General features: G+C 43.0%; 50 protein-coding genes, 1 tRNA gene and 1 riboswitch (1 of these 52 running past the window's edge). Of the genes, 17 read left to right on the forward strand and 34 right to left on the reverse strand.

Annotated features, from left to right (window positions below; genetic code table 11):
- Positions 1 to 396: 396 nt before the first annotated feature.
- The 6 genes from G460_RS0111185 to G460_RS0111210 all read right to left on the reverse strand — a co-directional run bounded on the left by G460_RS0111185 (position 397) and on the right by G460_RS0111210 (position 8,355).
- Positions 397 to 1,419, reverse strand: coding sequence for a PorP/SprF family type IX secretion system membrane protein (locus tag G460_RS0111185; protein ID WP_026955428.1), 1,023 nt, complete (start codon positions 1,417 to 1,419; stop codon positions 397 to 399).
- Positions 1,416 to 3,767, reverse strand: a complete 2,352-nt coding sequence (locus tag G460_RS0111190) for a PKD domain-containing protein (RefSeq protein WP_026955429.1) — start codon at positions 3,765 to 3,767, stop codon at positions 1,416 to 1,418. Before G460_RS0111190 ends, G460_RS0111185 begins: the two co-directional genes overlap by 4 nt.
- Before the next feature lie 74 nt (positions 3,768 to 3,841).
- Positions 3,842 to 5,113, reverse strand: a complete 1,272-nt coding sequence (locus tag G460_RS0111195) for an adenylosuccinate synthase (protein WP_026955430.1) — start codon at positions 5,111 to 5,113, stop codon at positions 3,842 to 3,844.
- Positions 5,114 to 5,281: 168 nt separating this feature from the next.
- Entirely contained in the window at positions 5,282 to 5,620 is a 339-nt protein-coding gene (locus G460_RS0111200; protein ID WP_026955431.1) for an STAS domain-containing protein, read from the reverse strand.
- Positions 5,617 to 6,081: a Fur family transcriptional regulator gene (locus tag G460_RS0111205; RefSeq protein WP_026955432.1), complete on the reverse strand. Its 465-nt coding sequence runs from the start codon at positions 6,079 to 6,081 to the stop codon at positions 5,617 to 5,619. The genes G460_RS0111200 and G460_RS0111205 overlap by 4 nt, the downstream gene beginning before the upstream one ends.
- Before the next feature lie 54 nt (positions 6,082 to 6,135).
- Positions 6,136 to 8,355 (reverse strand): RelA/SpoT family protein, encoded by a 2,220-nt coding sequence (locus G460_RS0111210; RefSeq protein ID WP_026955433.1) that lies wholly within the window; start codon positions 8,353 to 8,355, stop codon positions 6,136 to 6,138.
- 157 nt (positions 8,356 to 8,512) lie between these two features.
- On the opposite strand from G460_RS0111210, the gene G460_RS0111215 reads away from it, so the two are divergent.
- From G460_RS0111215 to clpX, 4 genes are all read left to right on the forward strand, one after another.
- A tRNA-Leu gene (locus tag G460_RS0111215) sits at positions 8,513 to 8,594 on the forward strand.
- Positions 8,595 to 8,688: 94 nt separating this feature from the next.
- Positions 8,689 to 10,017: a trigger factor gene (tig, locus tag G460_RS0111220; RefSeq protein ID WP_026955434.1), complete on the forward strand. Its 1,329-nt coding sequence runs from the start codon at positions 8,689 to 8,691 to the stop codon at positions 10,015 to 10,017.
- A gap of 76 nt (positions 10,018 to 10,093) precedes the next feature.
- The gene (locus tag G460_RS0111225) at positions 10,094 to 10,762 is read left to right on the forward strand and encodes an ATP-dependent Clp protease proteolytic subunit (RefSeq protein WP_026955435.1); all 669 of its coding nucleotides are present in this window, start codon (positions 10,094 to 10,096) and stop codon (positions 10,760 to 10,762) included.
- Between the two features lie 3 nt (positions 10,763 to 10,765).
- Complete coding sequence (gene clpX, locus G460_RS0111230; protein ID WP_026955436.1) at positions 10,766 to 11,992, forward strand: ATP-dependent Clp protease ATP-binding subunit ClpX; 1,227 nt, start codon at positions 10,766 to 10,768, stop codon at positions 11,990 to 11,992.
- Positions 11,993 to 12,069: 77 nt separating this feature from the next.
- Here clpX and G460_RS0111235 read toward each other — a convergent pair whose 3' ends face one another.
- Both G460_RS0111235 and G460_RS0111240 read right to left on the reverse strand, forming a co-directional pair.
- The gene (locus G460_RS0111235; RefSeq protein WP_026955437.1) at positions 12,070 to 13,569 is read right to left on the reverse strand and encodes a S1C family serine protease; all 1,500 of its coding nucleotides are present in this window, start codon (positions 13,567 to 13,569) and stop codon (positions 12,070 to 12,072) included.
- 155 nt (positions 13,570 to 13,724) lie between these two features.
- Complete coding sequence (locus tag G460_RS0111240) at positions 13,725 to 14,153, reverse strand: Hsp20/alpha crystallin family protein (RefSeq protein WP_026955438.1); 429 nt, start codon at positions 14,151 to 14,153, stop codon at positions 13,725 to 13,727.
- A gap of 175 nt (positions 14,154 to 14,328) precedes the next feature.
- On the opposite strand from G460_RS0111240, the gene G460_RS0111245 reads away from it, so the two are divergent.
- On the forward strand, positions 14,329 to 16,878 hold the full coding sequence (locus tag G460_RS0111245) for a mechanosensitive ion channel family protein (RefSeq protein WP_026955439.1): 2,550 nt from the start codon (positions 14,329 to 14,331) through the stop codon (positions 16,876 to 16,878).
- A gap of 54 nt (positions 16,879 to 16,932) precedes the next feature.
- Here G460_RS0111245 and G460_RS0111250 read toward each other — a convergent pair whose 3' ends face one another.
- Complete coding sequence (locus G460_RS0111250) at positions 16,933 to 17,124, reverse strand: cold-shock protein (RefSeq protein ID WP_026955440.1); 192 nt, start codon at positions 17,122 to 17,124, stop codon at positions 16,933 to 16,935.
- 89 nt (positions 17,125 to 17,213) lie between these two features.
- Between G460_RS0111250 and G460_RS0111255 the strand changes: the two genes are divergently transcribed.
- Positions 17,214 to 17,705: a SixA phosphatase family protein gene (locus tag G460_RS0111255; RefSeq protein WP_026955441.1), complete on the forward strand. Its 492-nt coding sequence runs from the start codon at positions 17,214 to 17,216 to the stop codon at positions 17,703 to 17,705.
- Here G460_RS0111255 and G460_RS0111260 read toward each other — a convergent pair.
- The 5 genes from G460_RS0111260 to G460_RS0111280 all read right to left on the reverse strand — a co-directional run bounded on the left by G460_RS0111260 (position 17,702) and on the right by G460_RS0111280 (position 25,157).
- Complete coding sequence (locus G460_RS0111260) at positions 17,702 to 18,436, reverse strand: SDR family NAD(P)-dependent oxidoreductase (protein ID WP_026955442.1); 735 nt, start codon at positions 18,434 to 18,436, stop codon at positions 17,702 to 17,704. The two genes, G460_RS0111255 and G460_RS0111260, sit on opposite strands and share 4 nt — an antisense overlap.
- Before the next feature lie 107 nt (positions 18,437 to 18,543).
- Positions 18,544 to 19,938, reverse strand: coding sequence for an ATP-dependent protease ATPase subunit HslU (hslU, locus tag G460_RS0111265; RefSeq protein WP_026955443.1), 1,395 nt, complete (start codon positions 19,936 to 19,938; stop codon positions 18,544 to 18,546).
- A gap of 82 nt (positions 19,939 to 20,020) precedes the next feature.
- Positions 20,021 to 22,492, reverse strand: a complete 2,472-nt coding sequence (gene lon / locus G460_RS0111270) for an endopeptidase La (RefSeq protein ID WP_026955444.1) — start codon at positions 22,490 to 22,492, stop codon at positions 20,021 to 20,023.
- Positions 22,493 to 22,671: 179 nt separating this feature from the next.
- Positions 22,672 to 23,991 carry an RIP metalloprotease RseP gene (rseP, locus tag G460_RS0111275; RefSeq protein ID WP_026955445.1) on the reverse strand — a complete coding sequence of 440 codons (1,320 nt, stop codon included), beginning with the start codon at positions 23,989 to 23,991 and terminating at the stop codon, positions 22,672 to 22,674.
- Positions 23,991 to 25,157: a 1-deoxy-D-xylulose-5-phosphate reductoisomerase gene (locus G460_RS0111280; protein ID WP_026955446.1), complete on the reverse strand. Its 1,167-nt coding sequence runs from the start codon at positions 25,155 to 25,157 to the stop codon at positions 23,991 to 23,993. Before G460_RS0111280 ends, rseP begins: the two co-directional genes overlap by 1 nt.
- 210 nt (positions 25,158 to 25,367) lie before the next feature.
- On the opposite strand from G460_RS0111280, the gene G460_RS0111290 reads away from it, so the two are divergent.
- A complete protein-coding gene (locus G460_RS0111290; protein ID WP_026955448.1) occupies positions 25,368 to 26,807 on the forward strand; it encodes a S1C family serine protease in 1,440 nt (479 codons plus the stop codon).
- A gap of 147 nt (positions 26,808 to 26,954) precedes the next feature.
- Here G460_RS0111290 and G460_RS0111295 read toward each other — a convergent pair whose 3' ends face one another.
- Together G460_RS0111295 and G460_RS0111300 are read right to left on the reverse strand one after the other, a co-directional pair.
- Positions 26,955 to 28,382 (reverse strand): SusD/RagB family nutrient-binding outer membrane lipoprotein, encoded by a 1,428-nt coding sequence (locus tag G460_RS0111295; RefSeq protein ID WP_026955449.1) that lies wholly within the window; start codon positions 28,380 to 28,382, stop codon positions 26,955 to 26,957.
- 12 nt (positions 28,383 to 28,394) lie between these two features.
- Complete coding sequence (locus tag G460_RS0111300) at positions 28,395 to 31,583, reverse strand: SusC/RagA family TonB-linked outer membrane protein (protein ID WP_026955450.1); 3,189 nt, start codon at positions 31,581 to 31,583, stop codon at positions 28,395 to 28,397.
- 417 nt (positions 31,584 to 32,000) lie between these two features.
- On the opposite strand from G460_RS0111300, the gene G460_RS0111305 reads away from it, so the two are divergent.
- Positions 32,001 to 32,414 (forward strand): nucleotidyltransferase substrate binding protein, encoded by a 414-nt coding sequence (locus G460_RS0111305; RefSeq protein ID WP_026955451.1) that lies wholly within the window; start codon positions 32,001 to 32,003, stop codon positions 32,412 to 32,414.
- Here the strand turns inward: G460_RS0111305 and dnaA are convergent, their stop codons facing one another.
- Positions 32,415 to 33,839, reverse strand: coding sequence for a chromosomal replication initiator protein DnaA (dnaA, locus tag G460_RS0111310; protein ID WP_026955452.1), 1,425 nt, complete (start codon positions 33,837 to 33,839; stop codon positions 32,415 to 32,417).
- Between the two features lie 340 nt (positions 33,840 to 34,179).
- Here dnaA and G460_RS0111315 point away from each other — a divergent pair, with 340 nt between their 5' ends.
- The 3 genes from G460_RS0111315 to G460_RS0111325 are packed head-to-tail and all read left to right on the forward strand — an operon-like array spanning position 34,180 to position 39,602.
- Positions 34,180 to 35,568, forward strand: a complete 1,389-nt coding sequence (locus G460_RS0111315; protein WP_026955453.1) for a methylmalonyl-CoA mutase family protein — start codon at positions 34,180 to 34,182, stop codon at positions 35,566 to 35,568.
- Positions 35,565 to 37,685 carry a methylmalonyl-CoA mutase gene (scpA, locus tag G460_RS0111320; RefSeq protein WP_026955454.1) on the forward strand — a complete coding sequence of 707 codons (2,121 nt, stop codon included), beginning with the start codon at positions 35,565 to 35,567 and terminating at the stop codon, positions 37,683 to 37,685. Before G460_RS0111315 ends, scpA begins: the two co-directional genes overlap by 4 nt.
- Positions 37,686 to 37,715: 30 nt before the next feature.
- Positions 37,716 to 39,602, forward strand: coding sequence for a DUF389 domain-containing protein (locus tag G460_RS0111325; protein WP_026955455.1), 1,887 nt, complete (start codon positions 37,716 to 37,718; stop codon positions 39,600 to 39,602).
- Between the two features lie 42 nt (positions 39,603 to 39,644).
- Here the strand turns inward: G460_RS0111325 and G460_RS21805 are convergent, their stop codons facing one another.
- From G460_RS21805 to G460_RS0111370, 9 genes are all read right to left on the reverse strand, one after another.
- Complete coding sequence (locus tag G460_RS21805; RefSeq protein WP_051316022.1) at positions 39,645 to 40,025, reverse strand: hypothetical protein; 381 nt, start codon at positions 40,023 to 40,025, stop codon at positions 39,645 to 39,647.
- A gap of 68 nt (positions 40,026 to 40,093) precedes the next feature.
- Positions 40,094 to 40,537, reverse strand: coding sequence for a YybH family protein (locus G460_RS0111335; protein WP_035464369.1), 444 nt, complete (start codon positions 40,535 to 40,537; stop codon positions 40,094 to 40,096).
- An 11-nt stretch (positions 40,538 to 40,548) separates the two neighbouring features.
- Positions 40,549 to 41,301: a hypothetical protein gene (locus G460_RS0111340; protein WP_026955457.1), complete on the reverse strand. Its 753-nt coding sequence runs from the start codon at positions 41,299 to 41,301 to the stop codon at positions 40,549 to 40,551.
- A gap of 63 nt (positions 41,302 to 41,364) precedes the next feature.
- On the reverse strand, positions 41,365 to 41,688 hold the full coding sequence (locus tag G460_RS0111345) for a 2Fe-2S iron-sulfur cluster-binding protein (RefSeq protein WP_026955458.1): 324 nt from the start codon (positions 41,686 to 41,688) through the stop codon (positions 41,365 to 41,367).
- Between the two features lie 16 nt (positions 41,689 to 41,704).
- On the reverse strand, positions 41,705 to 42,709 hold the full coding sequence (locus G460_RS0111350) for an NAD(P)/FAD-dependent oxidoreductase (protein ID WP_026955459.1): 1,005 nt from the start codon (positions 42,707 to 42,709) through the stop codon (positions 41,705 to 41,707).
- A 53-nt stretch (positions 42,710 to 42,762) separates the two neighbouring features.
- Positions 42,763 to 43,212, reverse strand: a complete 450-nt coding sequence (locus G460_RS0111355; protein WP_026955460.1) for a MarR family winged helix-turn-helix transcriptional regulator — start codon at positions 43,210 to 43,212, stop codon at positions 42,763 to 42,765.
- A gap of 107 nt (positions 43,213 to 43,319) precedes the next feature.
- Entirely contained in the window at positions 43,320 to 44,285 is a 966-nt protein-coding gene (locus G460_RS0111360; protein ID WP_026955461.1) for an ABC transporter ATP-binding protein, read from the reverse strand.
- Position 44,286: 1 nt separating this feature from the next.
- Complete coding sequence (locus G460_RS0111365; RefSeq protein ID WP_026955462.1) at positions 44,287 to 45,312, reverse strand: iron ABC transporter permease; 1,026 nt, start codon at positions 45,310 to 45,312, stop codon at positions 44,287 to 44,289.
- Complete coding sequence (locus G460_RS0111370) at positions 45,305 to 46,450, reverse strand: ABC transporter substrate-binding protein (RefSeq protein ID WP_245578727.1); 1,146 nt, start codon at positions 46,448 to 46,450, stop codon at positions 45,305 to 45,307. The genes G460_RS0111365 and G460_RS0111370 overlap by 8 nt, the downstream gene beginning before the upstream one ends.
- A gap of 96 nt (positions 46,451 to 46,546) precedes the next feature.
- Positions 46,547 to 46,783: riboswitch (cobalamin riboswitch) on the forward strand.
- A 103-nt stretch (positions 46,784 to 46,886) separates the two neighbouring features.
- On the opposite strand from G460_RS0111370, the gene G460_RS0111380 reads away from it, so the two are divergent.
- Together G460_RS0111380 and G460_RS0111385 are read left to right on the forward strand one after the other, a co-directional pair.
- Positions 46,887 to 48,737 (forward strand): TonB-dependent receptor, encoded by a 1,851-nt coding sequence (locus tag G460_RS0111380; protein ID WP_026955465.1) that lies wholly within the window; start codon positions 46,887 to 46,889, stop codon positions 48,735 to 48,737.
- Positions 48,734 to 49,783, forward strand: coding sequence for a YncE family protein (locus tag G460_RS0111385; protein ID WP_026955466.1), 1,050 nt, complete (start codon positions 48,734 to 48,736; stop codon positions 49,781 to 49,783). The genes G460_RS0111380 and G460_RS0111385 overlap by 4 nt, the downstream gene beginning before the upstream one ends.
- A gap of 48 nt (positions 49,784 to 49,831) precedes the next feature.
- Here G460_RS0111385 and G460_RS0111390 read toward each other — a convergent pair whose 3' ends face one another.
- Genes G460_RS0111390 through G460_RS0111400 form a run of 3 tightly spaced genes read right to left on the reverse strand, consistent with a single transcriptional unit; the run spans position 49,832 to position 51,953 of the window.
- The gene (locus G460_RS0111390; RefSeq protein ID WP_026955467.1) at positions 49,832 to 50,560 is read right to left on the reverse strand and encodes a DUF3298 and DUF4163 domain-containing protein; all 729 of its coding nucleotides are present in this window, start codon (positions 50,558 to 50,560) and stop codon (positions 49,832 to 49,834) included.
- Positions 50,557 to 51,543, reverse strand: coding sequence for a methylmalonyl Co-A mutase-associated GTPase MeaB (gene meaB, locus G460_RS0111395; protein WP_035464371.1), 987 nt, complete (start codon positions 51,541 to 51,543; stop codon positions 50,557 to 50,559). The genes G460_RS0111390 and meaB overlap by 4 nt, the downstream gene beginning before the upstream one ends.
- The gene (locus G460_RS0111400) at positions 51,540 to 51,953 is read right to left on the reverse strand and encodes a hypothetical protein (RefSeq protein WP_026955469.1); all 414 of its coding nucleotides are present in this window, start codon (positions 51,951 to 51,953) and stop codon (positions 51,540 to 51,542) included. Before G460_RS0111400 ends, meaB begins: the two co-directional genes overlap by 4 nt.
- A gap of 51 nt (positions 51,954 to 52,004) precedes the next feature.
- Between G460_RS0111400 and G460_RS0111405 the strand changes: the two genes are divergently transcribed.
- The 3 genes from G460_RS0111405 to G460_RS0111415 are packed head-to-tail and all read left to right on the forward strand — an operon-like array spanning position 52,005 to position 53,623.
- Positions 52,005 to 52,541 carry a CopD family protein gene (locus tag G460_RS0111405; RefSeq protein ID WP_026955470.1) on the forward strand — a complete coding sequence of 179 codons (537 nt, stop codon included), beginning with the start codon at positions 52,005 to 52,007 and terminating at the stop codon, positions 52,539 to 52,541.
- A gap of 6 nt (positions 52,542 to 52,547) precedes the next feature.
- The gene (locus G460_RS0111410) at positions 52,548 to 53,177 is read left to right on the forward strand and encodes an SCO family protein (RefSeq protein ID WP_026955471.1); all 630 of its coding nucleotides are present in this window, start codon (positions 52,548 to 52,550) and stop codon (positions 53,175 to 53,177) included.
- On the forward strand, positions 53,177 to 53,623 hold the full coding sequence (locus G460_RS0111415; protein ID WP_026955472.1) for a c-type cytochrome: 447 nt from the start codon (positions 53,177 to 53,179) through the stop codon (positions 53,621 to 53,623). Before G460_RS0111410 ends, G460_RS0111415 begins: the two co-directional genes overlap by 1 nt.
- Here G460_RS0111415 and G460_RS0111420 read toward each other — a convergent pair.
- Positions 53,620 to 53,967, reverse strand: a complete 348-nt coding sequence (locus tag G460_RS0111420) for a hypothetical protein (protein ID WP_157366919.1) — start codon at positions 53,965 to 53,967, stop codon at positions 53,620 to 53,622. The genes G460_RS0111415 and G460_RS0111420 overlap by 4 nt on opposite strands.
- A 200-nt stretch (positions 53,968 to 54,167) precedes the next feature.
- Here G460_RS0111420 and G460_RS0111425 point away from each other — a divergent pair, with 200 nt between their 5' ends.
- The gene (locus G460_RS0111425) at positions 54,168 to 54,989 is read left to right on the forward strand and encodes an aminotransferase class IV (RefSeq protein WP_026955474.1); all 822 of its coding nucleotides are present in this window, start codon (positions 54,168 to 54,170) and stop codon (positions 54,987 to 54,989) included.
- A 44-nt stretch (positions 54,990 to 55,033) separates the two neighbouring features.
- Here G460_RS0111425 and G460_RS0111430 read toward each other — a convergent pair whose 3' ends face one another.
- The 4 genes from G460_RS0111430 to G460_RS0111445 form a co-directional block, all read right to left on the reverse strand.
- Positions 55,034 to 55,417 carry a hypothetical protein gene (locus G460_RS0111430; protein WP_425393936.1) on the reverse strand — a complete coding sequence of 128 codons (384 nt, stop codon included), beginning with the start codon at positions 55,415 to 55,417 and terminating at the stop codon, positions 55,034 to 55,036.
- Positions 55,418 to 55,493: 76 nt separating this feature from the next.
- Positions 55,494 to 56,735, reverse strand: coding sequence for an ABC transporter permease (locus tag G460_RS0111435; protein WP_026955476.1), 1,242 nt, complete (start codon positions 56,733 to 56,735; stop codon positions 55,494 to 55,496).
- A complete protein-coding gene (locus G460_RS0111440; protein WP_026955477.1) occupies positions 56,732 to 57,364 on the reverse strand; it encodes an ABC transporter ATP-binding protein in 633 nt (210 codons plus the stop codon). Before G460_RS0111440 ends, G460_RS0111435 begins: the two co-directional genes overlap by 4 nt.
- A gap of 1 nt (position 57,365) precedes the next feature.
- Positions 57,366 to 57,671: the end of a hybrid sensor histidine kinase/response regulator gene (locus G460_RS0111445; RefSeq protein WP_026955478.1), read on the reverse strand. 870 nt of this gene lie beyond the right edge of the window; the window shows 306 of its 1,176 coding nt (coding positions 871-1,176); its start codon lies off the right edge, out of view — the gene reads right to left on this strand; it ends in the stop codon at positions 57,366 to 57,368.

Raw genomic sequence — 57,671 nt, forward strand, 5'->3', positions numbered from 1 at the left:
CGTGTTTTTCTGTTTTTATTTCCCGATCTCTTTCCGATTGGGTTTGCAAAGGTAGTAGAAGTTTTTTCAATCACAAAAACTTTTTGAAATATTTTTTTCAACGTTTCTGCTCTCTCATTTCATCGGCCCCGATATCACCAGAACCATCCTCCTGCTCTACCCCGTTTTTCAAATTTTCCCAGCGCCGTTTGCGTCGATTGGGAGTGCAAATATCCGAGAATTATCCGAGTCCACAATACCTACCACCAAAAAAAATCTAACTTTTACATAACTCCCTGATCAACTGATTGAAAAATTTTATTCTTCAAATTCAAGCAAAATGCCCAGTAAAACAGAATAAAATTCCACAGAAATCAAAACACCAATAAATAACCAAACATGTAGACGAACTACCGTCTAGAATCTGAAGGTAGGAAGGGGCGGGTACTTAGATTTTATTCTATTTCCAGAAGTAAACACATACCGAAAGGACAACTCATGCGCTCCTCCGGAAACAGACTGCCCTAATTTGGAAATCGAAAAGTCAAAAGAATATCCGATCTCAATACCTGACTCCAAACTCAGGCCTAATAATGCGATCAGAGATTCATTATTGGGTAATTCATACTTGGTCGGAAGCCCACGGTACCACACACCTAAAACCAAAGGTTCAAAGAAAAACTCTGCGCCGACGTCCAGCTGGGAGTATTGCCCCTGCTTTTTGTAATTGAAAGCCAAAGCCAAAGATCTCTCTTGGTCAGTGTTATTGAAAAAATCATTGATATTTCCTGGTGCCAAATCGATTCGATACCCACCATGTAGGCCATAGCGAATAGGAAGATCACCCTCATCCATATTAAGGTAGCTGATCGGAGGCTCCAATAAATGAAATGCGGAAGCTCCAAACCAGTACTTTTCACCGTATGCCAAAATCCCCGCATGGGCATCCAAAGAATTTAATTTACTATCTCCTTCAAAAGCTTCTCCAGGTCGCCCTTCTATCTGACCTGTAGAAATATTCAATTGGCTCCCCAGGATGACTTTATCAAACTGAGATTCGCGTCCGGCATAACTTCCCTGAATTCCAAATTGCAAAAAATTCTTTTCATCGAATTTCAACCTATAACTATACACCAACCCTATCTCGTACTGCCTGCTTTGGGTAAAAGACTCCTGCGCTCCAGACAGCACCAAACCCATTCCGCTGGATATTTCTTCAAAAAATAAATCTGCATAGGCTGTAGAAGCCACAAAACTCTGATCCAATGCAGGCCATTGGTTTCGAAAATTAACTCCTAATCTGATTTCAGATGTACTGCCCGCAAATGCCGGATTGATATGAAATGGATTGGCATAAAACTGAGAATACTGAATATCCTGTGCATACACGCCTGAAATGGACCCTATTAAAAATAGTATGTAACTCAAAAATCGTTTCATCGGATCAATTTGAATTTCCCTCCTTCTTTTACCTTTTCTCCATCTGTCGCTGTCCCATTGAATCTATACACAAATACTCCAGGTTCCAATAGCACTCCGTCCAACTTTCCATCCCACCCATCTGCATTGACTCCTTCTGATCTAAATATGAGCTCACCCCAAACATCAAAAATCAACAATTCTGCTTCTACTAAGCCTTTGTATTTAGGCGCAAATAATTGATTGCTCTCCAAACTAGGAGTAAATCCTGTCGGAAACATCAGACGATAACTTTTAGTAATTGACAGCCTGTGAATAGCTTCGGCTTGACACCCCAGCTCATCTGTAATGGTCAACTTGACATCATACTCACCTTTGATGCCAAAGACATGTACTGGATTTTTCTCCTCCGAAAGAGTTCCTTCTCCGAAATCCCACTCCCATGAAATCGCCCTAGGATCCGAAAGATCAGTAAACTGAATCGGATCATCAGGAAATATCCCTCCACTGGCATCATCACGTATTTCTGTACCACTGACTACAAAATCAAAATCAGCTACCAGCTCTGTCTCTTGAATCACCACTTCCACTTCTACAGGTGGCGAATAGCAATCATAGCCTTTGGGTCTATTGGAAAGAAAATAAAAACCTGTCCGATTCAAACTCAGGATTTGTTCATTTTCCAAAACTATCCCCTCCCCTTCCAATAAATAATCATATTCAGTCGGATCATATGATTCCTGACCCTGAAAAATATCTACAGCTGCCTCGGGAATACATCCAACAATCCTTTCCTCGAATTCCAGATTTTGAAAAACAGGAAAAACCACATGAACCTTATTCGATTTGGCAGGACAGTTTTGCTCATTAAAAGCCCAAACCTCATATTCTCCCTCTTCAGAGACTAGCAAGGAAGTATTCTCCTCAGCCAGCAACTCACCATCACGATACCACACATATTTAGTATACGCACCTTCCCCTGTCGCCACCATCCGAATCTCTTCACCTTCGCAAATCTTAATTTGCTCTTGGATATCTTCTCCTCCTTCCGTTATCAACGATACAGGCTCGGGAGATTCCTTGATCACAAACTTAATTTTATTCCCGGCCGAGGCTTTTCCATAATTATCAGTGATAGTATAGTAGATCTCCACCTCCTTTCCGGCAGTTCCTGCATTGGGTAAAAAAGTATAGGCTCCTTTATCGCCAGCTTCCAATATTCCTTCTTCCAAAATAAGATACCTATTCTCCTCTAGACATCTCGCCTGAGTACAGATATCAGTAGACTGATTTTCGATTTCTTCCAGAGTTTGGTAAAACTGAAGACATCTAATTTCTGAAGATTCGTTGGGCAGAAGCACATCTTCCTCTGTGATCTCAAAGGTGTTCTCCTGCCCTTCACAGGTTACTAGTGCTTCAAAATCCACTGCTGTAGGATTTTGCAATTCCTCATCAGCAGATACTTCCACTTTGAGATTACGGATTTCATGAAAGTTATTTTCACCACCAGTAGATCCCGCAAAACCAATTTTAAGATTCTCCGGCGCTACATAGGGAAATGCATTTCCAGGAAAAATGGTCACCAATCTTGGCTTTCCCGCTTCTGTAGTCACTTCCATTTCCAACTTCACCAAAAAACCTGGACCTGTAGGATGAGGCTCTAGTTCCAAAAATACCTTTCGGTATCCGACCTGATTGGGATCTGTTACACGCTGGGTACCCACCCCTCCAGAACTTAAAGGAAAGCGATATTCAACATCCAAAGCGATGTCACCATCTCCAAAAGGAGGGTCATCTGTCATTTTTCCTATCACATATTCATACCCAGAAGTACCGCTTCCACCTTTTCTCAGTGTTATACTATTTGGGTATAGGCTATTATCTCCACCAAAAAAACCGCCTTGCTTCCCTTCAGAGATATTGCTGAAGTTCCCAAACGAATCAAACCCCAGCCCCAAATAAGCCCCGGTCATACCAGGTTGATTGTTTTTTTGGGCATACCCTAGAGAACCCCCAAATCCTCCGAGGGAAAAATTACTTGTCTCGGCATCAAACAAAAAAACCGTTAATCCATCAGCGCCGGTACCACCATACATGAAGTATTCAAATTCAGCTTTAATCCCATAGTTAGATGGAAATGGCACATCGATGTAGACATAGCCATTCTGGTCATTTTCATTGGAAGTAAGTCGAAGGACTCCCTGAACCAACTCTGCAGAGCCACCAAAAATAGTATTTGCCTGCGTATTGGGAGTCTGGAAGGATTCGCAATACGGAAAACCGACCTGAGCCAAAACCGACGACACGGTCCACAACTGGCTTATAAAAATGAACAAAAAGATGAATCGGAGTTTCAAGTGTATGGGCATTAGTTTTTCAAAATACAAAATGAAAAACTCCTAGAAAGCAAAAAAGCCCCAAATGGTAAATTTGGGGCTTTTATTTATTTCATAATTGTCTGTACTCGATCCGGGCCGACTGACACCAGCTTGATAGGCACTTCCAAAGACTTCTCAAGGTAAGAAACATAGTCTTTCAATTCGGCTGGAAAATCATCATAACTTCTTACTGATTCCAGAGAGCAATTCCAGCCTTTCATGCTTTCATATACTGGCTTCACTTCTGTGTCGGTGATTTCAAAAGAAAGTTTATCAATTTTTTCACCATTTGGCAATTCATAATGTGTACAGACCTTGATGTTTTCAAAAATATTCAAAACATCCGCCTTCATCATAAATAGCTGAGTAACCCCATTGATCATAATGGAGTATTTCAAAGCTGGCAGATCCAGCCATCCGCATCTGCGTGGCCGACCAGTGGTGCTTCCAAATTCATTCCCCTCTTTTCGCATCGCATCACCATCCGCATCAAACAACTCCGTAGGAAATGGACCACTACCTACTCTGGTGCAGTAAGCCTTAAAAATTCCAAATACCTCTCCGATTTTGGAGGGAGATACTCCGAGACCTGTACAAGCCCCAGCAGTCATCGTGCTGGAACTGGTCACAAATGGATAAGAACCAAAGTCCACATCCAACAAAGATCCCTGAGCCCCTTCAGCCAAAATTCTTTTCTTTTCCGTCAGTGCCTCATTGACTACATATTCGCTATCGATGAGGTTGAGACTTTTGAAAAACTCAATCGCCTCAAAAAACTGTGCTTCCATCTCCGGCAATTTGTCCAGCGAAAATTCATAGAACGAAAGGATCGTTTTGTGCTTTTCTACTAAAGCCTGATACTTGTCAGAAAAGTCAGGGCTCAAAATATCGCCGACTCTCAGAGCAACTCTACCGATTTTGTCCTGATAGGTCGGGCCGATACCTTTTAAGGTAGAGCCGATTTTCTTATCTCCCTTTGCCTGTTCGTAAGCTGCATCGAGTAGCTTATGAGTAGGGATGATGATGGTGGCTTTTTTCGAAACCACCAAGTTTTTCATATAGTCAATAGAGAACTTATCCAGTCCTTCGATTTCTTTTTTCAGGATAATGGGATCAAGGACCACGCCATTACCGATGATATTCAATAGCTGAGATCTGAAAATCCCTGAAGGAATCTGATGCAAAACGTGCTTGATTCCGTCAAATTCCAACGTATGCCCCGCATTGGGACCACCTTGAAAACGGGCTACGATTTCATACTCAGGAGCTAAAACATCTACAATTTTGCCTTTTCCTTCATCTCCCCACTGGAGACCCAATAATACATCCATCTTCATTTGATGTCCGGTCTTTACGGTTATTCAAGAGTTTTTGAAGGGCGAAATTTGCGATTCGCCTCATGAAAACCAAGAGAAAGCCTATAAATAATTCAGCCCAGTCCAAATGAATCGAACTGGGCTGAACTGTCATTGCTTTGTATTTCAGGTGGAATATTTCCGCCTATCTTATTGATTTCTAAAATCCTCTATGGAATCAAAAACAGTGAAAATATTGTTCAGTTTGGTGATTATTAGGAGCTTCTTCACATGATCTGAAGGAGATGTCAGGTATACCTCTCCGTCCACATTGCGCATTTTGGTCAGCATCGTGATCAGCAGGCCAATACCTGAAGAGCTGATGTATCGCACTTCACTGAGGTCAATGACAAAGGTTTTCGCTCCCTCTTGGATCGCATCTGACACGACTTCCACGAGCTTCGGGCCCACTTCATCCCCGATGAGGTCTCCTTTGATATAGAGATAATGTGCCTTATCGTCCTTTCCTGTTTGGTAAGTCAATTTCATTTGTCAGCGATTTGAGTTCCGCACTTACTACATACTCCATACATGATCAAGGAATGGTGCATTACTTTGAAGTTCAGAATTTCACCTACCGTATTCATGATATTTTGGATTCTCGGATCGCAAAACTCCAGCACCTGATTACACTCTACACAGATCAAATGATCGTGCTGCTTGTATCCATAGGATTTTTCAAACTGAGCAAGATTTTTTCCAAATTGATGCTTAGTCACCAGATCACACTCCACGAGCAGATCAAGCGTATTGTACACTGTAGCGCGGCTGACCCGGTAGTTTTTGTTTTTCATGCTGATATAGAGAGATTCTACATCAAAGTGACCCGTTCTGCTGTAGATTTCTTCCAAAATGGCATAACGTTCGGGAGTTTTTCGGAGTTTTTGTTTCTCCAGGTAAGCGGTGAATATTTTTTTTACCTCTTCAAAGTGATTCGTATCCAAAGGCATCTTGAGCTATTTTTTTCAAATATAACTTTTGTGTGATGAAAAAGATTCATTTCGTCAATCAAAGCGGGAAACCTTGATGATTCCTTCCACATTTGAAAGGTTTTCCATCAAACTATCTAAGTGTTCGGTACTGTGAACGTAGAGTTTGATTGTGCCTTCAAACACACCCGCATCTGAATCCACCGTAATAGACCTCATATTCACTTTCAGTTCATTAGAAATCACCTTGGTCACGTCATTGATCAATCCGACTCTGTCTGTGCCCACAATGTGAAGTCCCGCTAGGAAAGCGATTTCCTTTTGACTGGTCCAGCGGGCTTTGATCACTCGATTGCCGTGATTGGATAGCAGTTCGAGTGCATTGGGGCAGGAAGTCCTGTGAATCTTGATTCCTTCATTGACGGTCACAAAACCAAATACATCGTCCCCGGGGATTGGATTACAGCACTTTGCCAAAATGTAATCCACCACATCCATGTCCTCCCCTATCAGCAGCTGATCGTGGTCTGGCCCTTTTAGGCTTTTGATCTCTTTGGTAAAAGAACTTTCGTCTCTCACCTTTTCTTGGATCGCCTTGTGCTTGAGCTTCTGATTTTCTTTGAAATCTATGAAAGACTTGATCGAGGTCGGATCTATTATTCCTTTCCCTACTCGATAATAAAACTCGTTGGCAGTCTTCAGCTCAAAATAGGCTCGAAGCTTTTCGATGTTTTCTGATGAAAAATCCATTTTCATCTGCTTCAACTTTCTCTGCACTATTTCACGCCCATCCAAAATCGCCGACTTTTTCTCTTCCCGAAGTGCATCCTTGATTTTAGCTTTGGCTCTCGAAGTCACGACATTGCTGAGCCAGTCTTCTGTCGGTCTTTGCTTGCCGGAGGTCAAGATTTCTACCTGATCTCCATTTTTGAGTTTGTGATTGATCGGTACCAGCTTTTGATTCACTTTGGCACCGATACACCTAGCTCCAATTTCAGTATGTATTTCAAAAGCAAAATCCAAAGCAGAAGCTCCAAATGGCAATACTTTTAGGTCACCTTTTGGAGTAAAGACAAATACTTCATCATGAAATAGATTTCCTCTGAAATCATCCATAAACTCAATGGCATTCCCATCATTGGACTCCAGAAGACTTCTCACCTGGGTGATCCAGTCATCGAGGCCGGAAGTCGATTTGCCATTGCTGTCTTTTTCTTTGTATTTCCAATGGGCAGCATAGCCACGCTCTGCGATTTCATCCATTCTATCTGTCCGAATCTGTACTTCGACCCATTGGCCCGAATTGCTCATCACAGTGGTATGAAGGGATTCATATCCATTGGATCGAGGTGTGCTGATCCAGTCTCTCAATCTATCAGGATTGGGCTTGTAAAAATCTGTGACAATGGAATATACCTGCCAGCAATCCGCTTTTTCGTTTTCCAAATCACTTTGGAGAATAATCCGGATAGCAAAAAGGTCATAAACCTCTTCGAAAGGTATCCCCTGCTTCTTCATTTTATTATAAATGGAGTAGACAGACTTCGGGCGACCTTTGATACTAAATTCAAATCCCTGATCTTCCAGTTCCTCTTCTATGGGCTGGATGAAGGCTTTGATGAACTTATTCCGATAGGCTTTTGACTCATTGATCTTTTTGACAATATCTATATAAGTCTCCGTGTCGGTATATTTCAGGTAAAGATCCTCCAGTTCGGACTTGATCGCATAGAGTCCCAGTCGATGCGCCAGTGGAGCATAGAGGTACATGGTTTCAGATGCGATCTTCAGCTGCTTGTGGCGTGGCATGCTGGCCAGAGTTCTCATGTTATTGAGACGGTCAGCGATTTTGATCAAGATCACCCTCACATCATCTGATAGCGTAAGCAGCATTTTCCGGAAATTTTCCGCTTGCTGCGAACTCCCGTAATCAAACACCCCAGAAATTTTAGTCAGGCCATCGATGATCGTCATGACCTTGTGGCCAAATTCCCGCTCAATGTCCTCCAGCTCCCAGTCTGTATCCTCTACTACATCATGCAGCAGAGCCGCTACGATACTGGTCGTCCCCAACCCGATCTCTTCGACACAGACCAAAGCCACTTCCAAAGGGTGATAGATATACGGCTCACCGGACTTTCGCCTCATATCCTTGTGAGCTTCCAGGGAGACATTGAATGCCTGCTTGATCAGCTTGGCATCTCCAGATTTCAAAACAGGCTTAGCGTGACGCAATAATCTGCGGTAGCGTTTTAAGATCTCTTTTCTCTCTACTTCTTCATCTACTTGAATCATACAGAAGGAATTTACAACAAAATTGGTACGAGTCTGGATTTTTTTTCAAATGTTCTCTATTTTTTTTTAGCACCTATTTGCAATTTGCCTAGAAGCACATACCTTTGCATCCACAATTGAAAAGAGGAAGAAATTTCCGCTTAAAATTGCATCGAATGCGGATGTGGCGAAATTGGTAGACGCACTAGACTTAGGATCTAGCGCCGCGAGGCATGGGGGTTCGAGTCCCTCCATCCGCACAAATACCGAACCCTCAATCACTCCCCTGGCCTCAGGCTCAGGAAAGAGATTGGGGGTTTTTAGTTCATCTTCACTTATAAACGTAAAAGCGCTTTGGAAATCACATTAGACAAGCACTCAACAAATCAAGCTTCTATTAAAATTAAACTAACAGAGGCAGATTATCAACCGAAGGTAGACGCGAAACTGAAAGACTACGCCAAAAAAGCCAACATCCGTGGCTTCAGACCTGGCAAGGCGCCAGTTTCTATGGTAAAAAACATGTACGGTACCTCCGTACTCGTGGAAGAAATCAACGGAATTCTTGGCGAGTCCCTCAACAACTACCTGAAGGAACAAACATTCAGAGTATTGGGCGACCCACTTCCTGTAGAAAATGTAGAAGACAAAATCGACTGGAAAAACCAGAAAGATTTCGACTTTGAATACAAAATCGGATTTATCGATGGCTTCGAATTGCCATTGGATAAAAAAGTAAAAGCTACCAAATACCAAATCCAAGTAGATGATAAATTGGTAAGCGAAACCATCGACAACCTAAAATCTCAATACGGCAACAGCACCAATCCAGAGACTGCCGAAGCGGGAGATAATGTATATGGTGATTTGGCAGCTGCTGAAACTGGATTCAGCAAATCTGTTTCTTTGGACTTGACCAAAATCACCAAAAAACTAGCTGGCAAATTCATCGGTCAGGGTAAAGACACTGTAGTGGAGTTTGATGCCAAAGACGTGAAGAAAGGCCAGTGGGAAGAAGCTTTTGGACTTGAGACTGAAGAAGCTGAAGCGGCACAAGGTGCTTTGACTTTCACCATTAAGAATGTCAACAGAACTGAAGCTGCTGAATTGAACCAAGAATTCTTCGACAAGATTTTTGGCCCAGAGCAAGTTTCTACGGAAGAGGAATTCACTGCCAAAGTGAAGGAAACGCTTCAAACCAACTACGACAAAGAGTCCAAAGTTTTCACAGAGGAAGAGTTGAAGAAAGTTTTGGTAGAAAAAGCCAACTTGGATCTACCAGAAGACTTCTTGAAAGAATGGTTGCTAAAAGCAAACGAAGGTAAAGTGACTGCAGAAGACGTAGAAAAAGAATTTCCAATCTACGCAAGACAATTGGTTTGGTCATTGGTTTCTAATGAATTGGCCAAAGCCAATGAAATCAAGGCAGAACATGAAGATGTGATCGCCAAAACCAAAGAAATGATCCGCGAGCAATTTGCTTCTTCAGGCCTTGGCACTCAGATGGAAGACAGCATGGATATGTTTGTAGACAATTACCTCAAAGGCGAAGAAGGTCAAAACTACATGAATATGCTCACCTCTGTACAAAACGAAAAAGTCCTGGCTTTTGTCCAAGAGAAAATTGATCTCACAGAAAAAGCAATTAGCATCGACGAGTTCAAGGAACTTTTAGAAAAGTAAAATGCTTTTACCTCTATAAAAAAGTCCTTATTTAAGGGCTTTTTTTATTTTTGTTTACTTCAACATTCTAATAGACATGATCAATAAAGAGGAATTCAGAAAATACGCCATTCACAATCAAGGTGTGAGCGGCACTGCATTTGACCAGTATACCCAACATATCGAGAACATGACCCGCTCTGTGATCGAAGAAAGACCACAGAATTTCCGTGAAATCGATGTGTTTTCTAGACTGATCATGGACCGGATTATATTCCTAGGCACAGGTGTGGACGATCACATCGCCAATATTATCGTGGCCCAATTACTTTTCTTGGAATCAGTAGATGCCAAAAAAGACGTATTGCTCTACATCAATAGCCCAGGAGGCTCTGTCACTGCAGGTCTAGGGATCTATGACACTATGCAATACATCGGGCCGGATGTAGCTACTATCTGTACAGGTATCGCCGCTTCTATGGGGGCTGTATTGCTCGCAGGTGGAGCCAAGGACAAGCGATCCGCTTTGCAACATTCCAGAGTGATGATTCACCAGCCATCAGGAGGCATGCAAGGACAGTCCAAAGACATGGAAATCTCTTTGAAACTGATCCTTTCCATGAGACAGGAACTCTACCAAATTTTGGCAAACCACACCGGAAAAACCTACGAAGAAATCGAGAGAGATTCGGACAGAGACTATTGGCTCAAAGCACCAGAGGCCAAAGCATATGGTCTGATCGACGAAGTATTAGTTAAAAAATAAAAAATGGCCCAAGTTACTTGCTCCTTTTGTGGCAGAAATAAAAAAGATGTAGATCTAATGGTATCGGGCATTTCAGCCCATATCTGCAACTTCTGCATCGATCAGGCACACATGATTCTTGGTGAAGAAGAAAAGACCAAGAAAAGTGATGCTGCTAAGCCAAAATTTAAGCTACAAAAACCAAAAGAACTTACAGCCTACTTGGACCAGTACGTCATCGGACAAGAAGATGCGAAAAAGGTCCTCACCGTGGCTGTATACAATCATTACAAGCGACTACTCCAAAAAGATGAAAAGGATGAGATCAAAATCGAAAAATCCAATATCATCATGGTCGGAGATACCGGAACTGGCAAAACCTATCTGGCAAAAACGCTTGCAAAAACACTGGAAGTCCCATTCTGCATTGCCGATGCGACTGTATTAACAGAAGCTGGCTATGTAGGTGAAGATGTAGAAAGTATTCTGACCCGACTTCTGCAAGCTGCCGATTACAATGTAGAAGCTGCTGAAAGAGGCATCGTATACATTGACGAACTGGACAAAATCGCCAGAAAATCTGATAATCCATCTATCACCAGAGATGTCAGTGGAGAAGGTGTACAGCAAGCCATGCTGAAACTATTAGAAGGTACCGTAGTCAATGTGCCACCACAAGGAGGTAGAAAGCACCCAGATCAAAAAATGATCGCTGTCAATACAGAAAACATTCTGTTTATCTGCGGAGGTGCATTTGATGGGATTGCGAGACATATCGGAAAGAGATTGAACACTCAGCCGATGGGCTTCAGCAAAACAGCCGGAAACCAGGTAGCTGATCGTGAAAACCTCCTACAATATGTCACTGCGCAGGACTTGAAGGCCTTTGGTCTAATCCCTGAGTTGATTGGACGACTTCCTGTCTTGACTCATTTGGACCCATTGCATCAAGATGCTTTGAAGAGAATTCTTACTGAACCTAAAAACGCTCTGGTAAAACAATACGCCAAGCTAGTGGGAATGGAAGGAGTAAACTTAGTCTTTGAAGACAGTGGAGTTGACTTCATCGTAGAGAAAGCTGTGGAATATAACCTGGGTGCCCGTGGATTGAGATCTATCTGCGAAGCTATCATCACTGATGCCATGTATGAATTGCCTTCGGACGAAAACATCAAAGAACTCGTAATTGATCGGGAATATGCCCAGTCCAAGTTTGACAAGTCGAAATTCAAAAGACTTCAGGTAGCCTAAGGCAAATCAATCAAATAAAACGAAAAGCCCGTCAATTTTGAATTGACGGGCTTTTTTTGGTCTGAAAGAGCTGGATTTTAATCCAAATCTACTTCAAAATAATATTCAGTTCCATCATTGAACATGCCGAGAACTACAATCTCTTCACCTTTCAATTCATCGAGGATCTCCAGAATGTTTTCAGCGTCGCTTACTCGGAACCTACCGTTTTCGGCCATGATAGAAGTGATGATAAATCCAGGTCTTGCGCCAGATCTTTTCCATTTAGGAGTAGCGACTGTATTGATCAAAGCACCTCCAGAAATATCCAATCGTTCTTTTTGTTCATCGGTCACATCTTCGAAAATCACTCCTTCAAATTCAAAGGTTTTAGGAATCACCTTCTTCACAATTTCCGTATCACCTGAGAAATTCTTCAGAGTAGCTTTGGTCTCCATAGACTTACCATCTCGCAGATATTTGACTTCTACTTGATCACCAGGTCTTTTTCGCGCTACCATTTCCTGCAGCACTGCTACGCTGGTAATATCTCTTCCATCTATCCCTACAATGATATCACCTGCTTGGAGACCTGCTTCTTCTCCCCCGCTATTCGCATTGACAGAGCCAATATAAACTCCTTGTTCTACGGGGAATTCAGTATTGAGACTTTGCGCCAACTCTGGAGAAACATCCTGAATAGAAACGCCCAATAGACCTCTCTGCACCGCTCCATATTTCATCAAGTCATCCATTACTTTTTTGACCAATGTACTTGGCACAGCAAATGAATACCCAGCAAATGTCCCCGTATTGGAAGCAATCGCCGTATTGATCCCGATCAGCTCACCAGCTAGATTGACCAAAGCACCACCGGAGTTACCTGGGTTGACTACGGCGTCTGTCTGAAGAAAAGATTCGATTTGGAGGTTGTTTTCTACCCCTCTGAGGATGCCGATATTTCTTGCTTTCGCAGAGATAATCCCGGCAGTGACTGTAGAATTCAGATTGAATGGATTACCCACTGCAAGCACCCATTCACCGATTTTTGTATTGTCAGAATCACCAAATTTGACAAAAGGAAGACCCTTATCTTCGATCTTCAACAAAGCCAAATCAGTAGTAGGGTCTGTACCGATTATTTTGGCTACATACCTTTTGTTGTTTTCCAATGAAATATCCACTTGGGTAGCACCTTCGACCACATGGTTGTTTGTCACTATGTAGCCGTCAGACGAAATGATAACGCCAGAGCCAGAGCTGACCGGAGCCTGCGTCCCTCCACCGCTATCACCTCCTCTTGGAGGTATCCCAAACCACTCCTGAATCGGATCACGTTGAGACCTTGAATTGTAAGAAATAGTACTCTTGACGTGGACTACTGCCGGGGTGACGACATTAGCGGAAGCCACAAAATTGATCCCATCAGGCACTGTAAACTCATCTCCAGACAGGAGGTTGACGAAACTTGTCTTTTGCTTTTCGTCGAATGAACCGGCTTCTTGTGGCTGTACCAAAAAACTCACTCCTGCCAAGGCAACCATGCCTCCGATCAGTGAAGCCAAGAGCATTCCAAGAAAGAATTGTTTTTTGCTCATAATAATTGATTTTTAATAAGATTTATTGCTAGTACTAAGACACGAATTTCAGCAAAATAGGTGCATGCAATCACTCAAATTAACAAGTATTAACCGCAATTCACGTCTGTTTACAATTTAACCAAAATAAAAGAGCGGGGTTTCCCGCTCTTAGATTATTTTACTTCAATCGCTGCCTTGATCACTTTCTTTTCAGCCTTGGGCAGGGTGATTTTTAACACGCCGTTTTCATAAGCTGCTTCAATCTGCTCACTTAGCACCGTATCCGGCACAAAGAATGATCGGCTAAAAGATCCATATTGGGTCTCAATACTGTGATAATTTTTACCGTCTTTTTTCTCTTCGATTTTTCGTTCACCTGAGATGGTCAATCTTCCATCCGTAAAGTCAACCTTGAAATCTGACTTATTCATTCCTGGAATTGCCACTTGGATTTCAAAGTTTTTATCATCCTCTGCAATATCCACCGCTGGATTAAAATGTCTGTTGGATGTCTTGAAAGATTCATTGAACAGTTTGTCCAATACACCTGTAAATGAAGATGGGAACAAAGGATCGAGTTGGTTATACTTTTCTAGTCTCATGATTTTGTTGGTTTTAGTAATGTACATCCCTTACAGAAAAACTTATACCAACCCTATTTTCAAGCCATTTTGTCTTGATTTAAAGAAAAACCTATAAAAAACAAGCCATTTAGTCAGGCCTTAGACTTTTTACAGCCTTCTCGAATTTTCCTATATTGAGTGAAATTTTGAATCAATGCCAAAATATCTAGTAGCCTTATTTTTTTGCCTGTTTGGATTAGTTTTTTCCAATCTATCCTTAGCTCAAAACGTGCTGGAGAGAGACTCCTTGCTTCAAAACTCACAATCCGAAAGGCTAGACTCGCTATTAAACCTGAAAGACTCTATCCCTCCAACACCTGTCATTTCAGAAGAGGAGTCCAATGAAATCAGCCGAAGAAATGCACGACTTGGACAAATCCTTTCCTTGTTGATTTCACGAACCAAGAAATACTCAATCGATCTCAGCAAGATTCGAATAGACCTCAACAAGCCCCTTGACACACTGGAAATGGTGGGAAACATGCCAGACCTCAAAGCTTACCTGACAGCGATGGAGGCTATTTCAAAAGATACTACGCAAGCGGTAAATTCTAGATTCTTGACTGGAATGGTCAATCTCCTAGAAACTTTCCACGAGGAAACCACCAAGTATGAAGGAATTCTGACTGACAGAATTGAGAGTATCAATGAGGCTAATGTTATTATTGCGGAAATTAAGGCTGACTCTGTTTTGCGGCTTGATGATGACGATAAATATATTGTTCCCGAACTGGATCAAGAACTTAACAGGCTTACGTATTCAATAGTCGAATTAGAAAATACAATTTTCGAACAGGAAATTCAGCTCACTAGAATTCAGGCGACTATTTCTGATCTCAATTCTAGATTCATCACGTTAGAGCAGTTTTTCAGTCAAAAGAAACGGGAAGTTTCGCGAAAATCTTGGAATAAGGAGATCAATTTTATCTGGGAAAAAAGAAGCTACGATAGTACTAATTCTTTCTTGGATATTTTAAAAAAGTCCGTCCTCACAAATACCACTATCAGCGTAATTTTTTTAGAGCGAAGTATCACTTCTCTCCTTCTAATCATATTGGTCGCTGGGATTTTTATGTGGATGATCCGTTCAGTATTATCATCTATCAAAAAAGAGAAAGAACACAACGTAGCTATTTTGGCTCGCAGCAACTACTTTAATAAACATTTGCTTTCATCCTGTTTAGTCTCCCTTCTTCCTATTGGTTTTTTATTCTTTCACAACCCACCTCTAGCCCTATCCTCAGTCTTATCATTTATTTTCACCTTGATAGCGACTCCGCTCATCAAGGAGCATTTTCCGGAGAAATTCTACAAATTATGGGTTTGGTTTTTCGCACTCAATTTGCTCAGTCCTACACTTGGACTCAACTGGGACCCGTACTATGATGAGCGTTATATTCTGCTTTTATGCAATATTTTATCCATCCTATTTGGCTATTTGATTTACCAGCATAGTAAAAAAGAGCATTATGCTGGAGTGAAATTGGTGATATTTCTTGCCCAATTTTTAATATTGATTGAAGTCTTTTCCGCAATAATGAATATTCTAGGCAGGTACAACCTCTCCAAAATATTTACTATCGTCGGAATTTCCAGCTTTTATAGAGGTATCGGCCTTTATGTTTTCACCATGGTGGTTTTGGAAGCGGTCTATCTCTGGATGGAATCCAAAAAAAATGCAAATACTATCACTTCCTTTTTTGACTTTAAGGAATTAGAATACCGATTAAGCGGCTTTTTAAAACTTATCGGATTTTCAATCTGGGCATATGGCATACTTTTTTATTCCGGCTATTTTGACCCTATTTTTAATGTAGTATCCGGTTTTTTATCTAAACCTAGGATTTTAGGAGAAACTGATTTTACTTTTGGAACTATCGCATTATTCATTGGTATTCTCGTGGTCTCTTCTTTTTTGGCTAATAACATCGCTTATTTCTTTTCAGCACAAGATCAAAAGAATGCAACTGACAGAAAAAATAGACTAGGTAGTTCAATCCTTCTGATTCGACTTGCCATTTTCACTTTTGGCTTTATCATCGCTGCTGCAGCGGCTAAAATACCTTTGGATAAAATCACCCTGGTACTGGGCGCTTTGTCCGTTGGGATTGGCTTTGGACTTCAGACCATCATCAATAACCTAGTGTCTGGAATCATCTTGGCTTTTGAAAGGCCTATACAAATCGGAGATGAAATCGAAGTAGGACAAAATGCGGGCACCGTAAAAGATGTTGGTATTCGAGCCAGTAAAATTCAAGCCTACGACGGATCTGAGATAGTTGTACCCAATGGGGACCTGCTTTCTCAATCTCTCATCAATTGGACGCTCTCAGATAGAAAGAGACGGATAGAACTCATCATCGGGGTCGGCTATGATTCCAATATGAAAACTGTCAAAGAAATTCTGGAGAATGTCTTGACTAGAGATCAAATACTCAAAACCCCCAAGCCTAAGGTATTGATGCAAAACTTTGGGGACAGCTCAGTCGATTTCCGTCTTTTGTTTTGGGTAGAAAGCATGGACATCTGGATAGATAAGCGCGCCGATGTGATGTCTGCAATTTTTGAGGCTTTTGCAGAAAACAATATAGAAATCCCCTATCCAAAAAGAGACTTTTATCTCAAGTCAGTTCCAGAGTCATGGGAAAATAAACCTTCCTCTAAACAGGAAATAAATAATCCGGAAAACAACGAGGAGAGCTAAGAAAAATAAAAAAGTCCTCTGTGGCACAGAGGACTTTTTAAAAAATCAAAAAGACTATGCTTTTTTGACATTAATGGCGTTAGGACCTTTTTTGCCATCTTTGACATCATACGTCACTTTGTCGTTTTGGGCAACTTTGTCCACCAATCCAGTGGCATGAACGAATACATCACTTTGTGATTCATCATCCACGATAAATCCGAATCCTTTGGCCTCGTTGTAAAATTTAATTGTTCCGGTAAACATAATTTGTTGTAATAAATTGTAATTGAAAGTGCACTAAAAGTAAATATTCAACCAACAAAAACAAAATAATAATTTTTTATTTTAGCGAAATGAAAAAAAATATTTTGATACGTCATGCAAAATCAGCTTGGGACAACCCTTGGTTGGAAGATCATGATAGACCACTGGCTCAAAGAGGTCTTGATGCAGCCCCAAAAATGGGGCGAAAACTGCGAAAATTAGACGTGTATCCAGACTTGATTTTATCCTCTACTGCCCTCAGGGCAAAGCAAACTGCTGAACTAATAGCGAAAGAAATCGGATATCCTATTCAAGATATCCAGTTTGAGAAGGGACTATATCATTCTTCTGCATCTACCATAATGCATTACATTCATGAGCAAAAGAATGATTATACGACACTCTATATAGTGTGTCACAACCCCGGAATCACTGACTTAGTAAACAAGCTAGGCTATGTATTAGACAATCTACCGACTGCCGGAATAGTATGTTTTAAATCTGATTGTAAAGAATGGAATGAATTCCTTCCAGACAACATTGTCTTTGATTTTTATGACTATCCTAAAAAGGGAAATTAAGGCAATTCGATTTTTCGCACATCTTGTATGACTTCTGTAAACTCATCTGGTCGACTGATCAAATAGTCAATCTTTTGAGCTACAAGACTCGGAGAAGTCAACTCTCCATTTTCCTTGAAATCCTTGAATTTTTCGATTTCCGGAAAATCCGATTCCTGCGCTTCTCTGATCTCCTGCTGCATCTCTGTATCCACAATCCCCGGAGCTAAGCTATAAAATCGGAAATTTTCATTCTGATTCTCCTTTGCTGCTACTAGTGTAAACATCGCCAAAGCCGCCTTGGTACTGCAATACCCTCCCCAGCCGGATACTGCTCTATAGGCTGCTCCCGAACTGATATTAATCAAGGTTTTTTGAGCATCCTGAAATTTATAGGATTTGATAAAGGAGTTGGTCAGAAACATCGGAGCAAGCAAATTCAGGTTGACCTGGGTGCGTAGCTCAGCCGGATGCAGGCTACCTATTGCTTTGATTTGGCCTATCCAACCGGCATTGTTGATGAGGATAAGTTTATTGAAATTCCCGATAGGAAATAAGTTTTCAAGCTCGGATTGCACTTCTTCCAGCTCTGAGAGATCGATGGACAGCTGGGTCAACCTTGGATGTTCGAGATCAATTTTTGTACGGGAAACAGCCAAAATTTCTACATCTTCTTTGGCCAGAAAATGGTCAAGAATCGCTTTCCCGAGGCCTTTGCTATGGCCAGTGAGGATCAACAGTGTTTTAGACATGGTTAGGTAGGGTGATCGTCAAATATAAAACACAATTCTTCAAAATAGGTTTTCTCTTTTTTGAAAGTCAAAAAAAGGGAAAGAATATGCTTCTTTCCCTGAAATAGTTAGAGGATGTATTGGGACAAATCCCTGTTTTTGACAAGGGTACTGAGTCGGTCTTGGACCATTTCTTTGGTCACCATGATCTGGGAATTCGGCTCAATCGTATCTGGAACTTCAAATAGAAAATCATTAAGCAAGTGAGACATGACTGTGTGCAGTCTCCTAGCTCCGATATTTTCCACTTCCTGATTGATGAGAAAAGCCAATCTGGCGATTTCTTCGATCGCTTCATCGTTGAATTCCAAAAACACCTGCTCCGCTTCAAACAAAGCTTGATATTGCTTGGTCAGTGCATTCTTTGGCTCTCGCAAAATTCGAGAAAAATCCTCCTGAGTCAGGCTATTCAGTTCTACCCGAATCGGAAATCTCCCCTGCAATTCGGGAATCAAATCAGATGGTTTACTCACATGAAAAGCACCCGCTGCGATAAATAGGATATGGTCCGTATTGATCACACCGTATTTAGTATTGACAGAAGAACCCTCCACGATAGGTAGCAAGTCCCGCTGAACTCCTTCACGACTTACGTCTGGACCACCTCCATTTTTCCCGGATTTGGACGCTATTTTATCAATTTCATCAATGAAAATAATTCCATTGTTTTCCGCCAGTTTGATCGCCTCCTCCTTGACTTCATCAAAATCAATCAATTTGGATACCTCTTCTTCCAACAAAACCTTTCTGGCTTCTGCTATAGACAGCTTTCGCTTTTTAGTCTTTTTGGGCATCATACCAGATATCATATCCTGAAGCCCCGCCATGCTGGCATCATCTAGCATTCCGTTTCCAATCATCCCCACTCCCACAGAAGAAGATGCTTTGACATTGATCTCGACTTTTCTATCATCTAGATCGCCATTCCTGAGTTTTTCCCTGAATCTCTCTCGAGTTCTTTCATTCAATTCGGTATCGGATTCTGGCTCTTCGACCTCTCCTGCAGGTACAGTATTTTGTCTAAAACCAGCTCCTTTGACTGGGGGAATCAAAATATCTAAAATGATTTCCTCCACAGCCTCTGCAGCTTTGGCTTTTACGCCCTCATTTTTCACTTCTCGCACCAAATGAACTGCCTGCTCCACCAAATCTCTCACCATGCTCTCCACATCTCTGCCCACATACCCTACTTCCGTAAACTTGGAAGCCTCCACTTTAGTAAAAGGAGCCTGCGCTACTTTGGCCAATCTCCGAGCAATCTCGGTTTTACCCACACCGGTAGACCCGATCATCAGAATATTGTTTGGCACAATGTCTTTCTGAATATCGGATTTGACCATCATCCTACGCACTCTATTCCGTAAGGCGATCGCCACGTTCTTTTTGGCGTCTTTTTGCCCAATGATATATTTATCCAGCTCCGCTACGATTTGTTTTGGAGTCAATGAAAATGCTGATTCCATAGTATGTTTTTTGTTGTGGTTTAGTTTTGCTCTGTCTTGAGTAAAAGACAGAAAAGGAGCCTGGTGACTCCTTTATCTATTTTTATTTTCCATTTTCGGCATGGAATGTAAACTGAAGAGGCTTGTCGACCTTGTTTTTCAGAAGAGCAATATCCAAGACCTCTTCCACTCGATCTACAAAGTGAAATTCAACTCCTTTGATGTACTGCTCGTCGATCTCTTCAATATCTCTAATGTTCTTTTTGCACAATATGATTTCTTTGATACCAGCCCTTTTTGCTGCCAAAATCTTTTCTTTGATACCACCCACAGGCATGACTTTACCGATCAGGCTGATCTCTCCAGTCATCGCAATTTTTGATTTAATTTTCCTTTGGGTATAGACAGAAGCCATAGCAGTCAGCATCGTGATACCAGCCGAAGGCCCATCTTTAGGTACTGCACCCGCAGGAATATGGATATGCAAATCATACTGGTCAAAGACCCGGTGATCAATTCCTAAAATTTCGGCTTTGGACTTCAAGTAAGAAAGTGCCGTCATGGCGGATTCTTTCATCACATCTCCCAGCTGTCCTGACAGGGTCAATTTCCCTTTCCCTCGACTTAGGCTGGATTCAATAAATAAAATTTCACCACCGACACTGGTCCAAGCGAGCCCCGTGACGACTCCTGCTACAGAATTGTCCTGATAAGACTCCTTGTCAAAAATCTCCGAACCCAAAATCTTCCGTACCGCATTTGGAGTGATTTTCGAATCGTATTCCTCCTCCATCGCTATAGATTTGGCGACATTCCGGATGACCTTCCCGATAGCTCTTTCAAGATTTCTAACACCAGACTCACGAGTATAATCTTCAATGAGCTTGATCAAAGATGCCTTGTCAAACCGTACTTGGGTAGCTTTGAGACCATGCTCTTTTCGCTGCTTTGGCACTAGATGTCTTTTGGCGATTTCTACTTTTTCCTCTTGGGTATAGCCAGTGACTTCAATGATCTCCATCCTATCTCTAAGAGCTGGCTGGATTGTATCCAATGAGTTGGCTGTAGCAATAAATAGCACCTTGCTCAGATCGTAGTCCACTTCAAGATAGTTGTCCAGAAAAGCAAAGTTTTGCTCTGGATCCAACACTTCCAAAAAGGCGGAACTAGGATCACCTCTGAAATCAGAAGAAAGTTTATCAATCTCATCCAGAACAAATACCGGATTGGAGATCTTGACCTTCTTCATATTCTGAATGATCTTACCGGGCATGGCTCCTACATAGGTTTTTCGATGGCCCCTGATCTCAGCTTCATCGTGCAATCCCCCTAAGGACATCCGAATGTATTTCCTCCCCAACGCAGCCGCGATAGATTTCCCCAAGGAAGTCTTCCCTACTCCTGGAGGGCCATAGAGACATAGAATTGGTCCTTTCAGATCATTTTTAAGCTTGAGCACTGCCAAGTATTCGATGATTCTTTCTTTGACTTTTTCCAGCCCAAAGTGATCCGAATCCAATATTTTCTTGGCATTCTTGAGATCAAAATTATCCTGGGTCAGTTCATTCCACGGCAACTCGACCATCGTCTCAGCATAGTTGAGCGCAATAGGATACTCAGCCGCCGAAGGATTGATTCTCAATATTTTATCTAATTCCTTATCGAAATGTTTGGCTACTTCAGCAGGCCAATTTTTCTTGGCTCCACGTGCTCTAAGATCTTCTACTTCTTTCTCTGGACCTTCCTCTCCCAGCTCAGTCTGTAGGACTTTCATCTGCTGACGGAGGAAATAATCCCGCTGCTGCTGGTCGATATCAGTATGCACCTTCTTCTGAATCTCAGACTTCAATTCCAGCATCTGGATATCCTTCATCATCAATTCCAAGAGCAAGGTAGCACGCTCCACACCATCGTTAATTTCCAATAGTTTTTGCTTCGCCTCTACGGATGCATTGATATTCGAAGAAAGAAAATGGGTAAGGAAAGGAGTGTTATCAATATTATCCAGAGCAACCTGAGCCTCTCGAGGAATCTCAGGATTCAAATGCATGATTCGGGTAGCCGCTTCCTTGAGAGATTCTTCCAAAGCAGTAATCTTCTTGGAGCTTTTCGGGAAGTTCTCTTCCAAATAATCCACCTTGGCAATGAAATATGGATCGTCAGTCACCTGCTCGCGCACGGCAAACCTCTTTTTCCCTTGAATGATTATCGTCGTATTACCATCTGGCAAGACGATCATTTTAATGATTTTGGCCAAGGTCCCGACTTGATAGATGTCCTCCCATCCTGGATCATCGGTATTGGGATTGATCTGGGCGCAGACGCCGATCATCTTATCACCCTTCTGGGCTTTTTTCACCAATTTGATGGAGCGCTGCCGACCTACCGTGATTGGGATTACTACCCCTGGAAACAACACCGTGTTTCTGACGGATAAAATCGGAATTTCTTCACCAAAAGCTTCTTTCCCCTGCTGCTCGTCCTCCTCATCTGTGATCAACTGGATCAGATCTCCTTCTCCAGCATACTCACCAACCATCAGATTTTCAAACAGGGAATTTTCGAATAGACTCATATAGACATTTTGACAGACAAGCTGTCGTGTTTTAGCTAAAATATAAAAGGAACCCTCAATTTACGAAGGTTCCTCGGTAAAGTTCAATGCCTGTGCCAATGCATGGAATGGGTCAGAATGGCAGATATAAAAAAAGCCAGGCTCTCAACCTGGCTTCAGTACTTTGACAAAATAAGTTGTCACTCTCCCATAAATATCTTTAGGATATCATTCCCGATAACAAAGACCATCAAAACCAGCAAAATAGCCATTCCCACTTTTTGGGCATTCTCCAAAAACTTGTCAGAAGGAGCTTTCCCAGAGATCATTTCATATAGCAAAAACATCACATGCCCACCATCCAAAGCTGGAATAGGGAGCAAATTCATAAAGGCCAAAATCATGGATATCAATCCTGTAATACTCCAGAATTTAGTCCAGTCCCACACATCACCGTAGATCTTGGCCATGCCGATAGGACCGCTCACATTTCTCGCAGAGACTTCTCCAGTAAACATTTTACCCATGGCTCTAGCATTCAAGATCACTACTCCAAAGGCTTTTTCGGCACCTTTGACCAAGGACTCTCCCACTCCAAAGCTTCTTTTGACTGGCTCTATCAAAATATTGGCTACAATCCCAATTCTCTGATCTTCGGCCACTAGAATAGAAAGCGTATCAACATCACCTTGGCTCTGAATCACAATCTCAGCGTTTTTATTTTCATAGCCCTCCAAAGCTTCCCTCATTTCATGAAAATAATCGACCTTTTGACCATTCACTGCCAAAATTTTATCTCCAACCTTCACACCTGCTTTCTCCGCTTCGCTGCCTTCATCGACCACGCCTACGTCAAATGGAAATCTTAGAGAAACAAACTTGGTAAATGATTCATCAGAATTAAAAGTATTGATAAAACCTTTCGGAATTTCAATCTTCAATTGCTCTCCATTCCGCTCGACAGTATAGTAGCCATTTTCGCTCAGAAGCACTTTGCCACTTGTGAGGTCTCCCAGACTCTTATAGGGTTCGCCATTCACGTCTAGGATTTTATCTCCAGTCTGCAAGCCGATGGCTTCAGCATATTCATAGGCGACAATTCCGTTTTCGATCACTTGATCTCGAGAGTAATAGGTTTCGCCATTATTGTAGACCATGAAAAAGAAAATCACAATCCCCGTAATCACATTGACGATAATCCCTCCTAACATCACAATCAGACGCTGCCAAGCTGGCTTGGAGCGAAACTCCCAAGGCTGAGGTTCAGCGGACATCTGCTCGGTATCCATGGACTCATCCACCATCCCGGAGATCTTCACAAATCCACCCAAAGGAATGGCTCCTATCGAATATTCTGTCTCACCCCATTGAAATCCTGCGATTTTTGGAGGAAAACCAATTGAAAACTTTTCTACTCGCATGCCAAACATCTTGGCAGTCAATAAGTGACCCAATTCGTGTAGCCCCACCAAGATCGACAATCCTAGGAGCAATTGGCCCACCATAATCAATGTATCCATTATACGTTACGCTTTATTAGTTTCTCTGTAATTTCTCTTGCCTGCTGATCAGACGCCACGTAGTCTTCCAAAGTAGGATGTGACACAAAGGACGCCCTTTCTAGAGTTTCACCGATCAGATCGGACATTTCCAAAAAGCCTACTTCTTCATGGAGAAAAGCCGCGACGGCTATCTCATTGGCGGCATTGAGCACACAAGGAGCGTTCCCTCCTTTTGCCAGGGCGTCATATGCCAACTGTAGGTTTTTGAAAGTCTTGAGGTCTGGTTGTTCGAAAGTCAAATTGGGGTAGTTGATAAAATCAAATCGCTCCAAATTACTTTTCAATCGATGTGGGTAACTCAATGCAAACTGAATGGGAATACGCATATCCGGCAAGCCAAGTTGTGCTTTGATCGATCCATCCTCAAACTGCACCAATGAATGAATGATGCTTTGGGGATGTACCACTACATCGATCTGCTCATTTTTCAGACCAAAAAGCCATTTGGCTTCAATCACCTCCAGGCCTTTGTTCATCAAGGAAGCAGAGTCAATGGTGATCTTGGCTCCCATCTCCCAGTTAGGATGCTTCAGTGCCTGAGCTTTGGTCACTGTCTCCAAATAAGCACGATCTTTTCCTCTGAAAGGCCCTCCGGAAGCAGTTAATATGATCTTTTCAATAGGATTGTGAAACTCACCCACCAAACATTGGAAAATCGCAGAATGCTCTGAATCCACCGGGTAGATATTGACCCCGTATTCTTTGGCCAGCTGCGTGATGATCTCTCCTGCGACGACAAGCGTCTCCTTATTGGCCAGGGCAATTTGCTTCCCAGCTTTGATCGCATGCACAGTAGGAATCAATCCCGAATAACCCACCAATGCGGTCAGGACCACATCTATCCCATCCATTTCCACGACTTGAGCGAGTGCTTTTTGTCCAGCAAAAACCTTGATATCATGAGGAATCAAAGCTTCTTTGACAGAAGGATAAAGGGATTCATTGCCGATGACGACGGCATTGGGACGAAATTCCAATGCCTGATTGATCAGGAGTTCACTGTTATTTTGAGCCGTGAGCACTTCCACTTCGAAAGTCTCCGGATGCTGACGGATCACCTCCAGGGTTTGAGTACCAATACTTCCGGTGCTACCCAGGATGGCTACACGCTTCGCTTCTGTCATTCTATTGTAAAATTGAAAAAAACAAAACCTTAGGCTCTAGGCAAAGGTTTGATTCATAGGCTGACAAAATTACAAGATGCTGAGACTTTTCCTTGAACAAATCGTCAGTTTTTGCAGATCGGAAAAATATTTGCGATGAAAAATTCTTAAATGATGTGAATTTGACCATCCAAACAGCATTTAGGTCGTCAATTTGAAAAAACAATTGGTATGAAAAATTTTCTAAAAACAACCGGAATCTCTTTCGCCGCTGGGATTGCCGGAGCAGCGCTCTGGACTACTATCACTACCAGCCAAGTCCAGCCAGACATTACCGTTGCACCAAATCAACAGGAACAAGTCGGGCAGTTTGCCAATTTTTCCACCTCACATGCTGAGCGAAGCAATCCTCCAATCTCATTTGTGGAAGCTTCGGAAAACAGCACCGAATCGGTAGTTTTCATCAAAAATTTCTCTGGTAGTGATCCGAGAAGGTATAGTATGTTTGACTACTTTTTTGGAAATGGCCCAACCCAGCAAGTCAGCACCGGATCTGGCGTGATCATCTCTGGAGATGGCTATATTGTGACCAATAACCATGTGATTGATCGTGCCGAGACGATCGAGGTCGTTCACAAAAAGCAAACCTATCAGGCCCGATTGGTAGGAACAGATAAAAATACCGATATCGCGGTTCTCAAAATAGAAGGAGAAAATCTTCCTGCAATCAAAAAGGGCTCCTCCCGAGATCTAAAAATTGGAGAATGGGTGTTGGCAGTTGGAAATCCTTTTAACCTGACCTCTACAGTCACAGCCGGAATCGTCTCGGCCAAAGAACGTCAAATCAATATCCTTGGCGGAGATTTTCCTTTGGAAAGCTTCATTCAGACGGATGCTCCTATCAACCCTGGAAATTCAGGTGGTGCGCTGGTCAATGTCTCTGGAGAATTAGTTGGAATCAATACCGCGATCCTTTCACGAACTGGGTCATACACTGGATATGGATTTGCAGTCCCCGTAGATATCGCGCTGAAAGTAGCCAATGATCTGATCCAATATGGTGAAGTCCAAAAAGCCATCCCGGGAATCGATGCAGTAGAGATCACTCCAGAATTGGCTGAAGAAATGGACATCCGATCTCTGGATGGAGTGATTGTGACGCATGTCATCAAAGGTGGAGCCGCAGAGCAAGGAGGATTGCAGCGCAATGATGTCATCACCAGGCTGGGAGATCAACCGATAACAGGAATGGGAAGTTTTGAAGAAGCACTTTCTTATTACTATCCTGGTGAAAAAATGCCAGTGACTTACACTCGTGCAGGCCAACAACAATCCACTTCTTTGACCCTTCAAAATCTGGAGGGAAGCACAGGAATCCTGAAAAGGGAATATTATAGCTCCAGACTACTTGGAGCTCGTCTGGAAGCTGTCAACACCATCGAGAAAGATAGATTAGATATCGATTATGGTATCAAAATCACAGCTCTTAGCCGCGGCTATTTGAGAGATTTGGGATTGAGAGATGGATTTGTGATCACTCAAATCAATAGAGAACCTGCGCGTGATCCGAAAAAAGTAGGTGAATACCTGGAGAATTATAGTGGTAGATTACTATTGGAAGGAGTCGCTTCCAATGGACAGCCTTTCATGCAGAGTTACAATGTGAGGTAAAAGAACCATTCACTTTTGCGCATTTCGTTGAAATCAGTTTGATTCACAGCCTATTTCAAGAGAGTTGAAGTCCAAATTTCCGAAATAAAAAAAGCCTTCCGAATTGATTTTCGGAAGGCTTTTCAATTAGTTGATAATCCTACAGGATTATTTCACGTCCCACCAAAGTTTGGTATCCAATCCATCTTCACCCTGACGAGCCACAGCAGCGTCATAGTTTTCTGAATTGATATCTCTCTCGGTAGTAGGATATGCCTGTCTTACAGGGATCATTTTGCTTTCGTTCATCGCATCTACGGCAGGAGCCAAAGTAGGGAAATCCAATCTTCTCCACTCAGCCCATGATTCATAGCCTTGAAGGAAAAGTGCTACCCACTTTTGGTTAGCGATTTTCTCGATTGCATTTGCAGAGGAGAATTTCACTTCAGCCTGAGCTACATACGCATTGTATGCTGCCTCAGTATACACTCCGTATTGCTCAAAAGAAGCTTTGATACCTGCCAGGTAATGCTCTTCTGCGCTTTCAGACACCCAGCCTTTGACAGCTGCTTCTGCTAGAGAGAAGTGGATCTGAGCTAGTGTAATGATAGGGAGTTCTGCATTTTGAGCTCTAGTATCAGAACCCAAATAAGATACAGAAGCGTTAGTGATTTCACCAGCCACAGTATTGGAAACACCGTAAGGCATCGGGGTGATTTCACCGGTATTGGCAGCTGGATCAGCATACACTGGCAATCTTGGATCACCTAGTGGATTCATGTAATCATACATGGTATTAGAGATAGCATAATCCACACGTGTCAAATATCTACCATACCAAGGGTTTTGATTGTTGGCCTCTGCCAAATATGGATATGTGAAATCATCCATCAAGACACCGCTATTGTAAGCAGCCACGAAATTGGACTGAGCCAAATCTGGAGCTACATCGCTGATGCGAAGCGCCATTACCATACGAAGGGAATTGGCAAATCTTCTCCACTTTTCCATGTCTCCATCGAAAAGTAGATCTCCTTCTACACCAGCAGTGTTCAAGTCGATCTGAGCAGCAGCTTCATCCAATTCTTTCAAAAGATCTGTGTAGATAAACTCCTGAGTATCATAAGTAGGAGAATAATTCAACTCACCCTGAAGAGACTCAGTGTAAGGCAATTCACCCCATCTATCAGTCATCACTCCAAAGAAGTAAGCCTTCAGAATTCTGGCTACAGCGATTTGGTTCTCATTACTTCCAGAGCTCAATACGTCTCCTTTGGTAGCTTCATTGGTATTGAGATCAATGATACGCTGAAGGTTCATCAATGGGCCAGTATAGAACCCGTTGAAGTCAAAATAAATATCCTGGTATCTGGAAGATTCAGTGTACTGTTTTTCAGAAAGCTGCTGGGTGTATAGTACTCCAATAGCACTCCCCACTACATCTGAAACACTTCTCTCCGCTCCGGTCAAAAGACCGGAAGTCAAAGGGGAAGAGGGTCTGTTTGGATCCACGTTGATATCTCCAAAATCAGAGCAGGCACTCAGTACCAAGGTACCTGCTACCAAACCCAAAACTGTATTTTTTATATTTTTCATAATTCCTATCTATTAAAGTCCTAGTCTAACATTGAAACCAAGAGATCTTACACCTGGAAGCTGACCACTTTCGAAGTAAGCATATCCATTGGCACCAGAGCCGAATTCACTTGGATCTAGTCCATCTACTTCAGTGTGGATCAACCACAAGTTTTTGGCGATGAAAGCTACGTTGATAGTATGGAAAGGAGTTTTATCGATCAATGTCGCAGGAAGATTGTATCCTAGTCTCACTTCTCTCAACTTCACATAGGTAGCATCATAGATCCAGTTTTCGTGCAATCCGAACATTCCAGAGAAATGGTCATAAGGATCTACATAAACAGTAGTCGCAGTACCATCTTCAAACACACCGTCTACACGTACACCACCACCGTCAGCTACAGGATCTCTCAAAGGATTTCCTTTGTCATTGTTACCAGCTGTCTCGATACCTAGACCAGAGTATGCGTTGAACATTCTAGTCACAGAGTAGAACTGACCACCAATCTGGAAGTCTACAAAAGCAGTTAGGTCAAAGTTTTTATATCTGAAAGTGTTGGTAAAACCACCAGTTGCAGTAGGTAGCGTAGTACCTAGGTCTTTGTTTTGCTCTTTCACATAGGATCCATCTTCATTGATGATAGGCAATCCATTGTCAGCATATTTGAAACCTGTACCGATCAAAGTACCCCACTCTTCACCTACTTTGGCGTTGATAGTCATACCCCAGAATGCAGACTGAAGTTGTCTGTTTTTCAAGCCAGCAGCCAATTCTACGACAGTAGAAGTATTGTGAGCCAAGTTCAAATTAACATCCCAAGAGAAGTCACGCTTCTGGATAGGAGTACCACCGATGGAAAGTTCCACACCTTCACTACGGATATTACCTGCATTGACCAAAGCTTGAGAGAATCCACTAGAACCTGGAAGGGTCAAGTTGATAATCTGATCTTTGTTGTCATTTCTGTAGTATGCAAAATCCAAGTTGACTTTACCATTCCAGAATCTCAAGTCCAAACCAGCTTCGTAAGAAGAAGAAAGAGCTGGCTTCAAGTTAGGATTGGCATTGGTGTTTGGCACCTGTAGGTTCGGGTATGAACCATAAGGAGTAGATACGCTGTAAATCTGAGCGATTTCGTAAGCATCTACATCAGAGCCTACTTGCGCGTAGCTCAATCTCAATTTACCGAAGCTCAAGAAGTTTCCTCCTCCTCCCATTAGCTCAGTGAATACAAAGCTGGAAGTGATGGAAGGATACAGGTAGCTATTGTTTGCTTCTGGAAGAGAAGAAGACCAGTCATTTCTCAAAGTCGCATCCAAGAAGATGGTGTTTTGATAACCCAAAGACACATTACCATATACTGAGCGAACTGTTTTATTGCTCTTATAAGTATCAGTAGTCGGTCTATCGACTGAAGCATCGATGTTGTAGAAATCTGGTACAGCAAGTCCACCTACAGTACCTTCATACATGTAGCTATACTTGTTCTTTCTGATGTTACCACCAGCATTCGCAGTCACGGAGATATCTCCGAAAGTCTTGTCGTATTGGAATAGGATCTCGTAGTTGTCCTCACGTCCGATTCTTTGGCTCATGGAATAGAAATCCAGATCCAATCCACCAGAGGCGATTCTCTCTTCGATTTTTTGATTGTAGAAGTCAGTTCTCAAAAAACCAGAAACTTTCAAAGCGTCAGTCAGCTTGTAAGTAGCGCTGAAGTTACCATAGACTCTATCACGGCTATCGTCTGGAGCGTTTTCATAAGCCTCATAGTATGGGTTGTTCCAGTACAATGGTCTTGCGTTCTCTGGGCTTCTGATGTTCCAAGATCTGTACGTTCCGTCAGGATTTCTGTATTGCTTCAAACGATCCATGTCCAACTGACGCTGGAACCACTGGTTGAAAGAGTTCACTGGGTTACGACCAGTATATCCTGATGCAGGACGTCCGTGAGCGTTAGTTCCGGTGAAGTTGAAGTTCAAACCTACAGAAAGCTTGTCGTTCAATTCTTGAGTACCATTGAAGGATACGTTGTTTTTGATCAATTCAGAACCTGGCATCACACCTTTCTGATTGATATTGTTAAGGGAAACACGGAAGTTGGAACCCGCATCACCAGCAGCAAAGGAAACACCTGTATTAGTAGTCACCCCAGTTTCAAAGAAATCTCTTACGTTGTCTGGATTTGCTTCCAAAGGTCTCAATTCACCGAATTGGTCACCTTCCAACCAAGAATCCCAGTGTCTCACCAAGGTACCGTCCATTCTAGGCCCCCAAGACTCATCTGCTGAATAGTTCAACATTTTCTGGCCATCAAAAGAAGCCCAAGATTCAGGGTGGATAGCAGGATTGTACTCGAAAGTCAAGAAATCCTGAGTGTAACCACCTGCGTATTCATTTTGGTACTCAGGAAGCACGTATACATTTTCCAATGTGGTGCTTTGATTGATCTCAATACCAAGTCCTTTTTTCTTGTTTCCTTTTTTAGTAGTGACGATGATCACACCGTTTGCAGCTCTGTTACCGTACAATGCAGCAGCTGAAGGACCTTTCAATACGGAAATACTTTCGATATCGTCAGGGTTGATATCAGAAGCCAAGTTACCGTAGTCACGACCAGCAGCATCATTGTTTGGAGAGATCGAGGTGTTAGAAATAGGAGTACCATCTACTACAAACAATGGAGAACCACCTCCTAGGGAGTTGATACCTCTCAATCGCACGTTTTGTGTACCACCCAAAGCAGCACCGGAAGATCCGATCACCTGCACACCGGCTACTTTACCGGCAAGGTTTCCTACGACATTGGAGTTTCTGGTAGCAGTCAGATCCTCCCCTTTTACAGATTGGATAGAAGCACCCACAGAACGATCATCTCTGGAAACACCCAATGCAGTAACGATCACTTCGTTAAGAGCCTTAACATCCGGGTCCATTACCACGTTGATCTCAGATTCATTTCCCAAAGTGATCTCCTGAGAAACCATCCCTACGAATGAAAACTGAATGATATTTTTTCCATCTGGAACCTGAAGGGTAAAATCCCCATCAATTCCTGTGATTGTTCCGTTGGTCGTTCCTTTGACCAACACACTTACTCCGGGTAGCCCCATCCCATCTTCGGACGAAGTCACTACCCCGCTTACTGTCCTGCTCTGAGCCAATGCTCCTTGAACAAAGACAACCATAAGCATAAAAGCTAGTACTATTTTCTTCATTTGGTTAACTGTTATTTGGAGCCGAATATGAGAAAAACAAAAATCTTGTTGTCTAAAATCGGACACCTATTATTTAAAAAGTTTCAAAAGCGGACAGCTTCGCTATTTAATCGGTTAATATCCTATATTAACGGTATGTTAATTTTATATAAAAAATGCAACCTTTTAGAAATATAATATTTTCAATAGTTACTTGAATAATTCCTGAAACAATATTTATGTTTTGAGTTAAAAAGATATTTACACCACTTATATCAAGTAGATAATATCATATTTTTAATAAAGAAAAATACAATTTGATATATATCAAACATATATATTATTCTGAATTAGAAATATAAACAATAATTATTTCTAACTTTTTTAAGTAAATTAGGTAAAAACACTAGAAAAAGGGCCCAAAAACAATATTTTCCCATGAAATCACTCCCCCAGACATGCTCCCAGTGCTTTGAAGAATATAAAGCAGCCCTAGAAGACCTTCGTACTTATATACAAAGAGCAAAAAAGAGTATTCTAAATGAAAGTCAGTCTCGCGAGCTTATTATCAATTTTGAGGTAGCGCATGAGCTCGGACTAAAAGTAATAACAAAGTATTTTGAAAAACTCGGTAAAGGTCCCTTCTCAGGATCAAGAGATGCTACGGTAGAAGCCTTTCATGCAGACCTCATAGACGACGGCAAAGGATGGCTGGACATGGTAATAGATAGAATCCAATACAATCCTATATATCCTATTGATACTCAGGAGGATTTTATTACAAACATTAAAAATAAATATATTAGACTACTGGATAAGTTTGAAGATAAGATGGAAAAGGAACTCTATTAATTAATAAGAGCGCATCTTAAATTTCTTTTTCAACTCATTGATCGTGTTTCTAAAAGCACTATCCGTCTCTATCAGATCATTGACTGTCGTCACTGCATGGATCACGGTGGAATGATCTCTCCCACCAAAGTGATATCCTATCGACTTTAAGGAGTGATTGGTGAATTCCTTCGAAAAATACATAGCCACCTGCCTGGCCACGACGATCTCTTTTTTACGAGTCTTTGCTTTGAGATCTTCCTGATCGATGCCATAGTATTCAGCCACAGACTTCTGAATGAACTCTATTCCTACTTCAGTCTCGATATCCTTGATGATATTTTTCATCACAGTCTTGGCCAGCTGCAGATTAATCTCCACCCTATTGAGCGAAGCATGGGCAATCAATGAGATCAGGATCCCTTCAAGCTCCCGCACATTGGTATCTACCGTATACGCCAAGTATTCTACTACATCATCAGGAATAAAAATACCTTCCGATTGCATCTTGCGACGGATGATCGCTACCCTAGTCTCAAAGTCAGGCATTTGCAGATCTGCGGTCAAGCCCCATTTGAATCTGGACAGTAGTCGCTCTTCTAGACCTTTCAGATCTCTCGGAGGACAATCTGAAGTCATGATGATTTGCTTTTTGCTCTGGTGGAGATGATTGAATATGTGGAAAAACATCTCCTGAGTCCGATCTTTTCCAGCCAAAAACTGAATATCATCGATTATCAACACGTCTACTTGCATATAGAAATTGGTAAAGCTCTTCACATTTCCATCTTTGATGGAGTCCATGAATTGATTTACAAACTTCTCCGAAGAGACATAGAGCACAAATTTATCTTCCGGACCATTTTTGATTTCATTGCCGATAGCTTGAACCAAGTGAGTCTTACCCAATCCGACACCGCCATAAACCATGAGCGGGTTAAAGGAAGTGATGCCGGGCTTGGTGGCCACTGCAAAACCTGCTGATCGAGCCAGCCTGTTACAGTCTCCTTCTATATAAGTGTTGAAAGTATAGTTCGGATTCAGGTTGCTTTGGGTGAGGGCTTCTGCTCCCAAAGATTCCATTTCAAATGGTGTTGCTTTTTGCTCAGGGACAGGCGCTGCTGCCTGCTTTTTGGCTCCATGATTTCCTTGAGGATAAGAGACGGCAATCGGGCTATTGGACGAGTTGCCCCTATCCACAACGACAGCATACTCCAATCGGCCACTTTGTCCCAAAACGGTCTTGATGGCAAGTTTGAGCTCTTGGATGTAATTGTCTTCCAGCCATTCATAGAAAAACTGACTCGGAACCTGAATAGTCAAGCTAGTCCCATCCAGCCTTACAGGGTTTATTGGTTTAAACCATGTAGAAAAGCTCTGTTCGTTTACGTGTTGCTCAATTACACGTAAACATTCACTCCAAACTGCGCTAGCTTCTGAACTCATTAGAGAAGTTTTCTGAAAAACAATGACCCGGACGGATTACCACAAGGGTGTCAAATTTGGACAAAAAACACTTAAATAAAAAATGGTTTTTGGGTTGAAAAAGTGAAAAATTAAGCAGGCAAGCGGAAGATTTAAAATTTTATATGGCGAATAAACCAATCCGGGATTTGCTAGTTCATTCCATAAAATTCATTCTGCCTCGATTGCTCCTTTCAAGTTCGATACTCACCAAATATTCTCCTGTGACTAGGCAATAGGCAGGTCAATACAAATTCTCTCCTTCTGGCAATTTTTGGAAAAAGAACTTACCTTCAAAACACTCAGAAAATATAAACCCACAATGATTCAACCTAACTTTTATCCTTTTGACCCAAGCACCAAATCACAGTGGAGAGCAAAGGCCCAGCAAGACCTTGGTGACAAAGACTTTGACAAAACCTTGGTTCAGTCTCTTTGGAACACCATCCCCCAAGATCCCTACTATAACGCAGAAGACTGGCCCGAAAAGCCAAAAGCAATGTCTTTTCACCGCGAAAGTGACACCCCGGGACTTCCTCCTAGACTATGGAGCAACCTAGCCTCTGTTTCGCCTACAGATGAAAAGTCCGGAAACCTGGAAATTCTTCAGTTGCTAAACAATGGCGTAGATGGCCTTGTCCTTCAACTATCTTCTCCTCTAGCTTGGGGCACACTGCTCGACCAGATCCAGTTTCCCTACATCGAAATCTATCTTCAGACAGAAAGTCGGGATGTAATCGAATCTTTTGGAGAATATTTTCAAAAATCAACTCACAAAGACCTTAGAGGAGGGATTCTCCACTCCCCTTTTGATGAGTTGTTTTCCAGAAATGAAGACTTTAAGTCAACATTGAGTTTTGCCAAGGAACAATTGGATCGCTGGGATGATTTCCCTGCCTTTCACCCGATTTGTTTGAATTTTGCACGGTACAGTAATTCCGGAGGCACTGGTCTTCAGGAGCTTTGCTACGGATTTGGGGAACTCATCGAACTCACCTCAAATCTAGAAGAGATGGGAATAAGTCCGGAACGCACCTTTCGCAATACCTTGATCCATAGCGCAGTGACGATTCAATATTTCCCGGAGATCGCCAAACTAAAAGCCTTGAGACTTCTATATGCCCAGATTGCCTCGCATTTTCAGGTCACTGTTCACCCCGAGATGCTCCACCTGATCTGCTCTACTTCGACTTGGAACCATTCCATATCAGACAGTCACAATAATCTAATCAGACAGAGCACTGAGTCTATGTCAGCTATCTTGGGAGGATGCAATGCCTTATGGACTATTCCTTCCGGGCCGGATTCATCTGATGAAATGCAAAGAAGAATGGCTAAAAATGTCTCAATCCTGCTCCAAGAAGAAGCATATCTGGACAAAGTCATCGATCCTGCCGCAGGCTCTTATTATGTAGAGTCACTGATCCATCAGATTCAGACTCAGACTCAAGAATCAATTGCATTACTGGAATCAGAAGGTGGCTGGCTCGCTGCCTTTCAAAACAGATCCATGCAGCAGAAAATCAGATCTCAAAGACAACATTCGCACGATTTGTTCCTGCAAGGCCATCACGTAGGCATCGGCTCAAATATTTATACCAACCAAAGCAATTCGGCAGTGAATATTTCTTTCGAAGAAATCGAAGAAGAAGATTACCAATTGAAAGAGAATAGAATCAGTTATTCATTTGATCAGCAAAAAAACCTATGAGACCTGATTTTACACATTGGAAAAAGCTAAAGCTGGAGGCAAGCGACAAGGAGACATCCAAATGGGAATCACCCGAACAGATTTCTATTCCAGACACATTTCTTTCTGAGCAAATCCTTCCCTTGGCTCACCTCAATTTTACTGCTGGGATCCCTCCCTATCTCAGAGGTCCTTACAGCACGATGTATGTGATGAGACCTTGGACTATTCGGCAATACGCCGGATTCTCCACTGCAGAAGAGTCTAATGCGTTTTACAGAAAAAATCTTGCCGCTGGCCAAAAAGGCCTTTCAGTTGCATTTGACTTAGCAACGCATAGAGGATATGATTCGGACCACCCTCGAGTCGAGGGAGATGTCGGCAAAGCCGGAGTGGCCATCGATAGCGTCGAGGATATGAAAATCCTTTTTGATCAGATTCCTCTAGATCAAATGTCAGTTTCGATGACAATGAACGGAGCTGTGATTCCAGTCATGGCCTTTTTCATCGTAGCTGCTGAGGAGCAGGGTGTTTCTCCCGAGCAGTTGAGCGGAACCATTCAGAATGATATTCTAAAGGAGTTTATGGTGAGGAATACGTATATCTATCCTCCCATACCAAGCATGAGGATTATTGCGGATATCTTTGAGTACACATCTCAACACATGCCTCGATTCAATTCCATTTCCATCTCTGGCTATCACATGCAAGAGGCCGGAGCTACGGCAGATATTGAATTGGCCTACACACTGGCCGACGGTCTGGAATACTTGCGAACTGGCATCAAAGCAGGGTTAGACATCGATGATTTTGCCCCTCGACTGTCTTTCTTCTGGGCTGTAGGGATGAATTATTTCATGGAGATCGCCAAAATGAGAGCGGGTAGGATCTTGTGGGCGAAAATTGTTGCGGGCTTCAACCCGAAAAATGACAAATCCCTCGCACTACGTACCCATTGCCAGACATCCGGCTGGTCACTGACTGAGCAAGACCCCTTTAATAATGTAGCCAGAACCACCATCGAAGCTTTGGCTGCTGCCTTGGGACACACACAGTCTCTACACACCAATTCGCTGGACGAAGCCATTGCTCTTCCGACTGAGTTTTCGGCTCGGATAGCCAGAAACACACAATTGATACTTCAGAAAGAAACTGGAATATGTGATGTAGTAGATCCTTGGGGCGGCTCTTTTTATGTCGAATACCTCACAGATCAATTGGTGGAAAAAGCATGGACTCTCATCCAAGAAGTGGAAGAACTCGGTGGAATGGCCAAAGCCAATGAAATAGGCTTACCAAAACTTCGGATAGAAGAGGCTGCTGCAAAAAAACAGGCCAGAATTGACAGCGGCAAAGACATCATCGTAGGTGTCAATCGCTATCAGCACGAAGAAAAACAGGAAATCGACCTTTTGGAAGTGGACAATCAGGCCGTGAGGGAATCTCAAATCCAGCGACTCAAGACTCTTAAGGAAAAGCGCAACCAAGCGGAAGTTGACCAAGCTCTGAAAGCTTTGACCGAAAGTTCCAGAACCTCCGAAGGAAATCTACTATCCCTTGCGGTAGATGCAGCCAGAAAAAGAGCTACTTTGGGTGAAATATCTGCGGCACTGGAATCAGTTTTTGGAAGACACCAAGCCCAAACTCAATCGATCACAGGAGTATATGCATCAGAAGTGAAAAACCAGGATTCTTTTATCAAAGCAAACATCCTATCGGATAAGTTCTCCGAACTAGAGGGGCGCCGTCCGCGGATCATGGTGGCAAAAATGGGACAAGACGGACATGACCGGGGAGCCAAGGTCATAGCCACGGGTTTTGCCGACATGGGTTTCGACGTAGATATCGGACCTCTTTTCCAAACCCCCAAGGAAGTGGCCATGCAAGCAGCAGAAAACGATGTGCATCTCATTGGTGCTTCATCTCTTGCCGGTGGACACAAGACGCTGATTCCACAACTCATCCAAGAACTTCAAAAAATCGGAAGGCCAGACATTTTGGTAGTGGCTGGAGGCGTCATCCCTCCCAAAGACTATGACTACCTATTTAAGGCTGGAGTTGCGGCGGTATTTGGTCCTGGCACGGTGCTCTCAGAAGCCGCTATTGAGATACTAGAAAAGCTACTTCAACAAGAATAATCAATGAATTCATTTTTTTGATTTCGGACTATGGATACCTATTCACTTATTTTCGACCCCAATCTCGATCAGGAGGAAAGGGATTCCTTTTTCGAAAAACTCGACCCCGCTCCAGAGCAGCTTATTTCATTCTCAGACTTTTCGCTTTCAAGCTTTTCATCTGAGGATCATTTATTGCTTTGGCTGAGTGATGCTAAAGGAAAAGAATTGATCAAACAACTGGATGAAAACTCACCCACGATACATTTTCTTCCTCATCCAGATTTGACTCTATTAGCTCGGTCATTTGGAGTGCCCAGTTCAAAAGAAACGGCTTTCAAAGCCTTTGAAAAACAAAAAGAGACGCCTCCTTATGACCTGCTTTCGATCAATGACCAGCTTTGCCTCAATTCACTGGTAATCGGTGAGTCACTTTCCCCACTCTATGACTCGATCAAGAAAGGCTTTTTCCGAAATATTGCGGATCGGTTTTCAAAATTCAATAAGCTATTTCAAAAAGTAAAACTTCACAACTACACGATAACCTATGGAGATGGTGAAGAGGCAAAAACGCTAGAAATAGCTGCCATGGGAATTTTGGCAGTTTCCCATTGCGAAAGCAATCTGATTTTCAAACGAGTCATCAAAGACTCTGGGCTCAATGAAGGCTTGATGCACGTGATCATTTTGGCACCGAAAAGCCTCTTTTCCATCATTCAGTTTGGAATGTCAAATCTATTCTTCCCGATTAAAGGAAGTGCCATTCCTGACTTTTTGAGCTATATCTCTACCGAAAAACTCAAAATCGAATGTGAAGGGGAATTTGAATTCGCATTGGACGGAGTCGAAGAAAAATCCAAGCGATTAGAATTGGAAGTCCAGCCTGAGAAAGCAAGAATTCAGACTTATTTCGAATCCACCAAGGAAAGTGAGACTCAAAAAAAGGAAGTGAACGTCGCGGCCTTGCCAACCGGAAAACTCCGGGTAGAGCTCACACGGGGATACCTTCCGTGGGTGAGACACGCTACCTATGACGAGTTTAAGGAGCTGTTCACTTTGCTTCGCAAAAACTCCCAGACGACGTCTACCTTTCTGGTACTGATGGTTCTTTCTACCTTGATCGCAACTTTTGGTCTATTTGCCGACTCCAGTCCTGTAGTGATAGGCGCGATGATCTTAGCTCCACTGATGGGCCCAATTATTTCACTGGCTATGGGAGCCCTGAGACAGGATGGGCTTCTGGTCAAAAACAGCTTCATCACTCTTTTTTGGGGCATATTCTTGGGATTGATCTTCGCCATACTTATCACTTGGATCACTCCCCTGAAAACCATGAATTCCGAAATCATAGCCCGTATTCGTCCCAATCTTTTGGATTTGGGGATAGCCATCGCTTCTGGTGTAGCCGGTGCTTATGCCCATTCCAAAGAGGAAGTCGCAAAAACACTAGCTGGAGTAGCCATATCTGTAGCCTTGGTGCCACCGCTGGCAGTAGCTGGCATTGGATTGGGATGGGGCGAATGGAATGTGTTTTTTGGAGCTATTCTACTCTTGGGAACCAATCTGGCTGGGATCGTAATGGCTGCATCTTTGACTTTTTTGGTACTTGGCTTTAGCCCATTTCAGTTGGCTAAAAAAGGACTTCTTATCAGCCTCGGAATTTTAATTTTGGTGACAGCTCCTTTGGTTCTCAGTTTTAGAAATATGGTATTGGAGAATCAGCTAATTCAGGATTTGAGTGGCAAAGAAATACCACATGGGCTGATGCGAGATGTGAAAGTAATCGGGCTCAATCCTCTCCGACTTTCTGTCACTATCCTTTCCAATCAACAATTGACCGAAACTGATTTTGCTGAGATCAAAGAAGAAATAGAAGAGGTGATCGAGCAACCGACCGAACTGGAACTTACCCTCGGAGTCGAGGTGAAGCAACCGTAAGCTTTAATCCGGTAATGGCCATCAACAGACAAATCTTAAAATTTAATCGTACACCAAGACAGGCTTTCCTGCTTCACAAATGACTTGACTGGGTGGGCTCAGGTACATACAATCAGAAAAGCGATTGTTCTTTGCATTGTAATCTGCCATCAGTTGATTGTATCTTTTCACTTTGTCCAAAAAAGACGCTTCATCAAGCTGAGAAGAATAAGCAATGTATCCGGTAGGTCCTCCACAAGGTTTGCTACCGATAGCTGTAAATTTCCATTGGGCAGCATCTGAGCAGCTTTCTGATTCGGCAAGCTGCACGATTTCATCGTATAGAATCTCGAGCTCTTTGTCAGAAACATCCTTGTCCGCAGACTCAAAAATCTGACATGCAGACACACCAAAGAATAATAGAAGGACCAGAATTTTTCTCATGAATTTTATAGCTTAAAAACTATTACCCTTACGAAAAACACGACCCAGTTGATACAATCTACGTGAATTTAATTGCCTGGATTCATATTCCGGATTGCAGATATTTTCCATTTGCCTTTGTGATACACCACCACAAAACTACTCCACAGATGCGGAGCTACTCCGTCTTGGTTTGAGATCAGATAGCGACAATCCACTACCGCAATCTCATCACTCAGGAATTTGATTTTCTCTATTTCAAGAGTACGACTACCGGGATTTTGTGTGGAGCTTTCCATCATCCCAGCAAGAGCTTCTTTTCTACCATTTCGCCAGGTTCCACTTGACACCAACTGATCCATATCTTCTGTAAGGATTTCCTGGAGTAGCACTGTATCCTTTGCTTCTCTCGCCTTGGAATATTCCTGAATGAGCTGGTGGATTTTCAGACTGTTTTCCTTTTCCTCTTCTGTGATCTGAGCAAATGAAATCACAGGTAAGAACACCAACAAAAGTAAAATAAGCTGCTTCATAGCGATTTTATTCAAAGACTGAACATACTCAAAAAGCTCGGAAAAGTCCCTTCGGCTTCGTAATAATAAATTCCAACCAATTTTTGAGTTCCCTTCGGCACTCGCAGTTTGTCTGTAGCATACTGATTTTTCCATTCCGAACCATAAAAGCCCTCCACAATCCTGCTATCCACCTGACCCCCAAAACCATGGATAACCCTGACTTTTTTGACCTTCAGATCTTTGTGAAAAGTAATCGCATACAGGGCAAACTTCTCTTGCATAGCTTGCCCCTTAAACTCTTCCAGCGTCAGGCGCATCGTGGTCCAATTGACTACATAGGGATGGTTAGAGTAGTTTGTACCCTCCTGTTTGAGAATGTCCAAAATATCTAGAAAATAGGGAGTTCTATTCTTGACTGTGTTCAGCTGGACAGTACCAGAGCAGGCCCCAAAAGCCATTCGTCCCAATCGATCCTCTTGAGCAAAGAAAAGGTATTCTTCCCCCTCTGGAGTAAAAAGGGCACAGGATGAACCTATCCGGCCATCGCTTCGGCCTCTGACATATAGACTATTTATATCTGGACCTTTGATTTTATCATAAATCTGAATGTCCACTCGATAGGCTTCTTCATCAGATTCATTGGGGTAGACTTTGAGCACTTTTCCCAAAGCTACAAATTCAGCAGCCTGATAGTGCTCGGTCAGCTGACTGGTCAGCCCACATACACACGCTGCTGCTGTGCCCGAGAGAAAAATCAAAACAGAAAGAAGAAGAGTCTTCATCTCTCTAAAATAAGAAAACCACTCATTATGAGTGGTTTTCTTGACTATTTATATATCATTCTTTTAGGCTACATCTTCTCCTCGGAGCTTGACAACAGCGCCTTCGAGAACTTCACCAATTCTGATTTGGCATGCCAATCTGGAGGTAGGGAAATACTCAGGGAGATTTTCCAACTGATCCAATTCCAGATCGGTCGCTTCACCTAGCTCATCTTTTCCTTCCAAAATTTCCACATGGCAGGTAGCACACAGGGCCATTCCTCCACAAGTTGCCAAAACAGGATATTCTGAAGCTTTCAAAATTTCCATGAGGCTGAAGCCCATATCGTCTGGAGCTTCTACTGCTTGACGGTTTCCGTCATGATCTTCTACAGTGAAATTTACCATGCTGCAAATATAGAATTTAGAATGCGTTTACGCCGTTTACGGTGGTGTATTTGAAGCTCAATTTCTGATCAGGATACACATATTTGAAAGCTGACTGCATCATGATGGACCCTTCGTGGAACCCACACAGAATCAACTTCAATTTGCCTGGGTAGGTATTGATATCGCCGATCGCGTAGATTCTTTCCACTCCTGTGGAATAATCTCTGGTATCTACCTCAATGGCATTTTTATCAATAGAAAGTCCCCAATCAGCAATAGGACCCAATTTTGGACTCAGGCCAAACAATGGAATCAGGTAATCTGCATCGATCTTGAAATCTACTTTGGACTTATCCTGAAGTGTCACAGTATCCAACACCCCATTACCGCTTACTTCTTTCAGATTAGCAGAGAGGATCAAATCAATTTTTCCCTGATTGGCTAGATCAAATACTTTAGCAGCGGAATCAGGAGCACCTCTGAATGTTTCATTTCGATGCACCAAAGTGACTTTCTCAGCAACATTGGAAAGGAAAATAGTCCAATCCAACGCAGAATCACCACCTCCTGCTAACACTACTTTCTTCCCTCTAAAAGTCTCAGGATCCTTGACCATGTAGGTAATTCCTTTTCCTTCAAACGCCTCAAGGTTTTCGAGGGCTGGCTTTCTTGGTTCGAAACATCCTAAACCTCCAGCGATCACGATCACCTGAGCGTGTACATGAGTCTTGTCACTGGTAGTCACGATAAAGCTCCCATCTTCTTGCTTGTCCAGATGATCCACACGCTCACCTAGGGTAAAAGTAGGTTTGAAAGGTTTGATCTGCTCCATCAGATTGTCTACCAATTCCTGAGCTTTCACTTCGGGATAACCAGGGATATCATAGATTGGTTTTTGGGGATAAATCTCCGATAGCTGCCCCCCTACCTGTGGCAATGCGTCAATCAAATGACAACGCATCTTGAGCAAACCTGCCTCAAATACTGAAAATAGACCTACAGGCCCTGCTCCAATAATACAAATGTCGGTGTTAATCATGTCTTTTAAACGTTGTGGGAAATCCCGAAATGCTCAATTTATTTTTTTCAACTTTATTCTTCCAGTACCTGACCGTCCAGATTTTGGTAGATGGTATTCAGTATGCGCTTAAACTCCTCAAAATCCTTCTCATTCAGATTCTCCCAGGCCTTTTCTCTGATTTCCAAAATCTTCGGCCTCAGAGCTGACACCTTGGATAGTCCCTCCTCGGTTAGGTGCAACTGAAAACTTCTCCTGTCCAAGGGATGAGGAACACGCTCTACATACCCTTTTTTGCTCAGTAGATCGACTATTCTGGTCAGTGTAGGATGATCTTTGAATACCAGACCGGCCAATTCAGTCTGACTGAGCGGACCATTCTCTGAAAGATTCTTCATCACCAACCATTGGTCAACCGTCACATCAAACTCCCCCAGCTTAAACTGCTGCTGGGCATATTGCTTGACTTTTCTGGCAGTACGATCCAGCAAGAAGGAATATTTGGCAAATTGCTCCTGTGTCATACAAATAATTAGTGTGACAAATATATGAAAATTGTTAGTGATTAAAACAATTCTCTACCTTTTTGATAGGTTTTATAGATTAATTAAAATATCCACTACTGATTCACTCAGTACAAATAGGCCAAAAACTCCTGAATCGACTGAAATTCAAACTCTTCATACCGGATACAAAATGGCTCCTTTTCCAGGAAGATGGGACTAGTGGCAGCATTGATCCCTGACTTTTTCATAGCATTTAGCAGCCAGCTCACTTGAGACTCATCGCCATTCACCTCCACTTTCACCTCTGGGCGATCCAGCTCCATTTTCCCTCTATCAGAATTGAATCGGATGCTGGAGCTAGGAAAAAGTTCGTTGACTTTACCTCTCAAAATCAGATCTTCGGTCAATCCAGCTATCAAACTTTGACCTTTTCGAAGCAACCAAAGATAATCTGCAGTTTCCAGTGCAATATCAAGATCATGGGTGATCACTAGAATACTTTTGTCCTGAGTCCTCGAAAGCCCATGGAGAAGCTGCATGATTTCAAACCGGTTGACAAGATCCAAATGTGCCGTCGGCTCATCCAAAATCATAATCGGCGCATCCTGCGCCAAAGCCCTGGCAATCATCGCCTTTTGACGCTGTCCATCCGAAAGCTCACTGAGCCTCTCGTCCTTTAATTCAATCAGATGAGTGAGCTCCATTGCTTGATTGACGATTTGCTTGTCTTTGACAGAAAGGTATCCAGACCAACCCAAATAAGGAGTCCTCCCCAAACTTACCAACTGTCCTACGGTCATATTTCCTGCCAGCACAGGCTCAGTCAGCACCACCGCCAGTTGCCGTGAAAGCTCCGCCTGTGAGTAATTGCTAATCTCCCGATCTTGCAGTACCAACTTCCCATCCCACAAAGGCAATTTTCCCAAAATCGCTTTGACCAAGGTAGTCTTGCCTACTCCATTTGGTCCCAAAAGACAAGTCAATTGTCCCGGAAGCAAGTCAAAATGCAGGTTTTGAAAAATCTCTTTGCTCTGACCTCCTTTCTGATAGCCTAGCCTTACATAGCTCCCTGATATCACTGACTTTTTCATCCTAAAAATCCTTGCTAAAGTTTCTCTTCAAAACCAATCCAATCACCAAAGGAGCCCCTATCAAGGATGTCACGGCATTGATAGGAAGACTTTGAGCAGAGCCTGGCAACTGTCCCAAGGCATCACAAAGCAATAACAAAACTGCTCCGCAAAGAGCCGATGCGGGAAATAAAACCCGATGATCGGCAGTTTTCCAAATTATCCGAGCCATGTGAGGTACTGCGATCCCTACAAATGCCACGGGACCACAAAATGCCGTCACTACTCCTGACAGTAGGCCTGCACTAAGTATCATCCACCATCTCAGGCGAGTCGTATTGACACCCATGCTGGAAGCATAGGACTCTCCCAATAAGAGTGCATTGAATGCTCGAATAGAAAACACCACCGGAAATAGTCCCACAAGGACCACCCCCATCATCATCCACACCTGCTCCCAGCCCAAACCTCCAAGACTTCCCATGGACCAAATCGTGTACAACTTCAGCGCCTCCGCACCAGAGAAATAGGCTAAAACTGAAATAATCGCGGATACTGCGGCTCCAAACATGACCCCAACAATCAATAGCGTCATACTATCCTTCACCCTCCAAGCCACCAAACTCACCAAGACCAAAATCAATCCAGCCCCTAGCGTCCCTGCAATAGCAATAGCCCAAGGATTCACCGCGTGACTGGCAAAACCAAAAATAGACCCCGCCAAAATCAATATAGCAACTCCAAAACCAGCCCCCGAACTAATCCCCAAAACATAAGGTCCGGCCAGAGGATTTCTAAAAAAAGTCTGCATCTGCAACCCGGAAATACTCAAGCCTAAGCCAGCCAAAATAGCCACCAGAGCTTTTGGCAAGCGGTAATTCACTAAAATTTGTCTCAAGGAATCTCTAGACCATTCCCCAAAAAACAAACCTTCAAAAACCTGAGAAATAGAGATCGAAACAGAGCCCAAGCTGACATTGAGCAAGAAACTGATCACTAAGACCATCCCTGCACCTAGCATCAGCCAACTATTTCTGCGATCACTCATCTAGCTGGGTATAAAAGTAAAGCTGGTAATCTGGCAAAAGCTCCGGATGAAGAATTTTGATCAAATCCTTCAACACCCAATCCGGCCGCATATATCCGAGCTCAAAATACTCGTAGCCGCCTTTGGGGCCTCTTTTACCAGTATAAGTAAAGACATTTCCAGTTTGAAAAGCTTTAAAAGCGCGATAACGAGGCTCTGCTGCTCCCATTTCATCAATGCTTGCAAAGTCAGCCGAACCGATCCAATACTCAGTATCCAATGCCTGATCAAGCACATATTCGTAGTTGAGTTCCAAGCTTCCACTTCCTTCGTTTTCTTTGAAAATGTAAGCTCCTCCAGCATTTTCGAGAATTTTGGCACCCCAGCTTTCTGCTCCTGGAGCATACCAGACATCCTGATAAAGAACTCCCGAAAGCACACTTGGCTTTTCAGAATCTGCAACCTGATCCGTCAGTGCTTTGGCTTCCAAATAGGCTGATTCGACAGCTCGAAAAATAGAATCAGCTGCGTCCAATTTCCCGAGCAGTACACCAGTGAATTTGATCCACTCAGCCCTGCCCAAGGGATGCTGCTCTACATATTCACCGTTGATAGGAGCAGCAATGCCTGCCTTTTGGAGTAGTTCTAAGTTTTTTACATCGCTTCCCAGCGTAGATATCATCATCCAATCAGGCTCCAAATCCAAGACCATCTCAATATTGGCACTCGGAGCAGATCCCAAATCTTCTATCTGATTTTGTCGGATTCTATCCCAGACTTTCTCCGAAGAGATCAGATCCAAATTGGGAAAGGCTAGAAGCCTGTCCGTAGCTCCGAGCAAATCCAAATGCGGGATCTGCGTAGTGGATGTCAAAATCACATCCTCCACCGGAAGCTGAACTACGCCGTCAAATTCTCCATCGGGAAGCTGTGCATGCTCTTCCAAAACCACATATCTAAAACTCTGATCGGCACCTTTCCAAGGCTGAGTCACTTCGAGCACCCAATAATCAGCAGCTCTTTGAATTTCAAATCCTTGCGCATACGAAAGTGGAATCTCTTCCAATTCATTGGATACAATTTCGGTTCCTTTTTCCTGACAGGAAATCAGCAAAAAAAAGGATGCAAAAAACGCAAAAAATAGAGTTTGGTTTTTCAAGACAGTAGTCATTTTTCGACCTTAAAAGTAAGAACAAGATCTTTTGCAAAACAAAAAATGTTTCAGATCGGCTTTTTTGAAATCAATTTTGAATCTAAGTTTGCAGCGGAAACGGGTTCCATCATTTAAAATTTTGAGTGAGGGATTAAAAGGGAATCCGGTGTGATACCGGAGCTGTCCCCGCAACTGTAAGTCTGCCATTCCTGAGCATACAGGAATCGGAACGGATTTTGCCAACCGCGCCATTGGATCTAGCCTGATATACCATCGGGCATCTGAGAAGGCCGGCAAAACCAGACAAGCCAGGAGACCTGCCTGATTCTGATGATTCTGTGCTTTCGGAGGAAAAGCGATGAAGAATTGACCGGAATAAGGTATCCCAATCATTTCTTCCCATTTCTCTTCAAGTCCGAATCGAATTTGAATTCGATCAGGCATGATGTTACTTATTTGGCTATTTACCGGCTTCGGCTTTCAATCCGATGCCTCAGACACCTTGGCGCTGGATCAGGTCGAAGTGATCGCCCCTGCCTACCAAGACTATGGGCAAGGCCAAAAAATCAATGCATGGTCCAAAGCAGACCTTCAGATTTTTTCCAGCAGATCCTTGGCGGACTTGCTCGCGGAGCAAAGCCCCTTATTTATCAGGCAATATGGCCCAGGAATGCTTTCATCCCCCTCATTTAGAGGCACGTCAGCGGGACATACAGCCCTATACTGGAACGGACTTCCGATCAACAGCCCCTCACTAGGCCAGAGCGACCTGTCACTTCTTCCCGTTTTCGCCATGGATCAGGCCGAACTGCAATTTGGTTCGGCAGGCGCCCTAATCGGAAATGAATCGATCGGAGGAAGTATCCAACTGAGTAGCGGAGCGCGTTTTTTAGCAAAACCTGAACTCACCATCTCCCAAGAAATCGGAAGCTTTGGAGAATTCAACTCAAGGGTAAAAGGAGCATTCTCTACAGAAAAAGTAGCCTTTCAGACCAAACTCTATCGACTTTTTGCTGAAAATGACTACCCATATGCTGATCTCGCCCAAGCGGGTGCTCCCATCCGGTATCAGGATCACGCCAGAGCTGAGCAGCTAGGCTTTGTCCAAGATTTCAGCTGGAAAACTAGCTCCAACCAACTGCTCAAAACTTCCTTTTGGTATCATCAGGCCGACCGAGAAATCCAGCCTCCCATGGGCTCTAGTACTCAGGATATTCAAATTGACGAAAGCTTCCGCTGGTCAATGGACTACGAAATCTTCAAAGACTGGGGCTTTGTGGTATTCAAAACAGGATGGGTACAAGACAAGCTGACATTCAACGAAACTATAAATCAAACTAGACAGTTCTTTGTAGGTGCAGAAGGTGATTTTGAACTCGGAGAAAAGTGGAACCTGCACGGTGGCGGAAGACTCAGCGAGATCCGGGGAGATCTGAGCACCTACTCGGCTACAGATAGAAGAATAGAGTTTTTTGAATCGCTCAGATTTCAGCCTAAAGAAAATCTCATTTTTTCCCTCAATGGAAGGCAGTTGTTTTTCAAGGACCAGACCCAACCTCTAGTTCCCAGTGCAGGCATGGACTGGGATTTTTTCAAAAGCACAAAGAGTATTTTCAGCCTGAAGACAAGCATATCCAGAGGCTTCAAAGTACCTACACTCAATGATCGCTTTTGGCAACCAGGCGGAAATCCCGACTTACTCCCGGAAGAAAGCTGGTCTGCAGAAACCGGACTGCACTGGAAGCAGAGTACTTTTTCCCAAAGCATAACAGCTTATTGGATGGACGTAGACAATTGGATCATCTGGCTACCGAATGGGTCTGTTTGGTCGCCAGAAAATATCCGACAAGTCAGGTCTACTGGCCTGGAATATCAAGGGCGGGTTCACTTTGCGACCGGCCAAATCAACTGGAAAGCTGAAGGACAGTATAGCTTCAACCATGCGGTTTCACTCATCGGAATCTCCGACTCGGATGCAAGCGTAGGCAAGCAACTCCCCTACACTCCCCAGCATCAGTCCAATCTGAAACTTTCTGGTGAGAAGAAAGGATTGCAAATCAGTCTTACCGGAGACTTCACAGGAAAAACCACCGTGACTGCTGACAATCCGCGAACGATGGATCGCTACTTTTTACTTCATGGAGCCATCTCCTATCCACATCTTCGAATCGGTACGGCAATGGTTCCAGTTCAATTTCGAGTTCAAAACATTCTCAACACCAGCTACCAGGTCTTATACCTAAGACCAATGCCTGGTATATCCTATCATTTTAATTTATCAATCCAACTATGAAAAACAGATTAATTCATTTTAGCAGGCTCATCGCCTTGGCCTTTGTAGTTTTCGCATGTTCTGACAGCGATCCAGAAGCTCCCTTGGGAGAGTTTGACTCAGGAATCCTCATTATGAATGAGGGGAATTTTGGGACCAATGACGGGGAAGTCTATCACTTGGATCCCGGTACAGAGGAATTGAAAGCTAATATTTTTGAGGAAGCTAACAGCCGTCCATTTGCGGGTCTTTTGGAAGATTTGGTATTGGAAGATGACAAACTCTACCTCGTAGCCAATACCGGAAAAATAGAGATTGTCGATCCGGGAGATTTTGCCAGCCTAGGCTCTGTCACTACTGATCTGGATCAGCCACGCTCTTTGACAGTCAATTCGGACAAGCTTTTCATCTCAGACTACGGCCCTTATGATGCTAGCTATGCCACACCCGACTCCTACATTGCCGTCGTGGACAATACTCTTGGCGGTACTGTATCCAATAAAATCGCTGTTTCCAGAAAACCGGAAGACCTTCTTTCCTCCGGAAAATACATCTGGGTAGCTGGATCTGAGGAAGGAAAAATTGAGATCATCGATGCAGAAACCGAGGAGATCATCGAAACTTTGGATGTAGAAGGCAGTCCCAAAGTCTTTCTTCAAGTAGAAGGGCATACTTTTCTTTATGCTACCGGAGCGACAGAAATCTACTTCTACAACCTGAATCTAGGAGCACTAGCGATCAGCAACACTTATACTCTTCCAGTCGCAAATGCAAGCGGCAGAATCGCTATCGGAGACAACAATGCTCTTTATCTGATCACGAGTTCTGGATGGCCAGACTATGAAGATGCCGTAGCAAAAGTATCTCTAACTGGCGGAGTAGAAGAAAACTGGTATACTGGATCGGGATTCTATGGAATAGGTTTTGATCCCTATAGAGACGAAGTATATGTATCCAACTCCAATGGATTTCAAGGAAATGGAACTGTCACCGTATTAGATGAAAACGCCGCTGAGCTTCGCACATACGAAGTAGGAAGAGGACCATCCGGATTCTTGGTTCGCTAAAAAATTGAAGAGGCTGTCACTAAATTTACATTTGAGGACAGCCTCTTTTTAAAATCTAACAATCCCTCTCACTTCTTCCAGCTCAAAACTCAGATGAGTATAGCCCATCACATAGGGGCCAATCTCATAGGGATTGTAAATCAACCAAAATTTGCCCTCTAGAAATCCCATCGTCTGAGGCAAGAAAAACCCAGTTTCGGGGATAAAAAACCGATCATCCTGTTCAATTTTCACTGAATCGGCCACCTCGTGATAGTCTCGAAATGCGGCACGCGCCAACTCCAACAAACGATCTGGCTGAAGCACCAATTGATCATTCGAAATCAATTTGCCCGATGAGGCGTCTACATTGAGAAAAAGCTCAAATGAATTGGGATGAGCTCCACCCATATAGCTGCTTTCAAAAAAATGAATGCTCAGCAAGGAATCTGATTGATAGCTTAAGTTCCCTTCAGCTTCAATAGTCCAGCCTGCGGGATGCTCCGGAAATTCTTTGGCAAAACTTTCATAATCAGACAAAAAAGTAGACACCGCCTGTTCCAATGATTGCTCTTGGCTTTCTCCTTCCAAAAACTGCTTCACCTGGTCGAGAGTCAACGCATTGATCTCCTCCTCATATGGATGTCCTGAGATTTCTGGCCAAGATAGGTTTACCTCTGCACAAGATTCATCCACACATCTGGAGGACTCCAGCTTCACAGTCTTCACATCTAAGCTTTCCTTGGTCGGCTGGCAAGTCAGCAGCAAGACAAACAGAAAATAGGTATATACTTTCATTTCTTTAGAAATTTTTCGAGTAAGTCATTGGCCAGCACCAAGGGGTGTGCAATACCTGATTTGACCTTTTCTTTTCCGATTTCAAACTCAGATCTGATCTCTTTTTGGGAGAAAAAAGCCCTCCCCAATAGATCCAATACACTTTCCTCCAGCCATTTCACTCGTTGACCCGCTCTGTTTTTATCAAAGTGCCCATTCCTCTTTTGCAGCTGACAGTAGTCTTCTATCAAATCCCAGCAAGCTTTCATCCCTTTCTTCTGCATGGCGGAGCCTAAAAGCACTTGAGGACTCCATCCATTTTCCCCCAAAGGAAATAAATGCAATGCATTTTGGTAATGCTGTTTTGCTCGCTTGGCGGCCGTCATATTTTCTTCTTCGGCTTTATTGATAAATAGTGCATCAGCCATTTCCATGATCCCCTTTTTGATCCCCTGCAATTCATCTCCAGCCCCGGCCAACATCAAAAGAAGAAAGAAATCAACCATGCCTTTGACGGCAGTTTCGGACTGTCCTACTCCGACTGTCTCGATCAATATCACATCAAAACCCGCCGCTTCACATAGCAACATCGCTTCCCGGGTCTTTGAACTCACACCTCCCAGCGTGACTCCCGATGGGCTAGGTCGAATAAATGCTCTGGAATCTCCGGACAATTTCTCCATTCTGGTTTTATCCCCCAGAATACTTCCTTTCGTCTTTTGACTAGTCGGATCTATGGCCAAGACTGCCACTTTCTTTCCTTCGGCCAAGAGCATTTCTCCAAAAGCCTCGATAAAGGTACTTTTCCCAACGCCCGGCACTCCAGTGATCCCTATACGAATAGAATTGCCCGTTTGAGACATTACCTGCTGTACTAAGTGACTCGCCAAAAGTTGATCACTCTCCAAATTACTCTCCACCAAGGTGATCGCTTGAGAGAGAATCACCCGATCTCCCTCCAAAATTCCTTTTTCGTATTCGGCTAAGGATTTTCGCTTTCTCATTTGGATAATCCTCTGACAAACCGGGGCTCGCCCATCGGTGTACGTTCAAAACTTGCCACGACGGCAGACTTCAGGTTCTCCGGAAAAAAGGGAGGATCTGGCTTCAATTCGATTTTTTCACTTACCGAGCTCTCAAAAAAATACACCAATGTTTTCCCGTATTTGGTATGGGGGCGACTTTCGGCAAATTCCCTCATCCATTCTTCTTCGGGCTGATCTTGCAGTACACGAATGGCATAGATACGAAGTACAGGACCGGTATTGTTTTCATTTCTGTAAAATCCCAGTTCTTCATACTTTCCTTCAAATCTGTCCAAACCGGGCTGGAAGAAAGATTCTTTGCCTATATAAATGACCAGCACAAGTACAAACAAGGCTATAATGTAGAAAATGACTCTAGAGCTCTTCAAAAATTTAGGGGTTCAAAGGATTAGGCCTTAATTTAGCCGAAAATTCTGACAATGGGTTTCGAATACATCAAGGCACTTCATATCATTTTTGTAGTCACCTGGTTTGCAGGGCTTTTTTACATCGTCAGATTATTTATCTACCAGACTGAAGCTATGGAGCGTCCAGAGGCAGAAAGAAAAATTCTCAAACCTCAACTTGACATGATGGCATCCAGACTTTGGTACATCATCACTTGGCCCTCCGCGATCTTGACACTCTTTCTGGGTTCTTGGGTCCTATCCTATCGAATGGGATACTTGGAGCAGGGATTCATGCATGCCAAGCTGGGTTTTGTCTTCTTACTCTATGGCTACCATTTCTTTTGCCACAAACTATTCAAAGAACTCCAATCTGGACGAACTCGATGGACCTCCACGCAGTTAAGAATCTGGAATGAGGCCTCTACCCTTTTGCTCTTTGCCATTGTTTTTCTGATCGTCTTGAAAAACACTCTGAGCATGGTCTGGGGGATCCTCGCTCTGATCAGTCTTGGAATAACGCTCATGATCGCCATCAGGCTTTACAAAAAATATAGATCCAAATCCTAAACCAACATGAATAACTGGAAGACTCTCAGTCTTTTGACATTTGCCTCTCTCTCCTTTTGGTATTGCAGCAGCAAGCCGCAACAGGTAGAGCAGCCCCTACCCAAACTTGGCAACTGGTACGTGGAAACTAACGGGGACACTGTTTACCATCAGATCGCTGAATTTAAGTTTCTCAACCAAGAAGGCGACAGCATCAGCAATGCCGACATGGCTGGAAAAGTCTATGTGGCAGATTTTTTCTTTACTACTTGCCCGACGATCTGCCCGATCATGAAAAAAGAAATGCTACGGGTCTATGAGCTTTACAAAGACAATCCAAACTTTAAGATCCTAAGCCATTCCATAGATCCTACTCACGATACACAGGAAGTGTTGAAGGATTTTGCAGAAAAACTGGGAGTAGAAGATGCCTCTACTTGGAATTTTCTCACTGGTCCATCCCAAAAAATCTACGAAATCGGACAAACAAGCTACCTAACCACAGCCCAAGAAGATCAGCTGGAGCCTGGAGGTTTTCTACATAGCGGAGCTTTTGTATTGGTGGACCAAAATGGCCACATTCGAGGTGTTTACGACGGCACCAAAGCAGATCAAGTAGATGACTTGATCAGAGACATACCCAAAATTCTTCCCTGATGAAATTCCCGACTTTGGCGCTAGTTGCCCTGCTCTTTTCCTGCGCTCCCAAAGCTAGTGATCAAGAAAACACCCTTGCTCAGATCTCCGATCCGGAAGTGATGAAATATGCAGTCAATGGAAAACGACTCTATGAAAACAACTGCGGAAACTGCCATCAGAATGATGGAAAAGGACTCGGCAAGCTGATTCCGCCTTTGAGAGATTCAGACTATTTCAAGGAAAGCATGCATCGGTCCATCTGGATCATGAAATATGGCCAAAAGGGTGAAATCATCGTCAATGGTGAATCTTACAATCAGGCCATGCCTGCCAATCCCAATCTGACTCCTCTGGAAATCTCCCAAATCAGCACCTATCTCTACAATATCTGGGGGATGAATGAGGGTGAAATCAGTTCGTCGCAGGTAGAAAAATACCTCAAAGAAAGACCTGAGAAATTCTAGTTTTCAAACTCCTGATCGGCCTTTTCAAGGACTTCCTTGATCTGCTCATTGACTTTCTGCACTTTGATCATTTGTTCTTCCAGATAGACTTTAACCTCCTCCGGAGACATGTCGCCATCTTCGATTTCGTACTGCCTCATCCAGGAAAACATCCCCTCATATGCCTGATCCAGATCATAAGCCAGCGCTTTCAAAGATTGGATGCGCATGGAATCCACTTGATCACTTGACTCAAGTTCTTTGACCTGGTCCAGTGCCTTTTTCTCTTGGGATTTTAATTTACCCATCAAAGGCATCACCTCATCATGGATCTCGATCAACTCAACTCTTTGTAAATCATTCAACTCCTTTTGGCTCGGGCCGCAGGAATAAAAAATTGAAAATATTGCAAAAATTAAAATTGAAATAACTCTTTTCATGGCGGGGATTAATAATGCGCTAAAGGTACTATTTTTTCTTATTTAAGTCTTATTTAAAAAAATTTATTAAGTCCCAAAAATATAAAATTCCTTCTTTAATTTTAGGCATCAAAAAATTATCTTGAATGAAACCCTATTGCTTTTCGGACGGAAAAATCATCGACTCCTCATCGGCCAATATTCATCCAATGGACTTGGGATTGATACGAGGGTATGGCATTTTTGATTTCTTTCGCACAGTCAATCATCAAGCCTTGTTTTTGGAAGATTATCTGGACAGATTCATTGCATCTGCCAGTAAGACCCATCTTCCCATAACTTACACCAGAGATGAGCTGAGACAAATCATCCGCGAGCTGATCGACAAGAATGATCTTCAGGCTGGCGGTATGAGAATGATGCTCAGTGGCGGTTTGTCAGACAATCATTTTTCTCCGGCAGAAGGCAAACTTTTCATTTTTGCAGAGTCATTGATCTTTCCTTCAGAAGAAAAATACCAGCAAGGCGTCAAGCTACTCAGTCTGGAATACATCCGCCCGATCGCAGATATCAAGACGACCAACTATGCACTGGCGGTATGGCATTCGGTGAATTGGAAAAAAGAGGGAGCTGAGGATGTCCTTTATCACATGAACGGTGTCATCAACGAGAGTTCTCGTAGCAACTTCTTCATCATCAAAGACGGGCAGCTCATCACCCCAGGCGACCATATCCTGATGGGCATCACCCGAAAAAACCTCATGAAGATGGCTAAAAATGTCGTGGTCAGACCGATCACTTTGCAAGAAGCCTGGGAGGCAGATGAGGCATTTATCAGTAGCACGACCAAAGTACTTCTCCCCGTGACTCAAATCGACGATACTCCTATTGGAAACGGTAAACCAGGGCCAATTTCCCTTTCGCTGCTTCAGCAATTCAAGGAACTTGAAAAAGAACTCTGCTTCTAAAAAGCATAAAAAAAGCCCTGAAGTTGATTTCAGGGCTTTTTTTCTTATTCTACTAAGGCGGCATCCTTGAGAATATACATGAGTTTTTCAGGATCTTGAGAATTCAAGGTAAGCTTTCCTCGTACTTTCACACGCTTGGAAGTATACTTGATAGGATCGGAAAGCATGACTTCCATTACTGTCTCCGGTCCTCCTGATCCACAGAAAAAACACTCCGCCAAAGGAAGGCTGGACAAGATGATATGTTCTGGTTTGAACATACCTTCAAAAGGAATAATATACCCATCAGCCTCCACTACTTCCCCCTCCATTTTCTTGATATTTTCTGAGAAAACCGGCACATAAAGTTCTCCAAAATTATCCTCGCTGATCTTATAGGTCACCTCAGATAGATTTTTCCACACATTTTGATCCTGCGCTTGTGTCATTCCTACACTGCACAAAAAGACCAAACCAACTAACCATTGTATTCTTTTCATAGGATTTACTGAATTTGCTCCCTAGTTAACTTTTTGTCAATTGCTTTGCAATACTTGTTTGATAAGCCGACCAAGCTGGTATAAGAGAGGCGACAATACCCACTCCCAACGCAAAAACCAGTATCCAAAGTTCGTCTTGCAAGAAAACCCAAGGATTCAACGAGGCTGCTACCCCTTGGTCATTGACTGAAATAATCCCTGCCAGAAAGCCATGTCCCAACACAATCCCAAGGACGGCACCTAAAAACGTCAAAGTCAATCCTTCTAAAAAAACCAACATCACCAACTGCATTCTAGACGCACCAATAGACCTGAGAATAGCCAAATCATATTTGCGCTCCTTGAGTGAATTATATAGTGCGATGAAGATCCCCAGTCCTGAAATCCCAATCAGGATCAGAGCCAACCCCTGCAGCAAACTGATCCCTACTCCCAGCAATTCAAATAGCCGGGACATTTCAAATGAAGGAGAAGCAGCTTGCATCCCTGTACCGGAGTTGATCATGCGAGGCAATTGAATAGCTGCCATCGGGCTACGATATTGTAGAAGTAGAGTCGTCAGCTCTCTCTCCTGCTCAGTCTGAGGAAATCCCCTTTCCGCGACTGGCTGATGAAAGAGATCGTGAGAAGACTCCGACTCTGTACTATCTGCCTCATCGTGAGTATACCATACCGATTCGATGGATGTTAGCACCAATCTATCTACCACATTTCCTTGAGGCTCCAGCACACCGGTCACCTTAAAGGCATGCTCCTCATGATCATGACTTCCTTCGCTAATTCCATGACTTCCTTCAAAGGTATCCCCCACTTTCATTTGACTTTGTCTCGCCATTTCCGCTCCCAGTACCACATCAAATGGCATTTTCCAAGGCTCTCCTTCGGCAAACTGAACCTGATATAGATCGAGATAGTCGTGGTTGGTACCGACGATTCGATAGCCTTGATAATTGTCTCCCAATGCCATCGGGATGATATTTTTCACCAGTCTACTTCTTGATATTTTCTGAGCCTCTTCCATAGCTATATTCCCAGTAGGAAAATCCACATGATAGACAGAAGAAAGAATCAACTGGAGTGGACTTCCTTTGGCGCCGACTACCAAATCAATACCTGCTGCATCCTGATTCATTTTTTTCTCAAACTGATCCTGGATCAGTAGCAATACAGTAATGATAGCCAAGCCCAAGGCTAGCAGGAGTACATTTAGTCCTGTGGAGAGTGGACGAAAGGTCAGGTATTTCCAACTGAGTTTGAAAAGATTCATGAGGATCTGACTTCTATAAAATTGGCAATATGGTCTTTGACACGCTGATCGTGAGTGACGATGATCAGTGCAGCTCCGATCTTCTTGGCTTGACCTTCCAATAACTGAACTACCTTAGCCGCATTTTCATCATCCAAACTGGAAGTAGGCTCGTCAGCCAAGATCACCTGAGGCCGATTGACCAAAGCTCTGGCAATCGACACGCGTTGAGATTCACCCTCACTGAGTCCCTGCACAGAAGCATTTGCTTTGTGCCCCATTCCGAGTTCCTTCAAGATGAAATCAATCTCCTGCGAATGCTCTTTGGCAAAATATTGAGCCACTTGGAGATTTTCTCTTACAGACAACGGGGCCAGTAAATGCGGTTTTTGAAAAACCAACCCGATGTTTTTGCCTCGAAATAAATCCAATTGAGCTCCGGAAAGCTTCATAATATCAGTTTCTCCAAGTATCACGCTACCTGACTGCGGAATCAGCAATCCTGCTAATAAATTGAGTAAGGTAGTCTTACCACTACCGGACTTCCCCAAGACAAGCATGGACTCTCCTTCTGACAAAGAGATGTCGGGAAATGAAAGCTGAGATTGACCTGGGTGGGTGTATGTCAGACCACTCGAAGAAAAAAGCATATCAGTTTACAGGTATTTTCACTTCAAAGGTAGTTCCTTTATTGATTTCGCTTTCAAAATGGATCTGTCCATTCATCACTTCCATACATTTTTTCACGATGGACAAGCCCAAACCAGAACCTTCAACGATGCCTACATTTTTGGCTCTGAAAAAACGGTCAAAAAGTTGGCTTTGCTCTGATTTAGGAATTCCAATCCCAAAATCCTTGACTTCTCCTATTAAGAAATTGTCCTGAAAATCTAACTTAAAACGCACTTCTCCTCCATCTTTGGAGTATTTGACAGCGTTGGACAGAAGATTTTCAAA

The sequence above is a fragment of the Algoriphagus vanfongensis DSM 17529 genome (genome assembly GCF_000429465.1).
In the GTDB taxonomy this organism is placed as follows: domain Bacteria; phylum Bacteroidota; class Bacteroidia; order Cytophagales; family Cyclobacteriaceae; genus Algoriphagus; species Algoriphagus vanfongensis.

Coding starts and splice junctions, on each gene's coding strand:
- G460_RS0111185 (WP_026955428.1), bottom strand. CDS start 1,419: ATGAAACGATTTTTGAGTTACATACTATTTTTAATAGGGTCCATTTCA.
- G460_RS0111190 (WP_026955429.1), bottom strand. CDS start 3,767: ATGCCCATACACTTGAAACTCCGATTCATCTTTTTGTTCATTTTTATA.
- G460_RS0111195 (WP_026955430.1), bottom strand. CDS start 5,113: ATGAAGATGGATGTATTATTGGGTCTCCAGTGGGGAGATGAAGGAAAA.
- G460_RS0111200 (WP_026955431.1), bottom strand. CDS start 5,620: ATGAAATTGACTTACCAAACAGGAAAGGACGATAAGGCACATTATCTC.
- G460_RS0111205 (WP_026955432.1), bottom strand. CDS start 6,081: ATGCCTTTGGATACGAATCACTTTGAAGAGGTAAAAAAAATATTCACC.
- G460_RS0111210 (WP_026955433.1), bottom strand. CDS start 8,355: ATGATTCAAGTAGATGAAGAAGTAGAGAGAAAAGAGATCTTAAAACGC.
- G460_RS0111225 (WP_026955435.1), top strand. CDS start 10,094: ATGATCAATAAAGAGGAATTCAGAAAATACGCCATTCACAATCAAGGT.
- clpX (WP_026955436.1), top strand. CDS start 10,766: ATGGCCCAAGTTACTTGCTCCTTTTGTGGCAGAAATAAAAAAGATGTA.
- G460_RS0111235 (WP_026955437.1), bottom strand. CDS start 13,569: ATGAGCAAAAAACAATTCTTTCTTGGAATGCTCTTGGCTTCACTGATC.
- G460_RS0111240 (WP_026955438.1), bottom strand. CDS start 14,153: ATGAGACTAGAAAAGTATAACCAACTCGATCCTTTGTTCCCATCTTCA.
- G460_RS0111245 (WP_026955439.1), top strand. CDS start 14,329: ATGCCAAAATATCTAGTAGCCTTATTTTTTTGCCTGTTTGGATTAGTT.
- G460_RS0111250 (WP_026955440.1), bottom strand. CDS start 17,124: ATGTTTACCGGAACAATTAAATTTTACAACGAGGCCAAAGGATTCGGA.
- G460_RS0111255 (WP_026955441.1), top strand. CDS start 17,214: ATGAAAAAAAATATTTTGATACGTCATGCAAAATCAGCTTGGGACAAC.
- G460_RS0111260 (WP_026955442.1), bottom strand. CDS start 18,436: ATGTCTAAAACACTGTTGATCCTCACTGGCCATAGCAAAGGCCTCGGG.
- hslU (WP_026955443.1), bottom strand. CDS start 19,938: ATGGAATCAGCATTTTCATTGACTCCAAAACAAATCGTAGCGGAGCTG.
- lon (WP_026955444.1), bottom strand. CDS start 22,492: ATGAGTCTATTCGAAAATTCCCTGTTTGAAAATCTGATGGTTGGTGAG.
- rseP (WP_026955445.1), bottom strand. CDS start 23,991: ATGGATACATTGATTATGGTGGGCCAATTGCTCCTAGGATTGTCGATC.
- G460_RS0111280 (WP_026955446.1), bottom strand. CDS start 25,157: ATGACAGAAGCGAAGCGTGTAGCCATCCTGGGTAGCACCGGAAGTATT.
- G460_RS0111290 (WP_026955448.1), top strand. CDS start 25,368: ATGAAAAATTTTCTAAAAACAACCGGAATCTCTTTCGCCGCTGGGATT.
- G460_RS0111295 (WP_026955449.1), bottom strand. CDS start 28,382: ATGAAAAATATAAAAAATACAGTTTTGGGTTTGGTAGCAGGTACCTTG.
- G460_RS0111300 (WP_026955450.1), bottom strand. CDS start 31,583: ATGAAGAAAATAGTACTAGCTTTTATGCTTATGGTTGTCTTTGTTCAA.
- G460_RS0111305 (WP_026955451.1), top strand. CDS start 32,001: ATGAAATCACTCCCCCAGACATGCTCCCAGTGCTTTGAAGAATATAAA.
- dnaA (WP_026955452.1), bottom strand. CDS start 33,839: ATGAGTTCAGAAGCTAGCGCAGTTTGGAGTGAATGTTTACGTGTAATT.
- G460_RS0111315 (WP_026955453.1), top strand. CDS start 34,180: ATGATTCAACCTAACTTTTATCCTTTTGACCCAAGCACCAAATCACAG.
- scpA (WP_026955454.1), top strand. CDS start 35,565: ATGAGACCTGATTTTACACATTGGAAAAAGCTAAAGCTGGAGGCAAGC.
- G460_RS0111325 (WP_026955455.1), top strand. CDS start 37,716: ATGGATACCTATTCACTTATTTTCGACCCCAATCTCGATCAGGAGGAA.
- G460_RS21805 (WP_051316022.1), bottom strand. CDS start 40,025: ATGAGAAAAATTCTGGTCCTTCTATTATTCTTTGGTGTGTCTGCATGT.
- G460_RS0111335 (WP_035464369.1), bottom strand. CDS start 40,537: ATGAAGCAGCTTATTTTACTTTTGTTGGTGTTCTTACCTGTGATTTCA.
- G460_RS0111340 (WP_026955457.1), bottom strand. CDS start 41,301: ATGAAGACTCTTCTTCTTTCTGTTTTGATTTTTCTCTCGGGCACAGCA.
- G460_RS0111345 (WP_026955458.1), bottom strand. CDS start 41,688: ATGGTAAATTTCACTGTAGAAGATCATGACGGAAACCGTCAAGCAGTA.
- G460_RS0111350 (WP_026955459.1), bottom strand. CDS start 42,709: ATGATTAACACCGACATTTGTATTATTGGAGCAGGGCCTGTAGGTCTA.
- G460_RS0111355 (WP_026955460.1), bottom strand. CDS start 43,212: ATGACACAGGAGCAATTTGCCAAATATTCCTTCTTGCTGGATCGTACT.
- G460_RS0111360 (WP_026955461.1), bottom strand. CDS start 44,285: ATGAAAAAGTCAGTGATATCAGGGAGCTATGTAAGGCTAGGCTATCAG.
- G460_RS0111365 (WP_026955462.1), bottom strand. CDS start 45,312: ATGAGTGATCGCAGAAATAGTTGGCTGATGCTAGGTGCAGGGATGGTC.
- G460_RS0111380 (WP_026955465.1), top strand. CDS start 46,887: ATGATGTTACTTATTTGGCTATTTACCGGCTTCGGCTTTCAATCCGAT.
- G460_RS0111385 (WP_026955466.1), top strand. CDS start 48,734: ATGAAAAACAGATTAATTCATTTTAGCAGGCTCATCGCCTTGGCCTTT.
- G460_RS0111390 (WP_026955467.1), bottom strand. CDS start 50,560: ATGAAAGTATATACCTATTTTCTGTTTGTCTTGCTGCTGACTTGCCAG.
- meaB (WP_035464371.1), bottom strand. CDS start 51,543: ATGAGAAAGCGAAAATCCTTAGCCGAATACGAAAAAGGAATTTTGGAG.
- G460_RS0111405 (WP_026955470.1), top strand. CDS start 52,005: ATGGGTTTCGAATACATCAAGGCACTTCATATCATTTTTGTAGTCACC.
- G460_RS0111410 (WP_026955471.1), top strand. CDS start 52,548: ATGAATAACTGGAAGACTCTCAGTCTTTTGACATTTGCCTCTCTCTCC.
- G460_RS0111415 (WP_026955472.1), top strand. CDS start 53,177: ATGAAATTCCCGACTTTGGCGCTAGTTGCCCTGCTCTTTTCCTGCGCT.
- G460_RS0111425 (WP_026955474.1), top strand. CDS start 54,168: ATGAAACCCTATTGCTTTTCGGACGGAAAAATCATCGACTCCTCATCG.
- G460_RS0111430 (WP_425393936.1), bottom strand. CDS start 55,417: ATGACACAAGCGCAGGATCAAAATGTGTGGAAAAATCTATCTGAGGTG.
- G460_RS0111435 (WP_026955476.1), bottom strand. CDS start 56,735: ATGAATCTTTTCAAACTCAGTTGGAAATACCTGACCTTTCGTCCACTC.
- G460_RS0111440 (WP_026955477.1), bottom strand. CDS start 57,364: ATGCTTTTTTCTTCGAGTGGTCTGACATACACCCACCCAGGTCAATCT.